The organism is Pannonibacter sp. CBAS1226 (genome assembly GCF_055685825.1).
This window is the reverse complement of sequence record NZ_JBVOUO010000001.1, coordinates 851,834-909,504: the sequence shown is the minus strand read 5'-3', so window position 1 is coordinate 909,504 and position 57,671 is coordinate 851,834. Positions and strand designations below refer to the sequence as shown.

The window sequence follows — 57,671 nt, the reverse complement described above, 5'->3', positions numbered from 1 at the left end:
TTCTCCTCGGTGCCCCTGCAGATCTCCGTGCAGCGGATCATTGCACCGACGCAGAACCCCTCGCTGCTGGCCATTCCCTTTTTCGTGCTGCTGGGCACGCTTCTGGGCACCACCGGCATTGCCGGGCGCCTGATGAAGCTGGCGGATCTGATGGTCGGGCGGCTCACCGGCGGCCTTGGCCACACCAACGTCATGCTCTCCACCCTGATGGGCGGGATCTCGGCCTCGAACCTTGCAGATGCTGCCATGATGTGCCGCATTCTGGTGCCGGAAATGCGCCGCCAGGGCTACAGCGCCGGTGCGGCCGCGGCCATCACCGCCTGCGGCTCGCTGATCACCCCGATCATTCCGCCCGGCATCGCGCTGATCATCTATGCGCTGGTGGCCGATGTCTCCATCGGCGCCATGTTCACCGCCGGCATCATTCCTGGCCTGCTTTGCGCCGCCCTGCTGATCACGGCCGTGTGGATCAACGCCCGCCGCAAGGGGCTGAAGCCTTCGCGTGAAAGCTGGCCGTCAGCCGCCGAGACCAGGACCACGCTCATCGGTGCATGGCCCGCCATCTTCCTCGTGCTGGTCATCGTCGGCGGCATCCGCCTGTCGATCTTCACGCCGACGGAAGCCGGTGCCGTTGCGACGGTCTTCACCCTCGCCATCGGTTTCCTGATCTACCGGGAAATGAAGCTTTCGGATGTGGGCCGCGCCTTTGCCGAAACCGGCCGGCAGACCGCCTCGATCCTGCTGGTCATCATGACCTCGTCGGCCCTTGCCTGGATCTTCTCGGTGGAGCGGGCCGGTGTTGCCATGGCGGAGATCATCACCAGCCTGACGACCGACCCCTGGGTCTTCCTCATTGCCGTCAACGTGCTGCTGCTGGTGCTGGGCATGTTCATCGAGGGCACGGCGCTGATGATCATTCTCGTGCCGCTGCTCAAGCCCGTGGTCATGCAGCTCGGCATTGATCCGGTGCATTTCGGCATCGTCATGATCCTCAACCTCTCCATCGGCACACTGACGCCGCCTGTCGGAACGGTGCTGCTGATGGTGTGCAACCTGACGGGCGCCAAACTGGTCGAGTTCCTGCGCGACGGCTGGATCTTCCTCGCCACGCTTCTGGTGGCGCTGCTGCTGGTCACCTTCGTGCCGGCCTTCTCGCTGGCGCTGATCTGAACCGCCCGAATGAAAACAAGGGCCGCCTGCGGGGAATGTCCCTCAGGCGGCCTTTGGCATTTCAGGATGGCACTGTGCTCAAACGTCAGGTCTTGCTGCCGTCGAGACGGTTGAGGTCGTTCAGATCATCCTCGCCTGTCCAGCTGTCATCCGGCTCCGGCTCATAGACCAGTTCGCTCTCCGGGACTTCATCTGAGGGGACAAGCGGCTCAGCCGCATCCGGTGCGCCTGCGCTGCCGTCAGCAGTCTCTTCCCCCGCAACATCAGCCGCTTGCCTTTCATCTTCTGAAAGCACGGGCGCCTCGCTGCCGGAAGGATCCGCACTTGCCTCAAGCCGGTCCTCATCGTCAGCCGTGGAGTCCGTCCCGGCCTCTGTCCCCGGCGGGGACACAGGCAAGAGCTCAAGCTCAAGCTCTGGTTCCGCTTCAAACCCGGCATTTGCGGCAGGGAAGGGCAGCTCAGCCTCCTCTTCCGCTGCAGGACCTGAATCCAGACCCTCCGGCCCGCCGCTGCCGGTCTCCGCTGAGGCTTCCGCTACCGTTTCACTGGCAGCTTCACTGACAGCTTCACTGGCAGCCGTGGGCTCTGCGGGACTTTCCTCAGGTCCGTTTTCGCCATGGACTGAGCCCGAAGCACTCTCTGCTTCTCCGGTCAGGACTGTCTCTGCCGGAGATTCATTTGCCGGCTCATCATTTTCATCAGCCGGCAAAGGATCTTCGTCCGGCTCTGCGCTGGCGGCCATGACAGCCCCTTTTGCCAGCGCCTTCGTTGCTGCAGCGCGGGCCATGGCGGCGGCCTTGTCGGCTTCGGCGGCAGCCGTCAGCGCGGCCATGGCCGCCGTCTTGCTGGCCTTGGCTGCGTGAAGCGCTTCCTCGCTGGCCACCCAGTCGACGGAGGGCATGTCCACCTTGCGGTGGGTTTCGATGACGTGGCGCACCCAGTCGGGTGCCTGCCTTCCATTGGCGACGCTGGTCAGCACCTCACGGGCCGCCTGCCGCTCGCCCAGCGCGGCAAGGGCCGCACCCACGGCATTGCCCGCCTCGCGGAAGTCGGGAGCCTCGGTCCAGGCATCATCCGCCTGCCGCAGGGCCATCTTGATGTCACCGGCGCGGCGGGCCAGCGAGCTGAGCTTCACGCGCGCGGCATGATGCTGCGCATCGCGGCCAAGGGCAGCTTCAAAGGCGCGGCGGGCGCCGACCAGCTCCCCCTGGGCAGCCATCACGTCACCCAGCACCACAAGCGCTTCCACCGGCCCCGCGCCGCCCTGGGCGGCACGCTCGGCCAGTTCCCGCGCTTCATCAAAGCGGTGGCGCTTCAACAGAAGATTGGCAAGGCCAAGGAGAGCCGGCTGGTAATCCGGATCAAACCGCAGGGCATGGCGGTAATTGGCGATGGCGGCGCCGGGGCGCGCATCCTGGGAGCCGGTTTCGGCCAGCAATGACAGCGCGGCCGCACTGTCCGGCAGCACTTCGACCAGCTTCGCCGCGTGAATGGCCGCTTCGTCATAGGCGTCGCAGCGCAGAAGCAGCGTGGCGAGGCCATAAAGCGCGTTCTGGTCCTTGGGGTCGGTCTCCAGCACGGTACGGAAGGAGGCTTCGGCATTGACGAGGTCGCCGGTCATCAGCTGGCAGTTGCCAAGGCTGGCGCGCGCCCGCGTGTTGGCAGGTTCGGCAAAGACGATCTTGCGCAGGTGCGTGGCCGCTTCCTCGAACTGGCCTTCGCGCAGCAGGCGGCGCGCCAGCCGGTGGGCGCTCTCGATGCTGCTGGCGCTGATCGGGCCAAGGCCTGCCGCGTCCCCTTGCGAGCCGGCGGAGGACGTGTTTGCAGGCACAGGTTCCCGTCCACCGGTATCACTGCCGGTGGCTGTTCCTTCCTTCAGCCGGGTGTCCTCCGCATCCGTCATGTCAGACGACCATTTCCGGAGCCTTGACCGGTGCTGCCACCGTCTGGCTCCTGTTTGCTTGCCATTCCTGTTCCTGCCCCCTGACCCCCATGCGTTCCGCATCGAATCAAAAAGCATGAGCTGCCTTCAGTCTAAGCACTCACTCTGAGGCGGTCAAAAGGCGGAACGGGGCCAAGGCGTGCCTGTCCACCCGCATTTGTGATCCCTTGAGCGCCTGCCTGCTTGTCATGGCGCGGCTTTTCCCTGTCCGGCATGAAGAAGACCGCTGCTGCGCGCGTGAAATGCAGCTTGCGCGAATTCTGTGGAGGAGCACGGCGGGCCATGCGGCAAAGCCTTTTCAGATGAACTGAAATTGTTTTAAGCGGGCGGCCTGCAAGCCGTAGAACTGCCTTCGGGGCCTTCTGTGGCTGCATCACCGGCCGCCACACGGATCTTCACAAGGACCGGCGGCCTGCGCCGGAAGGGCACGGAACATGAAACAGTCAGGCGGCAAAGAGCCCAAAGCCAAACCCGCAGCCAGGCCGGCCTCTGCGCAGGCGGCCGGTCAGGTCAGCCTTTTCGACACGGTGCCGGAGACCGGGCTCGACAATTTTCTGCCGCTGAAGATCATTTCGGCTGCCCGGCTGGTGGAACGCCGCCTCGTCAAGGCGCTGCAGAGCCAGCACAGCCTGGCCCTGGCCGAATGGCTCGTTCTGGCGGCACTGATCGAGGCGGGCGAAGGCTCGGTGCGCGATCTTGGTGCCAAGACCGGGCTCGATGCGGTGGCCATCAGCCGCGCTGCCATGCGCCTCACTGACCGCAAGTTCCTGAAGAAGAGCGAAAACCGGCAGGACCGCCGCCTCGTGGTGCTGAAGCCCACCAAAGCCGGGCGCGATCTTGCCGATGAGATCAATGCCCGTCTGGTGCCGCTGGAAGCGGAGATCATGAAAGGCCTCGGCACGCCGGACCGCATCCGCCTCGCCAGCCTTCTGGGCTCTCTGCAGACCAAGGAAAACGCCTGACGCCGCGCCGCTTGCGGCTGCTGTTTCAAGGGCCGGGACAGGGCAGGGCGCTGCCCTTCACAAAAGCTTTGCAAGGCGCAAGATTCCGGTTCAAATCCACCCTCTGACCCGCTAGAAGCTGCTCATGACCCAGCACGACCGTCTTCTCATCATCGACTTCGGCTCCCAGGTGACGCAGCTCATCGCCCGGCGTCTGCGCGAGCTGAATGTCTATTGCGAAATCCACCCCTATCAGAACGTCACGGATGACTTTCTGGCGGCCTTCAAGCCGAAGGCGGTGATCTTCTCCGGCGGACCGGATTCGGTCACCCGCGAGGGCTCGCCCCGCCCGCCGAAGTCGGTCTACACCCTCGGCGTGCCGGTCCTTGGCATCTGCTACGGCCAGCAGGTGATGATGCAGGATCTGGGCGGCCAGGTGGATGGCGGCAAGATTTCCGGCGGCGGCGGCACGGCAGAATTCGGCCGCGCCTATGTGACCCCGTCCGATCAGAGCGATGCCTTCATCGCCGGCTGGTTTGCCGAAGGGCGCGAGCAGGTGTGGATGAGCCACGGCGACCACGTCAGCCGCATCGCGCCGGGCTTCAAGGTCTATGGCACGTCGCCAAACGCGCCTTTTGCGATCACGGCCGATCCGGAGCGGCATTTCTATGCGGTGCAGTTCCATCCGGAAGTGCACCACACGCCGAATGGCCGGACGCTTTACGAGAATTTCGTGCGCCTTGCCGGCTTCAAGGGCGACTGGACCATGGGCGCCTATCGCGCCGAAGCCGTTGCCAAGATCCGTGCGCAGGTGGGTGACAAGAAGGTCATCTGCGGCCTGTCCGGCGGTGTCGACAGCTCGGTGGCAGCCGTTCTGATCCATGAAGCGATTGGCGACCAGCTCACCTGCGTCTTCGTCGACCACGGCCTGCTGCGGCAGGGCGAGGCCGAAGAAGTCGTCACCATGTTCCGCGACAATTACAACATCCCGCTGATCCATGCGGATGAGCAGGAGCTGTTCCTCGGCGCGCTGGAAGGCGTGACCGACCCGGAAGTGAAGCGCAAGACCATCGGCAAGCTGTTCATCGACGTGTTCCAGAAACACGCCAACAGCATCGATGGCGCCGAGTTCCTGGCACAGGGCACGCTCTATCCGGATGTGATCGAAAGCGTCAGCTTCTCCGGCGGCCCGTCGGTGACGATCAAGAGCCACCACAATGTCGGCGGCCTGCCGGAAAAGATGGGCCTGAAGCTCGTCGAGCCGCTGCGCGAACTGTTCAAGGACGAAGTGCGCGCCCTCGGCCGCGAACTGGGCCTGCCGGCGAAGTTCATCGGCCGCCATCCGTTCCCAGGACCCGGTCTTGCCATCCGCTGCCCGGGCGAGATCACCCGCGCCAAGCTGGAGATCCTGCGCAAGGCGGATGCGGTCTATATCGACCAGATCCGCAAGCACGGTCTCTATGACGAAATCTGGCAGGCCTTCGTCGCCATCCTGCCGGTGCGCACCGTCGGCGTCATGGGCGATGGCCGCACCTACGACTACGCCTGCGCCCTGCGCGCGGTGACCTCCGTGGACGGGATGACGGCGGATTACTACCCCTTCACCCACGAATTCCTCGGCGAAACCGCGACCCGCATCATCAACGAGGTCGAAGGCATCAACCGCGTCACCTACGACATCACCTCCAAGCCCCCCGGCACGATCGAGTGGGAATGATTTTCGCATGGCCGGGCGTATCCGGAAGTACGCCCGGCATGCTATAATTCGCTGAGTAAAAGAAGAAATTCCTAGATATCTATCGATACCTATCGGCGGGATGAGATCGGCATCGACGGCCCGTGTGACAGGCCACGCCATATTGATCACCACAATGATCCGGAACACCGTCAAGGCCGAGGGGCTTTGACGGTGTCTTTATATAAGCATCTGAAAAACGCATATATTTCCGGAAAGTCACGCCCCTTGCCGGCGCTTTCCCAAAAACGAAGGCCAAGGAAATCAAGAGGCCGGTCTACAGCAATGCCCGGGCCGCTTTTTTGAGTTGAGACGCAACGGCTTCTTTGGCCTCTGCAGATCCGATGCTGCGTGCGATTGTCACGCCTCCGGAGAGGAGCGCCATCAACGACCAAGCCTTTTGCCTTCGTGCGTCTTCAGTGTCTCCCTCCAGTTTGTCAGCCAATTGCTGGGCGACCCTTTCCAGCGCCGCGCCATACGCAGCTTTGGTGCCATCGCTGGAGCGCATCACGTCGGGCGTCAGGCTTTGTAAGCCGCAACTCTTGTCGAGCAGGCAATGGAGACGGTCACTGAGATAGAAATCGATGAATGCCTCGGCCCAGCGTTCCCTCTGTTCGGACTGCAATTGGGCAATCGCCTCGCGAAGGTCGTTCAATCCTTCGAGGGCAGCGGCTTCGAAGGCTGCGTCCTTCGATTTGAAATGACCGTAGAACGCTCCGGAAGTGACGCCCGCTTCCTTTGCCAGGCCGTCGACACCGATCCCCCCATAGCCTTGCCGGCGGAATCCGCGCCCGGCGGCGTCTAATAGTCTTGCCCTCGCTTCTTCTCGATGGTCGGCCTGATAACGCATATCGACTCCCTTCATAACGATCGTGATTTTACGCTTGACGACATAACGATCGTTATTCTAACTATGGATCACGGTCGTTATATAACGAGCCGCAGCAAGAGGCAACGCCTCAGCCGACCTGCACGCAAGGAGCAATCATGCCTATCAGCCTTACCCTCACCGAGGGCGTCATTCCGGCCGACAAGACCGCGCTGGCCATCTCGAAAATCACGGAATCGTTTCTCAGGCATCACGGCCTGGGAGGGAACAAGGTGATGACGCCGAATGTGACGGCGCATCTCAATATCCTGCCGAAGGGACACACCTTTGCGGCTGGCCTGCCGATAGAAGGCGCATGGATCGAAACGAAGACGCCTTCGTTCGCGCTGGCCGACTATGACATTCAGACAGCCTTCTTCGGTGAGGCCACACAGATTCTCCACGATCTGTCCGGCGGGTCTCTCGCCAAGGACCGCATCTGGTCGAACGGCGTCCACGCCGTCGACGGCACGTGGAATCTCGGTGGGAAGACCATGACCAACGCCGAGCTTGGGCAGGCCGTGGCCGCCGGCTGACAAATTGAGACAACCTGGCCGTCAGAGCATCCGCTTCGGCGGCCGGGATGCTCAGAATTCAAATTGGTGAGGGACTGCTGTCAAGCCGAAGGGAAGAGCCAGTATTGTCCGTCTGCGGAAAAGGAACGCAGCAATGATGCGGATTGCACATTGTATGATTCGAGTCGGAGATCTGGGCAGATCGCTAGATTTCTATGTCAATATTCTCGGAATGAAACTGCTGCGCCGAGAGGAATATCCCGATGGGAGATTTACATTGGCCTTTGTTGGTTACGATGACATCGATCATCGTTGTGTGATCGAGCTGACTTACAATTGGGACACCTCATTGTATAGCCACGGAGATTCCTTCGGTCACTTAGCCTTCGAGGTGGACGACGTATTTGATCAGTGCAGCCGCTTGGCGGCGGCCGGCGTCAGAGTCGTGCGCCCGGCCGGCCCCATGGCCCACGCCTCACCCGATCGGGAAGAATCAGAAATCATCGCGTTCGTCGAAGATCCTGATGGCTACCGCATCGAGCTAGTTCAGAGCGGTGAGGAGAGACGGCGGTAAAGATGGGTGTGGTTACCGATGACCGCTGTTTCGCATCAGTGTGTTGAAGAGGCAGCATCAGGCTGCCTCGCAGACGCTGTACCGCCGGGGGCAGGGTGTGCTGATGTCGGCGCTTGATCTGCCTGAACCTGGTGCAGTAAAGCCAAAAGCCGGAGGAGCGGGCGGCGGCTGATCCAGCCCCGCCCAATCACTCTCTTACCAAGCCTTCCGGTGCTGACGCATGACGCCTTGAAATTGCTCAGACGCCGTACGGGCCTGACCACCACTCAATGAGCCAAGCTCATTGAGAGATGTTATCAGCTCTTGCCGGTGCCCAGTTTCGGGAAGGGGCTGGTGCCGGGTTTGTTGCTGTTGGCGAAGGGGACGGGGGCTGCCTTTGCGGCGGTCTTGTCCTGCTTCGGCTTTCTGATTTCGCGCGTGCTGCGCTTCTGACCCTTAGCCATGACGGAATGTCCTTTCGAGAAGAGAGCTGTCTGCGCTGCCGGAGGCCGGGCCTGCCGGAACGAGCGTGTCCTGTGATGCGACCCGCTCGTGACGTTCGTCCTCGCTGCGGATGCGGTATTTCGGGGTGTCGCCCTCGATGGGCAAACGGCCGGTGATGCGATAGACGCCAGCGGCATGCAGCCGCTCCATGGAGCCACCGTTCAGCCGGACATCCTGCCCGACCTTGTAGAGATAGGCCGGCGCGTCATTGCTGACGGGGCGCGGCGCAGGACGGCGGGGACGGGCAGTGGAGGTCATGGGTCGTTGGGTCCTTTGTCAGGTGATCCGGAACGGCAGCAGGGACAGTTCCAAAAAGTCCGGCGGCAGGGATTGCCTTAATCTTCAGGTCAGCGCCTGCGCGTCTTGCGGGCCCGTTTCTGCGCCGCAGAGCATTGGCGGGCTTGAGTCCTTCACGGGCTTGAACACGTGCCGGTCAGTCAGGCTTTCCGGGATCTGGCCGGAAGCTGGATCAGGCGCTGAGGCATCGAGCCTTGACGGCATGCTTGCCGCGCGGCGCTGCCCCGCAACCGAAGAAGCTTTCAGCTGCGCCGTTCCCCGGTGACAGGCGTCAGTCCTGTGCCGCCACCATGCACCAAATGAACGCAGGCATATGTGCACATCGTAAGACGCAGTCCGGCAGTGGCGCGGGTCACAGAGCAGAGTGTCTATCTGAAAGACGAGGCTTCCGGACGGCCCGGATGCCGGATTGGCGAGTGCCATTCCAGGCCGGAACGCAGTCTGTCTGCCAGTACATCCGTGGTCAGCGCAGAAAAATGTTCCGGTCCTGAAGCCGGTTCTCGGAATGCGTCACAAGGCGCGTCCAGTCACCGGAATTTGAGAAAACACAGCGAGGCTTTTGCATAGCAAAGCCATATCAATCAAATCAGCAAAAACAATATGGTCCAAAATAATGAAAAAAGCAAGTTTTATTGTTAGATGGAAATGTAAGATTGTGACCTTAAATGCTTTATGGAAATTTTGTCCTGCTAGTAGATTGTTCGAAGCTGGCAGCTGCTGTCAAAGGGCTACCGCCCTGTGCCGCGCATGTTCCATTCGAGTTCGAAATTCTTGATCAAGCCAAGCTCCAAGCCCGCGCTAGCGTGAACGGGCAGACCGTTCCACTCCAAGTCAGGAGGTGTAGCGATATAGATTTCGATCTCTGCCATATTTTTCAGTTCAGACTTAATAGCATTGTTGAGGCGCAGGCTGGTACGTTGAGATATACCCGGTTTGCTATAAAAATAGAGCCGTTTTGCTAGACCCATCGTCGCTACCCCCACGTATAAGGCGATGTCGTTCTTAACGAAGGCGTAAACGCCTGATTGTGTTGGTACTTCACCCTCGATTGATATACTGTCCTCGCGCAGTACCCAATGAGCTACCCGGGTAAACCCTCCTTCTTTAAGTTTCAATATCGAGAGGATTTTCTTTTGATTTTCATGCGTTGATTTTTTTATTTTTTCAGTAGACTCTTTATTTCTTTGTTCTTTTAAAGAGCCATTGGCAGATAATACGTTATAGGCGTGTTGATATCGAATGCCTAAACGCTTGGCTATCTCTGCGGGTTTGACTCCCTCCGCACCTAATGCGCGGATCTGATCAGATTTGGTCGTCATCGGGGATCTCGGCTGGTTGGCACATGGTTCGTTCACGGACTGTCTTACTCTTCCCGCTCCGGCCAGGTGGCCATGGCGGCGAGGACTTCTTCGCGGGTGGGCATGCTGGCCTCGTTGCCAAGGTGCTGGATGGCGTGGGCCGAGGCGGCACGGGCGAAGCGGAAGTGGTCTTCCCAGCTCCCTTCCGCGTTCTGCAGATAGGAAGCCACATAAGCGCCGTGGAATGTGTCGCCGGCCCCGTTGGTGTCGACGACCTTTTCCTTCGGCACGGCGAGGGACGGCATGTGCTGCACCGGGCCATCGCCCTCATACCAGTAGAGCCCACGGTGCCCGGCGGTGACGCCGCCCACGGGGCAGCCATGGGCGCGCAGATAGGCGAGGGTGCCGGGAATGTCGAGCTTCAGCTGCTCGCAAAACCGCTCCGAAACGATGGGCACGTCGATGAAATGCAAGAGCTCATCGGTGTTCTGCCGCACGGCACCGCCATCGAGCGAGGTGAGAATGCCGGCCTCGCGGCAGGTCTTTGCATAATGAAGCGCGGCATCGGGCATGTGCCCGTCCAGATGCAGCGCCTTGCAGCCATTGAGGTTCAGCGGCGGGAAGGGATGCAGGAAGTCATTGTCGCGGCAGCGCACGATGGCGCGCTTGCCGTCATGCGGCATGATGAAGGAGAGGGACGATTCGCGCACCTTGCGCCCATGCACGGAGATGCCGTAGCGCGCGGCCATGTCGAGGAACATGCGGGCGAGCCAGTCATCGGCAAGTGAACACAGAAGATCGGGAGCGGTCCCAAGTTTCGCGCAGCAGAAGGCGGCCGTGACCGCATTGCCGCCGAAGCTCACGGCATAGTCCTGCGCGATGGCTTTTTCGTCGCCGGTGGGGATCTGATCGGCCAGGAACGTGATGTCGATATAGGCCTGCCCGATGAAAAGTGCCTTCATAGTATCCGCCTCCCGGCAGTAAATCCGCTGCGGCCGGCACATTCGGCCGCATATGGAGTGTTCAGTTCTTTTTTACTGGCCTGTACCATGGTGGTTAGCAACCCCTCGGGAATCAGGCCGCGCAATGACACGACGCTACATGATCTTTATCAGGGCTGTCTGCGTCGCCTTGATGCTGGCGCTGGCGCCCCTTGTCGCAGCCAATTTCGTCCTCGACAATTATGCCATTACCAACGCCCGCACCGAACTGGAGGCGATGGCCAGGCGCTATGTGATGCGCGGCGAGTTCGCGATCAATGATGCGGTGACCACGCTGCAGCGCCTTGAGCGCAGCTCTGCCACCAGTTGCTCGCGCGAGGACAGGCAGATGCTTCTGGCCGCCGTCGGCCAGCTTGGCTTTCTGCAGCGCATCGGCCTTGTCGACCGCAACGGCGTGCGCATGTGTGTTGTTCCCGACGGTCAGATCAACGGCGAGGCGATCCTGCCGGCCGCCAAGCCGGATGCGCCGCTGGTGGGCATCGGCGTCATGGGCGTCCAGTTTCTGGGCACCCATGTTGCCATCGTCAGCTGGGACCTGATGAACTCGACCCGTCTCTTTGCCGAAATATCGCCGGCTGCGGTGTCGATCGATCCGGGGCCGGAGTATCTGCGCGCCTTCCGGCGTGCCGAACTGCGCCTCGGCAATGATGTGCCCTGGTTCTCCACCGGCGGCTTCAGCTCCGAGCTTCTGGAAAGCGACGAGATTCTGACGGTCGAGGTGCGCTCGGACCGCTATCCGCTTAAATCCGTCATCGCGGTGCCGCGCTCTGCCGCCATCAGTCTGGTCGCCGGGCTGAAGATGATGGTGGCCGTGGTCTGCGCAGGACTGGCCATCATCTTCATTGCGATCGGCGTCTGGTTCTCCTGGCGGCCCGACAAGGATGCGGATGACGAATTTGCCGCCGCCATCCGGCGCAAGGAGTTCATTCCCTATTATCAGCCGGTCATGGATATCGAAACCGGAACCCTGCGCGGCTGCGAGGTGCTGATGCGCTGGCGCAACCGCGACGGCACCCTGATCCCGCCGGCGCAGTTCATGCCTTACGCCGAAAGCACAGGGCATATCTTTGAAATGACCCGCATCATGATGCGTGAGACCGTCCGTGAGGTTGGGCCGCTCTATGCGGAAAACCCGGATCTGAAGCTGTCGGTCAACCTGTTTGCGGGCCACTTCAATGACCGGCGGATCATCGACGATATCAAGGAAATCTACGGCAATTCCGCCATCGCCTATCAGCAGCTTGTGGTGGAAGTGACCGAGCGCATGCCGCTGGAGGATCTGGAGCTGGCCCGCAAGCTGATCGCGGAGATCCAGGCCCTTGGCGTGCGTGTGGCGCTTGATGACGTGGGCACCGGCCATGGCGGCATGGCCTATCTGCAGAAGCTGGGCATCGACATCATCAAGATCGACAAGATGTTCATTGATGCCATCGGCACGGATGACAGCTCCACCACGATTGTGGATTCGATGGTGGAACTCGCCGACAATCTCGGCATGGGCATCATCGCCGAAGGCGTTGAGAAGGTCGAGCAGGTGGAGCGCCTGCGGGAACTGGGCGTGACGGCGGCACAAGGCTATCTCTTTGCGCCGCCGCTGCCCGGCAAACTCTATATCGAGCTCGCTCAGGCATTGACGGGCGAGCGCGATGAAACCGGGGAATCGGCAGAAGCGGCCTGATCCTGTGGGGACTGGGCTGTGGGCTCCTGGGGCATTTCCGCCCGGTCCGCCCGGTCCGCCTTGCTGCCGCCTGTGTTGACGGCCGGAAGCTGGTCCAGGCTGCCCGCCGACAGGGGCTGCGACAGCTTGGAGCCATCCCGGTAGATCGCAATGGCCTTGAGGCCCAGTTCCCACGCCTTGAGAAACGCAGCGGAACAATCGGCGACAGAGGCATTGCGCGGCATGTTGACCGTCTTGGAGATGGCACCGGAGAGGAAGGGCTGCACCGCAGCCATCATCGTCAGGTGGCCTTCCAGGCTGAGGGCGCGCACGCCCCTGGGGCCGCAAGGCGTCGCGCAGTCAAACACCGGCAGATGCTGCGGGGCCAGATCCGCCGCCCTCTCGATGGTCAGCGCGCCGCAGGCATGGGCATTGGCCGCTTCGATCTCCTCCGGCAGGTAGCCCAGCCAGTTCAGCAGGTCGAATCCCGGCTGCTCCATTTCTGCTGCCGTGATCCCGAGGCAGCCGGTCAGTTCCTCCGGACCGGTGATCCATTGGCTCACAGCATCGCGGATATGGCTTGCGCCCTGCACAGCAGCCTCGATCCGTGTCAGACAGGCTTCGGTCAGCCCCCGCTGGCGCAGGCTGTCCAGATTGACACCCGGCGCATCCTTGAGCGACCCATGTCCGACGATATGCTGCACGATACGGGTGATCGCATCCTCGCCATAGCCGAGGCTGCGCAAGGCCAGCGGCACCATGGCATTGATGATCTTGAAGAAGCCGCCGCCCGCCAGCGTCTTGAACTTGACGAGGGCAAAATCCGGTTCGATGCCCGTCGTGCTGCAGTCCATCACCAGCCCGGTTGTTCCGGTCGGGGCCAGCAGCGAGACCTGTGCATTGCGCCAGCCGAAGCGCCGGCCAAGCTCAAGCGCCCGGTCAAAGGCCGTGGCCGCAGCCGCGGCAAGGTCCGGGCTCGGGCACATGTCAAAGCCGGCAGAGTAGGGCGGCCGGCACAATCCATCATATTGCGCCGGATCGCTCTGGCCTTTGGCGCAGGCCGCATGGTTTTGCAGCACCCGCTCCATGGACTGCCGGTTTTCGGCCAAGGCAGGGAAAGGCCCCAGATCTCTGGCAAGTTCCGCCGATGTCTCATAGGCGGTGCCCGTCAGAACGGCGGTGAGTGCGGCTGCAAGGCTGCGCGCGGCGGAACTGTCATAGGGCAGTCCAAGCGACATGATGAGCCCGCCCAGATTGGCAAAGCCGAGGCCCAGCGGCCGGTGCCGCAGCGTGTTATGCGCCACGGCACGCGAAGGATATTGCGCCATGGCGGTGGAGATATCGAGGCTGACCGTCCACAGTCGCACCGCATGGCGGAACCGCTCAAGACAGATCTCACCATCCTCCTGCACGAATGCCATGAGGTTGAGGGAAGCGAGCACACAGGCCGTGTCGTCCACGAACATGAATTCGGAACAGGAGTTCGAGCCATTGATGCGGCCCGAAGCCGGGCATGTGTGCCAGCCGTTGATGGTGGTATCGAACTGCAGTCCGGGATCGGCCGAAGTCCAGGCCGCGCGGGCAATCCGCTGCCAGAGCGCTTCGGCCCTGATGCTGCGGCCCGGTCCGGCCTGTGCCGCCGTGGTCCGGCGCGCAGACAGGTGCCACTCGCCGCCTGTCTCCAGGGCCTGCAGGAAACTGTCCGGAAGCCGGACCGAGTTGTTCGCATTCTGGCCGGAGACGGTGCGGTAGGCTTCCGAATCCCAGTTGATGTCGTAGGTTTTCAGCTCGGGCAGCTCGTGGCCCTGCGAGGCGCTGCGTAAGATCCGGTCGATGAAACTGTCGGGGATCTGGGCGGCGCGCGCCTCCTGAATGGCTGCGTCGAGCTCCGTCTTGAACCGCTCGCCCGTGGTGTGATGGCCGCTGATGGCCCTGACCAGCGCAATGATCCGGTTGAGGCACTGTCTGGCCAGCTGGGAGCCGGAGACGAGCGCGGCGACCTTTTCTTCCTCGGCGACCTTCCAGTCGATGAAGGCTTCGATATCCGGATGGTCGGCATCCACGACGACCATCTTGGCCGCGGCACGGGTCGTGCTGCCAAGTCTCAGCGATCCGGCAGCCACATCTCCGACCTTGAGAAAGGAGAGGAGCCCGGCTGAGCGGCCGCCGTGGTCCAGCGGCTCTCCGGCGCCGCGCAGGCGTGAAAAATTGGAACCGGTTCCGGAGCCATATTTGAAGAGCCGTGCCTCCCGGACCCACAGGTCCATGATGCCGTTCTCATTGACCAGATCATCCTCCACCGAGAGGATGACGCTGCCGTGCACCTGAGGATGCTCATAAGCCGTGCGGGAGGGGACGACTTCGCCGGAGACGGGATCGCCGTGCCAGTGGCCCTGTGCGGCGCCTTCGATGCCATAGGCCCAGAAGAGGCCGGTGTTGAACCATTGCGGCGAGTTCGGAGCGGCGGCCTGAAGCGCCATCATGACGCGCATCTCGTCGAAGAAGGCGCGGGCATCGTCTTCGCTGTCAAAGGTGCCGGTTTTCCAGCCCCAGTAGGTCCAGGTGCCGGCAAGCCTGTCAAAGACCTGCCGAGCCGAGGTTTCCGGCCCGAAGCGGGCCTCTTCGGGAAGAGACTTGAGCGCTTCCTGGTCGGGAACCGATCGCTGCAGCCAGACCGGGACACCGTCCTCCGGCACTTTCTTCAGACGGGCGGCAACGCCCGTCTTGCGGAAATACTTCTGGCACAGCACATCCGCGGCAACCTGGGAAAAGCGCTCCGGCACTTCCGATACTGCCTGCCGCGACAGAACCTTGCCGCCTTGTGTGCGAACTTCGCTCTGGTGCTGGCGGAAACGAATATCGCAATATGCCGGCGCTCCGGCTTTGGTGAAAAGTCGGTTGATACGCATTTGGCCCCCGCAAACGCATTTGAATGAGGTGCAAGTCTGGAAGCCGCCGGTTCGCTCACTGAACAAGCGCGGCTACGGCTTGAATTTTAACAAAATATTAATCATTCGAAAGTGGGTGGCACATCTTTCGCTTCAATCATGAGAAGAAGTGAAGTTGAAGTTTTTATCTGAGAGTGACACCCATTCGCGCAAGATATTGATTGTGCGTAATCTGTCTCGAATTAATCATGTTTTGAATATCCGCCGGGATGTCTAACCCGATACGCTTGCGGGACTGCGGTGCTGGAGCAGGCAGAGGATAACGCGCCTATAAATTGTGCATTCGCCAAATGTCTGTTCGGGGTGTTTTGCGCCTCCACCTGTCTTGGCCTTGACGCCGCGACACTGGTCAGGGCAAAAGCGAAGCAGTTTAATGAAGCCTGGTCAGGAGAGAACCATATGGCTTCAAGTGTCAGGAGTGGCCGGGCGTGCTGTTAACGCGGGCATCAACGAAGCAACTGCTCGCGCGCCTTCATGACGTGATCATGGCCGGCCTTGCCATGACGATTGCGCTGCTGGCCCGGTACGATCTTCAGTCCCTGCCGCCCATGAGCCGCCTCGCGTGGTGGGTTCTTTCATTCGCGGCCATCGCCGGCGTGATGTTTGCCCTTTTCGGTCTGGGGAGAGGAATCTGGCGCTTTGCCTCGCTGAGCGATCTGCGGAGCATCGTGCTGAGCAGCACGGCCGCGATCTTCGCGTTTCTGATTCTTCATTTCCTCGTCGACCGGCTGGCCGGCTTTCCGCGCGCAACGCCGCTCATCCTGTGGTTCGTGCTGATCGTGTTGCTGGGCGCGCCCCGCATCATGTACCGCGCTTATAAAGACGGGCATCTTGGCGGGGTCGGGTTCCGGAAACGGGACATACAGAACCGCGAACATGTGCTGATCGTGGGACATGTCGGCGACGCTGACAACGTCATCCGCAATTACAAGCTCGAGTCCTCCCGCCTCTACAAAGTGGAAGGCATTGTCGAGCTTGGTGCAGGCAAGCGCAGCGGCAGGGCCGTGCGGGGGGTGCCGGTTATCGGCTCGGCTGATGAGCTGGAGCGGATCGTTGGCCGTCTTGCAATGGGCGGTGTCCCGGTTTCGGCGCTGCTTCTGGCAACGCCCCGCGCCGGTGAGGCGGGCATGCAGTCTCTTGCCGCCAGTGCCGCGCGGCTCAAGCTGCCCCTGCGCCGCGTTGTAAACAGGCCGCTCACGGGCACTGAGCCGGATCTGGCCAGTATCACGCTGGAAGATCTGCTTGGCCGGCCTCCGGTGCAGCTGCAACTGGAGGCGATCAGGTCCCTGATCGGTGGTCAGACGGTGCTTGTCACCGGCGCCGGCGGCAGCATTGGCTCGGAGATTGTCCGGCAGGTGGTGGCCTGCAACCCGGCGTCGATCATCCTGTTCGATTCAAGCGAATACGCTCTATATGAAATCGATCTTGAAGTCTCCCGCCTCAATCCGGACCTGCCCCGGCAGGCCGTCATCGGCAACGTGCGCGACAGGCGGCGTGTGCATGAGGTGATGCAGGCCTGCAGGCCTGCCGTTGTCTTCCACGCCGCGGCCCTCAAGCATGTGCCGCTGGTGGAGAACAATATTTGTGAAGGTGTGCTGACCAACGTCTTGGGGACCCGCAATGTGGCTGATGCGGCCGTTGCCTGTGGTGCCCGTGCGATGGTGCAGATTTCGACCGACAAGGCCGTGCGGCCCACCAGCATGATGGGCAGGACCAAGCGGATCGCGGAAGCCTATTGCCAGGCACTGGACATCAGCGGCGTCGACACCCGGTTCATCACCGTGCGGTTCGGCAACGTGCTGGGATCCAACGGCTCGGTCGTGCCGCTTTTCAAGCGGCAGATTGCCGCTGGCGGTCCGATCACGGTCACGCACCCGGAAATGACGCGTTATTTCATGACGATCCGGGAGGCGACCGAACTGGTGCTGCAGGCCGCTTCGGCCGAAATCGGACGCGAAGAAACACGCGGGCGCATCTTTGTCCTCGACATGGGCGAGCCCGTGAAGATCCTGACACTGGCAAGAACGATGATTTCCCTGGCGGGACTGCGGCCGGATGAGGACATTGCCATCAAGTTCACCGGCCTGCGTCCGGGGGAAAAGCTTTATGAAGAGCTGTTTGACGCCAACGAGATGACCACCCCTCACGATGCAGAGGGCTTCTTTGTCGCCTCCGCCGGCATCATTCCGCTCGAGCGTTTGACGTGGCATCTGGAGCGCCTCGGCAACAGTGCGGCCGCTGGTGGGGAAGATCAGTGCAAGGCGATGCTGATCGCCGCGCTGGGTGAAGTCGAGGCCGGAAGCCCCGTTCAGGCCGCGATGCCCCGAATGCGTTGAACCGCAAGCTCCGGGTGGCGGCTGCTGTGGTGCGGTTGGGCAATTTCAACGCATGATGCGCCTGCATCGAAAGACCTGAGTGAAGAGACTTTTTTAAAGGGAATTGCCGTTTTGACTGAGGTTGCTCAAAAACTGGCCGGGCGAAACCGCGGCAAGCCGGTGCAGGCGCTCGAATTCCTCTTCGTATCGGTATTTGCAGCGCTTCCGCCTGTCCTGACGGTCGCCCGGGTGTCTCCGCCGTTGTTTCTGGGGCTGGCCGCTGTCTTTCTTGCCGGGCTTGCGTGGTGTTACCGCGGGCAGGCAATGTTTGAGGGCCTGGGCTCGAAGATCCGGTCTCCCTTGCTCCTGGCGGGCCTCGCCTGTACCGCCTTCATGCTGATCTCCGTTACCTGGGCGCCTGTCCCGGTACAGGCGAGGGGGCTGAGTTCGGCATGGGGTTTCCTCTTCTCGGTCCTTGTCTCAGGCCTTTTGTGGCTATGTGTCTGTGCCTTGCCGGTTCCGGTGCTTGACCGTCTTGCAGGACGGATCGGAGCCGCGCTTGCCATCTCTCTGCCGCTGACGGCTGTTCTGATTTTTGTTCATTTCCTGACCGGCGGCGTGCTGAATGCAGAACTTCGCGCCGATCCTGACAACTACGTTCTGAACCGCGCGGCCGTCGCTATCGCCATGTTCCTGCCGTTTGCCGCTCTCGTGGTCTTGAAACAGCGCCGCCGCTTGCCCCTGGCCGGACTGCTGGTGTTTGCAGCTGTGTCATGCTTTCAATCCGACAGCTCGTCGGCGCAGCTCGGCGTGCTTGTCATCCTGCTGCTGACCGTTCCGGCCTTCGTCTGGCCGCGGGCTATCTACAGGGTCGTGACCGGTGGCGCTCTTGTGACCTTTGTCCTGATGCCGCTCATTGTCGGCCATGTGAATGACATGATCCCTCAGGCCGTCCACGAAAAGGTCGGCTATACCTCGCTGACCATACGCGGGCTCATCTGGACGGAATATGCGAATTTGCTGCCCGGGCATGTCTGGCTGGGATATGGGATGGAAGCCTCGAAAGTGGCAGACGAATTGCCCGAAGCTGCCGGATATTCACCTGAGAGAAAATACCTGCTTGGTTTCGGGCACAGCCATAACGCGCCGTTGCAAATCTGGTTCGAACTGGGGCTGGCCGGGGCGGCTCTGTTCGCTGCAGCGCTTGCCCTGTTGTTCCGCCGCGCGGGCCACCTTCAGGGCGCGAGCCTCGCGGCGGCAACCGTCACTCTGGCCGTCACCTACAGTGTCGCGGTTGTGAGTCATGGGGCATGGCAGGGCTGGTGGTTCAGCCTGATGATCCTCACAGCGGTGCCCTTCATGGTGAAAGGGCGGGCTGAAGCAGTCCGGTCTGCTCCGGAGCCTACTGCCGGCTCTCAATCCGCCTGACTCATTGGGAGTTGGACAAATCCTTGCGGCGCAAGAGCCTTTTCAAGGCGTGAGGTGTGAGCATCGAAACTCCTGGCATGAGGCGGCCTTTTCAGGTTTCGGGACCGGGCCTTGCTCCTCCCGCCGTTTTGTCTTCGGCCGGGGTATCCGTCACCAGCCTGCCTTCCTCGGCCTTGTAGATATACTGGCTTGCTACCAGCCAGCCCTTGAGGGGGCGGAGGGGCGGAATGCAGGTGAGGAGGAGCAGCGGCAGCGTTGTGAAGAGGTGGACCCAATAGGGCGCCGTGTAGGCAATTTCCAGCCACATGGCGAAGGCAACGCTCGGAACGCAGGCAAAGCAGATGACGAAGAAGGCCGGGCCATCCGCCGGGTCGGCGAAGCTGTAGTCAAGGCCGCAGACTTCACAGGACGGGGCAAGGGTGAGGAAGCCCTTGAACAGATGCCCTTGACCGCAGCGCGGGCAACGGCCGCGCACGCCGACATGGGCGGGCGACTGGGCTGGCCACTGGCCGGATGTCTCGATGGTCATGAGGGCCTCCTTGTGCTGGCCGGCTTGCGGCAAATCAGGATAATTCCTTACCCGCTAACTGCGGCGCAGACGCGTCCGGAGCAAGATGCGTTTTGACGCAGGGGGCAAGGGGAGGGGAGGGCAGCTATTCCTGTGCCCGGCGGGAACTTGGTCCGGACGCTTCTGCACCGCCCGTATCAAGGCTTTGAGTGGCTGGCGCAACATGCCTGGAGCCCTTCCGATGAAAACGGAGCGGCCGGCCGTGCTCTGGCTGCCTGTTTTCACGCGATTCCGGACGCGAAACCGGTGCCGCCTTTGCCGGAATTGCTCTTGCATGCGTGCAGCCACCGCACGGGCCCGCCCAGTTGCCGGTGACGCAAGTCTGCCGGGTGCGTGCCGCGTGCCGCCATAAACAGAAATGCCGGAAACAGTGTCTCCGGCATTCTTCTAGCGTGTCGATCGGGCGGCAGCGGCTCAATACTGCCGGAACAGGGCAACGAGCTTGCCCTGGATGCGCACGCGGCCGGGGCCGAAGATGCGGGTTTCATAGGCCGGGTTGGCAGCTTCCAGCGCAACGGAAGCGCCCTTCTTGCGCAGGCGCTTGAGCGTTGCTTCCTCGTCGTCCACCAGTGCCACGATGATGTCGCCGCTCTCGGCCGTGTCGGTCTTGCGGATCAGCACCGTGTCGCCATCCAGAATACCGGCCTCGATCATCGAATCACCGCGCACTTCCAACGCATAGTGCTCCCCGCGGCTGATCAACTCGGGCGGCACGGAAATGGAATGGCTGTGGGTCTGGATCGCCTCGATCGGAACACCGGCGGCGATGCGGCCCATGACCGGGATGGAGGTGAAGTGAGGGGCGCTTTCCGCCGCCGGAGCGGATGGAGCGGCGGCCGGGGCAGATGCCTTGCCGAGCGATCCTTCGATCACAGAGGGCGCAAAGCCCTTGCCGCGCGGCGAAGACAGGCCCGGCGTGACCGAATCCGGCAGGCGGACCACTTCCATGGCACGCGCCCTGTTGGGCAGGCGGCGGATGAAGCCGCGCTCCTCCAGCGCCGTGATCAGACGATGAATGCCGGACTTGGACCGGAGGTCCAGTGCGTCCTTCATTTCGTCAAAGGACGGCGGAACCCCGGATTCCTTCAGGCGCTCATGAATGAACATCAGCAGTTCGTGTTGCTTGCGCGTCAGCATGTGAGGTCCCCGTTGGAGGGTCTGGTACAAATCATGAACGTACCTTAGCTGTTCTCACTGTGTTCCACAAGTCTTAAGGTGAGGTTAGCGGGATGTTCCTGTCGCATGCACTCAAGACAACACACCGCCGCTGCGCCTTTTCCCGGCAGAACGGTACCTTGCGTGCAATTGCCTGCGGGCCCGGCTTGACTTCATGCGCCGGTGTCCCGAAAGCTGGCGAAAGAAGAAGACACAGTTCCCGCGCTGCCTGCGCTTCGCAGGCGGCCTCACCCTGCCTTAGGCGGCATTCTGCTCTGGGGCGGCGCCACCGGGACCCCGAAAAGACCGAAGATGAACAAGCCTGTCACCATCACCGCCCATTCCGCCTGTCCGCATGACTGCCCCTCCACCTGCGCGCTGGATGTGGAGGTGACGGCAGAGGGCCGCATCGGCCGCCTGCGCGGGGCGGCGGACAATCCCTACACGGCGGGCGTCATCTGCGCCAAGGTCGCCCGCTATGCCGAACGGCTGTACCATCCGGACCGGCTGGTGACGCCGATGGCCCGCGCGGGTGCCAAGGGGGAAGGGCGGTTCGAGCCCATCTCCTGGGACGAAGCACTGGACCTTATTGCCGCGCGATTCCTGGAGGCGGAGGCGAAGCATGGGCCGGAGACGGTCTGGCCCTATTACTACGCCGGCACCATGGGGCTGGTGCAGCGCGACAGCATCCACCGCCTGCGCCATGCCAAGGGCTATTCGCAGCAGTTTTCCTCGATCTGCACCAATCCGGCCTGGACCGGCTATGTGGCCGGAACCGGGCTTCTGGCCGGGCCGGACCCGCGCGAGATGATGAAGGCCGACCAGATCATCATCTGGGGCACCAATGCGGTCGCGACGCAAGTGAACGTCATGACCCACGCCATCACCGCCCGCAAGACACGTGGTGCGAAGATCATCGTGATTGACGTCTACCGCACCGAAACGATGAAGCAGGCGGATCTCGGAATCGTGCTGAAGCCCGGCAGCGATGCGGCGCTGGCCTGTGCCATCATGCATGTGCTGTTCCGTGACGGCCTGGCCGACCGGGACTATCTTGCCCGTTACACCGACTGCCCGGACGAGCTGGAAGCCCATCTTGCCACCCGCACCCCGGAATGGGCGGAAGGGATCACCGGCGTTCCGGCAGAGGAGATCACGCAGCTTGCCCGGATGATCGGCGAGGTGAAGCGCACCTTCATCCGTCTTGGCTATGGCTTTACCCGCAGCCGCAACGGCGCTGTCTCCATGCATGCGGCGGCCAGCATTGCAGCTGTTGCAGGCTCCTGGCAGTATGAGGGGGGCGGCGCCTTCCACAACAACGGGGCGATCTACAGGCTCGACAAGTCGATGGTCGAGGGCAGTTCCCTGCGCACCGGCACAAGGTTCCTCGACCAGAGCCTCATCGGCCGCGTGCTGACGGGGGACCGTGAGGCGCTGGCCGGCGGCCCGCCGGTGACGGCGCTGCTGATCCAGAACACCAATCCGGTCTCCGTCGCGCCGGAACAGACACTGGTGAAACAGGGCTTTGCCCGCGAGGATCTCTTCACCGTGGTGCATGAGCAGTTCATGACGGACACGGCGCGCTATGCCGACATCGTGCTGCCCGCGACCCAGTTCCTGGAGCATGACGACATCTACCGGGGCGGCGGCCACCAGTACATGCTGTTTGGCCCCAAGCTGACGGAAGCGCCGGGCGAGGCGCGGGAGAACATATTCGTTATCAACGAACTGGCGAAGCGTCTTGATGCAAAGGATCATCCCGGATTCCACATGAGCGCCCGCGAGCACGTGGACTGGATGCTCGTCAATTCCGGCTATGGCACGCTGGCCGAACTGGAGGCCGGGCGCTGGAAGGATCTGCAGCCGGACTTCCGCACCGCCCATTATCTCGATGGCTTCGGCCATGCGGACGGCAAGTATCACTTCAAGGTGGACTGGGGCTTCACCGCTGCGCCCAACCGGCCGGAAGACGGCAAGCCCTTCGGCGCCCACGCCGCCATGCCGCGCCTGCCGGATTACTGGAACGCGGTGGAAAATGCCGACGCGGAGCATCCGTTCCGTCTGGTGACGGCACCCGCCCGCTCCTTCCTCAATTCCAGCTTCACCGAAACGCCGGGCTCCACCAAGAAGGAAGGCGGCCGGCCGGAAGTCTGGATGCGTCCCGATGAAGCCGCTGCTGCGGGGCTGGAGGATGGCGCCCGCGTCATCCTGGGCAACCGGCGCGGCGAGGTACGGCTGCATCTGCGTCATGTGGAGGGGCTGGCGCCCGGCACGGTGGTGTCGGAAGGCATCTGGCCCAACACGGCCTTTGAAAACGGCAATGGCATCAACACGCTGATCGGCGCCGAGCCCATCGCCCCCTATGGCGGCGCCGCCTTCCATGACTGCGCGGTGTGGGTGCGCCCGGCTTCTTGATTCGTGCCCGTTAAGCTCCGGATGGCGTGCGGGCGGCGAAGCTGCTAGTCTTTCCTTGCGGCATGGTGCGCATTGGGGGCTTGAGGCTCGCGGAAGGGAGAGATCCGCGTCCTTGCAACAAAGGCCCACCGGGAGTGGTGCCTGCCGCCTCAGGGGCTTCGGCCTGCGTCCTGTTCCTTCGGGCAGGATGCAGGCTGTCAGAGCCTTGCGGGAGGAGCCAGACATGCCCACGGTGACGTCTCAGCATCAGAGCCGTATCGAGGCGGCGCTTGCCAGCGGGCAGGCGGCGCGCTCGCCCATTGCCGCTTCCTGGGCCCGCTCGGCCCATCTTCATGGCCTTGATCCGGTGAAACGCCGGGTGGAGCCGCGCCTGACGGCGCAGGAACTTGCGCTCGTGCGCGAGCGCATGGGCGGGCTTGTGGCCACCGCCGCGCCCCATCTCGACTGGCTGTTCCAGACCATCGGTGGCCTTGGCGCCTGCGTGGTGCTGGCTGACGCGGAAGGCATCGCGGTGGAACGGCGCGGCAATTCATCCGAGGACCGCGATTTTGCCGCGTCCGGCCTGTGGACCGGCGCCGTGTGGTCCGAGGCGGAAGCCGGCACCAACGGTATCGGCACCTGCCTTGCCGAGGGCAGGGCGGTGACGATCCACCGGGATCAGCATTTCCTTGCCCGCAACATCGGCCTCACCTGCACCTCTGCCCCCGTGCATGACGCCGGAGGCCAGCTGGCGGCGGTGATCGATGTGTCCACGGCCGAGCAGGACATGTCCGCCGCCGTGCTCAGCCTCATCAGCCAGACGGTGCAGAACACGGCGCACAAAGTGGAAGCCGACCTCTTCCATGCCGCCTTCCCGAAGGCCCGTGTGGTGCTGGTGCCGGGCGGCGGCACGCATGGCCTTGCCGCGCTTGTGGCGGTGGATGAGGATGATCTCGTCATTGGCGCAACGCGCGGGGCGCGGGCCCTGCTGGGCCTCACCGCCGATCCTGCCGCAAACCCGCGCCCGCTCGCCGATCTTCTCGGCCTGCCGGTGCATGAACGGCTGGAGGATGCGGAGCGAGCGGTTTTGCACCGGGCGCTGGCCCGTGCCTCGGGCAACGTCTCCGCCGCCTCCCGCGCCCTCGGCCTCTCCCGCGCGACGCTTCACCGGAAACTGGCGAAGGAGTGAGGGGGCGAGCGCGCTCGGGCATTTGCCACGCTCAGCCCCGGTCCCAAATACCAAGGATAGGCCGGGGCCTGTCAGGCGGGCATGGATTTGCCCCTCACCGCAGCGTCGCCCGTGGTGACGCCGGATATGGGGCGCGACTGTGCTTCCATCTGACACTACCCCACAAACCCGCCATCATCTGTCGCAGAACTGCGACAGGCGCGGGCAGCCGTTCCCGGCCATGGCTCCTCAGACCGTCCGCCGTGCGTCAAGCTCTTCCCATGGCCGCGAGGAGGCGGCCCGTTGGAGGAGACAGGCATGAACATTCAGGCACAGGCGGATTTCCGCACCGTTTCACCGTTCCGCGAGCGCTATGACAATTTCATCGGCGGCAAGTTCGTGCCGCCGGTCAGCGGCCGCTACATGGACAACATCACCCCGATCACCGGCGCCAGGATCTGCGAGGTGGCCCGTTCCGATGCCGCTGACATCAACGCCGCGCTGGATGCCGCCCATGCGGCGCGCGAGGCCTGGGGCAAGACCTCTGCTGCCCACCGCGCCAATATCCTCCTGAAGATCGCGGATGTGATGGAGGCCAATCTCGACGTGCTGGCCGCTGCTGAAACCTGGGACAACGGCAAGCCGATCCGCGAGACGACCGCCGCCGACATTCCGCTCTCCGTCGATCACTTCCGCTACTTTGCCGGTGTGCTGCGCGGGCAGGAAGGCACCATGAGCGAGATCGACCATGACACGGTCGCCTATCACTTCCATGAGCCGCTGGGCGTCGTCGGCCAGATCATCCCGTGGAACTTCTCCATCCTGATGGCCGCCTGGAAGCTGGCTCCGGCCCTGGCTGCGGGCAACTGCATCGTGATGAAGCCGGCCGAACAGACCCCGGCTGCCATTCTGGTTCTGGCCGAGCTCATCGGTGACCTGCTCCCCGCAGGCGTTCTCAACATCGTCAACGGCACTGGCGCTGAGGCCGGCCATGCGCTGGCCTCGTCCGGCCGCATCGCCAAGATCGCCTTCACCGGCTCCACGGCCACGGGCCGGAAGATCATGGAAGCGGCAACCGTCAACCTCATTCCGGTGACGCTGGAACTGGGCGGCAAGAGCCCCAACATCTTCTTCTCCGATGTGATGGCGCAGGATGATGCCTATCTCGACAAGGCGGTCGAAGGCTTCGTGCTCTTTGCCTTCAACCAGGGCGAGGTCTGCACCTGCCCGTCGCGGGCGCTGATCCAGGAAGACATCTACGAGGAATTCATTGCCCGCTGCATTGCGCGTGTGAAGGCCATCAAGCAGGGCGACCCGCGCGACCCCGCCACCATGGTGGGCGCACAGGCCAGCCAGCAGCAGCATGACAAGATCATGTCCTACCTGCAGATCGGCGTGGAGGAAGGCGCGCAAGTGCTGACCGGCGGCGATGCCGCCCGTCTCGGCGGGGATCTGGCCAACGGCTTCTACATCCAGCCGACCATCCTCAAGGGCCACAACAAGATGCGCGTGTTCCAGGAGGAAATCTTCGGTCCCGTCGTCTCCGTCACCACCTTCAAGACCGAGGAAGAGGCGCTGCATATCGCCAACGACACCATGTACGGCCTTGGTGCCGGTGTGTGGACCCGCGACGGCACCCGCGCCTACCGCTTCGGCCGGGCCATCGAGGCCGGCCGCGTCTGGGTCAACAACTACCACGCCTATCCCGCCCACGCGGCCTTCGGCGGCTACAAGCAGTCCGGCATCGGCCGCGAGACCCACAAGATGATGCTCGATCACTACCAGCAGACGAAGAACATCCTCGTCAGCTACAACCCCAACAAGCTCGGCTTCTTCTGATCTCCCTCCCGGGACACATCCAACTGCGGCACGGGCAACCGTGCCGCTTTTTTGTGTTGGGGAACCGTTTGGCGCAGGTCACCAGCTCCGTCCGTAGTCCTTTCCAGGCCTTTGATCCTCTCCATCGTCATCCCGGCCTTGAGCCGGGACCGGAGAGCCGGGGTGATTGCCGGTTCGATGCGGAAGCAGGATAGACCGTGGCTCACCGGTCCCGGATCTCCGCTTCGCTCTCGTCCGGTATGACGATGGAGAGGTTTTGGCTGATGCGATTGGCTTCCGGATCGTGCGTCCCTCACAGGCCCCGGCCTCGTGCCGGGGCCTGTGAGGCGGGCAAAGCCGGAAGATCATGTTTCGTGTGGGAGCATCTACGCGGTCAAGCCTGCTTGTCTTGCGTTTGGGCGTGTCACCCTCTTAAATTGCAGAATTACGACATATGGACAGCGGGGCAGCGATGAGACTTTTTCCCAAGCCACTCGAAATTGGCGATGAAGAAGGTTTTACTTCGGAGAAGGATATCTTCAACCGGAAGCCGCTTGGAGATCGCATGACACGGTTAGTGTCCGAAGTCGAGGATCCTTTGATGATTGCCTTCGACGGGCAATGGGGATCCGGAAAGACGACCTTTCTCAAGATGTGGGCTGGTGAACTGCGAAAGGCTGGCTTCCCCGTGATCTTTCTCGATGCCTTCGAGACCGACTATCTAGGTGATCCGTTTTCTGTACTCGCTAGGGAGATTGTAGAGCTTTCTCAAAAAAGTAAACATATTGAAGAAAGAGTTGTCAATAAAATTAAAGAAAAATCCGCCCAAATTGGAAAGTTGTTACTTCGTACTTCTGTCGGCTTGGGCGCGAAAATATTGATACGTGGAGCTTCTTTGTCTCTGGCTGATATCTCTGATGTCGTGGATTTAAAAGAGTCTTTCTCTGAGGTGGCGAGTGCTGAGGTTGATAATTACATAGATGAAATATTCTCTGGTTTCAGGGCTGAATTTGGTGCGGTTCATGACTTTCGTAATATTTTGTCAGATCTTCCAATAAAAATTGCGAAAGGTGGAAGCGTAAAGCCCGTAATCTTCATCGTAGACGAACTTGATCGCTGTAAGCCGACTTATGCTTTGCAAATGCTTGAGCGTATGAAGCATTTTTTTCTTGTCGAAAATGTGCACTTTGTATTGGGTGTGAAACAGGCTCAGCTAGAGTCTGCGGTAAGGCTTTCTTATGGTGAAAGTGTAGATGCTTCAGATTATTTGCTTAAATTTATAAATATTAGAATTCTAAATATTGAGAATTTAAACTATGATAGGGGAGAGTTGAATAAATATGCTGAATTTTTACTCGATGGAGTTAGGGGGTCTTTAAGCGAGAGGCATCGGCAGGTAGCATCTGTGGCAATGGAGATCTTTATCCGTATTCTGAGAATAAAAGGTAAAAGTTTTCGAGCAATGGAACATGCATTTTCATTATTGAAATTAAGTCTGATATTTGTTGAAGATAATATATTTAAAGATGGAGAATTGATTGCTGGGTTGATACTGATGAAGATACTTGAGCCAGATTTATTTACAAAGGCAAAAAATGGTAAAATTACATATGATGAGGTGGGGAATTTTCTCGGATTTAACGTTGCGATGAGAAGTGATAGCGGACTTGGTGAAGATGTGTGGTTTGCGCTCTTGCATGAAGAGGGTGCCCAAGAGTGGAAGCGTTATAGTGATCGAATGTTCCGGTTTTCTCTCCGAGAAAGAGACGGTGTGATTCCTCATCTTGCAAATAACGTTATTGATAGCTTCGGGATTTAACTCCCCCCCTCACACCACCAGCACATCCACCTCCGCCCCGGCATCCAGCGCAGCGGCGTGCGGGGGGCGGAGGATGAGGGCGCCGGAGGCGGCGAGGAGCGAGAGCATGGAGCTGTCCTGCCGGGTGAAGGGGGTGACGCTGCGGGTGCCGTCCGGGTGGGTGGTGAGGCTGGCGCGCAGGTAGTCCTGGCGCTGGTCGTTGGCCGGAACCGGACCGGTGAGAGTTGCGGTGGTGCGCTTGCCCTTCATGGCGGCCTCGAGGCTCGTGCCCGTCATCACGGCCATCAGCGGGCGCAGGAACAGGAGGGCGCAGACGAGGCTGGAGACCGGGTTGCCGGGCAGGCCCAGAACCTTGGTGCGGCCAAGGTTGCCCGCCATCAGCGGCTTGCCGGGGCGCATGGCGATGCGCCAGAAATCCAGCTTCATGCCTTCCCCGCCCAGCACCGCCTGCACAAGGTCATGATCGCCGACGGAAGCCCCGCCGAGGGTGACGAGAATGTCGGCCTCTGCCGCCAGCCCCTCGCGCACGCGGGCGGCGATATCGGCGGGATCATCGCTGGCAAGGCCGAGATCCAGCGGAATGCCGCCGCAATCTTCGACGAGCGCTGCAATGCCGCAGTGGTTGGAGGCGATGATCTGGTCCGGCCCCGGCGTGCCGCCCGGCAGCACCAGTTCATCGCCCGTGGCGATGATGGCGACCTTCGGCTGGCGCCAGACGGGCAGGGCGGCGTGGTTCATGGCAGCGGCCAGCGCAAGGCTGCGGTAGTCGAGCTTGAGCCCTGCCTTCAGCAGCACATCGCCTTGCGCAAAGTCGAGCCCGGCGGGCCGGACGAACTGGCCGGGGCGAACCGGCTCCAGCGCGTTGAGGCGGTCGCCCTCGCGGGTGGCGTTTTCCTGAATGAGGATGGCATCCGCGCCATCGGGCACCGGTGCGCCCGTGAAGATGCGCACCGCCTCGCCCGCGCCGACCTTGCCGGAAAAGGCATGGCCTGCAGGAGCCTCGCCGATGACGGTGAGCACGGCGTCGGCTGCGGCGCAATCGGCGGCGCGCAGGGCATAGCCATCCATGGAGGAGGCGGGGAAGGGCGGCTGCGTGCGGGTGGCGGCAAGGTCCGCCGCCAGAATCCGGCCATTGGCCCGCGCCAGCGGAACGACCTCCAGGCCCAGCGGCTCAACGCCGGTGAGAAGCTGCCGCAGCGCATCGTCAACCGGCATCAACGCCATGTCAGGGCTCCTTTGGTGCGTTTTCCGGTCCGGCAACATAATGGCCGGAGCGGCCGCCGAGCTTTTCGGCAAGGTGGATGCGGCCGATCTCCATGCCCCGGTCCACGGCCTTGGCCATGTCATAGATGGTGAGGCAGGCGACCGAACAGGCGGTCATTGCCTCCATCTCCACCCCGGTCTGCCCGGTGACGATGGCGGTGGCGCTGACTTTCAGGCCGGGCAGGGCGTGATCGGGCTCGATATCGACGCTGATCTTCGACAGAAGCAGCGGATGGCAGAGCGGGATCAGCTCATGGGTGCGCTTGGCGGCCATGATGCCGGCAATGCGGGCGGTGGCTATGACATCGCCCTTCTTCGCGTTGCCGGAGAGGATCAGCGTCAGCGTGTCCGCATGCATCTTCACCTCGCCGGTGACGGTGGCGCTGCGGCGGGTGACGGCCTTGTCTCCCACATCCACCATCGAGGCGCTGCCAGAGGCATCGAGATGCGTCAGGTGGTCCTGATCCCGTTCGGGGCCGCCGCCTGCCATGGCTCAGGCTCCGCTGCGGGTCAGCAGTGCGCGGGTGGCGCTTTCCACATCGGCCTGCCGCATCAGGCTTTCGCCGATGAGGAAGGTGGAGATGTTGCAGGCCTCCATGCGGGCCAGATCCGCCGGGGTGAAGAGACCCGATTCGCCAACGATGATGCGCTCCGCCGGGATCATCGGCGCCAGCCGCTCGCTCGTTGTCAGCGAGACGTCAAAGGTCTTGAGATTGCGGTTGTTGATGCCGAGCAGCGGCGAGGCGAGTTTCAGTGCCCGCTCCAGCTCCGCCTCGTCATGCACTTCCAGCAGCACATCCATGCCAAGGCCGAAGGCGGCGTCTTCCAGATCCTTCGCCAGTGCATCATCAACTGCGGCGAGGATGATCAGGATGCAATCCGCCCCCCAGGCGCGGGCCTCGGCCACCTGATAGGTGTCGTAGAGAAAATCCTTGCGCAAGGCAGGCAGGCTGACGGCATCACGTGCGGCGGTCAGAAACTCCGGCTTGCCCTGAAACGACGGGGTGTCGGTGAGCACAGACAGGCAGGCCGCACCGCCCGCCTCATAGGCGCGGGCGAGGGCCGGCGGATCGAAGTCGGCGCGGATCAGCCCCTTGGACGGGCTCGCCTTCTTGATCTCCGCAATGAGGGCATAGTCCCCGGCGGTATGCTTGGCGCGGATGGCCCGCTCGAAACCGCGCGGAGCCTCGACGGATTTTGCCGCTTCCAGCAGGCTGGCAAGCGTACGTTCAGCCTTGGCAGCGGCGATTTCCTCGCGCTTGTAGGCCTCGATGCGGGTGAGAATGTCTGCCATGGCTTATCCGTTCGAAACTGCCACCAGCCGTTCCAGCCGGTCGAGGGCATCGCCCGTGTCGATGGAGCGGGCGGCCTGCGCCACCCCGTCCTTGAGGTCTGCCGCCTTGCCCGCAACGATCAGCGAGGCGGCGGCGTTGAACAGCACCACGTTCCGGTAGGCGTTCTTCGCGCCGGAGAGCACGGCGCGCAGGGCGGCAGCGTTTTCTTCCGGCGTGCCGCCTTTCAGATCCTCGAAACGGGCGCGGGACAGGCCTGCGTCTTCCGGAGTGATCTCGAAGCTGCGGATGGTACCGTTCTTCAGTTCGGCCACCTTGGTCGGGCCGGTGGTGGTGATCTCGTCCATGCCGTCGCTGCCGTGGACGATCCAGACGGCTTCCGAGCCAAGGTTCTTCAGCACCTGTGCAATCGGCTCAACCCAGCGGCCATCGAAGACGCCGGTCATCTGGCGCTTGACGCGGGCCGGGCTCGACAGGGGGCCAAGCAGGTTGAAGATGGTGCGGGTGCCCAGTTCCATGCGGGTCGGGCCGACGTGCTTCATTGCCGCATGATGGAGCGGTGCGAACATGAAGCCGATGCCGGCTTTTTCCACGCAGGCGGCAATCTTGTCCGGGCCGATGTCGATGTTGACGCCGAGCTGCGCCAGAGCTTCGGAAGAGCCGGACTTGGACGAGAGCGAGCGGTTGCCATGCTTGGCAACGGGCACGCCGCAGCCTGCGACAACCAGCGCGGTGCAGGTGGAGATGTTGTAGGAGCCGGTGGCGTCACCACCGGTGCCGACGATATCGATGGCATCGCCCTGAACTTCGACGGGCAGCATGCGGGCGCGCATGGAGGCGACGGCGCCGGTCACTTCATCGACGCTCTCGCCGCGCATGCGCAGCGCCATCAGGAAGCCGCCGAGCTGGGAGGGCGTTGCCGCGCCGGACAGGATCACGTCAAAAGCCGCGCGCGCTTCCTCGAAATCCAGAGAAGCGCCTTCAGCCACCTTGGCGATAAAGGGTTTGAGCCCGCTCATGCCTGTCCCTCTTCCCGTTTTTCACGCGGCCTGCGTTAAAGGCCTGCCGCAGTCCGGCTCGTGACTGTCCCGGCAAATTGCGGCCGGGACAGTGTTCTTTCATGCCGTCAGTTCTGCGCAGAGGTGCCGATCACCATCTGCAGCGCCTGCTGGTTGATCTGGACGCCCTTGTCCGCCTCGACCTTGTTGATCACAAGATTGAGGAGCGAGGCGGAGAGCTGTTCGCTGATCTGGGTGTCGATCTGCTGGATGCTCTCTTCCTCGCGGAAGAAGGCGGGGGCAGAGACGCTGTCGACCACCATCACCAGACGGCCGCTGTCCGCGCCCATGGTGTCCAGAACGGTGCCGGAGGGGCCGCTGAAGGCTTCCTCGACGGCTTCCTGCGGCAGGCCGGCCGGCTGGCCGTTGCGCTTGAAGCTGTCGGAGGTCTGCACCGCAAGGCCAGCGGCTTCAGCCACGGCTTCCAGCGTTTCGCCGCCGCGCACTTGGGCTGCCATGCTTGCCGAAAGATCCAGCAGCTTCTGATCACGCTCCTTCGCCGTCCAGGCCTGGACAACGGCATCGCGCACTTCGGACAGCTCGCGGTCGCGGGGCGGCGTGACCTTGGTCACGTCGAACCAGACAAAGCCGCGCTGGCCCAGCGGCAGCGGGTTGTTTTCGATACCAACGTCGCTCTCGAAGGCCTCGCGCAGCAGGCCGTCAGCCTCAGGCAGCGTGACCGGCTGACCGGCCTCGTCGCGGCCATTGCTGTCCACGGCCGGGATTTCGGTGGTGGTCAGCGAGAAGCGTCCTGCGACTTCGGCAAGGGCGGCACCGCCCGCACGGGCGTCCTCGATCTCGTCATGCAGGTCCTGCACGTCCTGTTCGGCCTTCTGCAGGGCGATTTCCTGCTTCAGCTCCGCCTTGACCTCGTCGAAGGGACGCACGGCTTCCGGCTGGATCTGCGCCACTTCCAGAATGACGGTGGTGAACCGGCCCTGCACGGCGCCGCTGACACCGCCCTCAGGCAGCGCGAAGGCGGCTTCCGCAATGGCCGGATCCAGGAACTTGTCCTTCGCCATCAGGCCAAGGTCGACGTCGCTGTCCTTGAGGCCGCGCTCCTCCATCAGCTGGGCAAAGGTCTTGGCCCCGGAGGCAAGCTCGGCGGCGGCAGCTTCGGCTGCGGCCGAATCGGGGAAGGGCATCTGGCGCACGCGGCGCAGCTCATCCGTCCGGTAGCGGTTGCCGGAGCGGTCATAAGCCTGTTTTGCTTCTGCGTCCGTCACCTCATCCGGCTTGGCCAGCGTCTGCGGCAGCAGCTGCAGGACGGACAGGCTGCGGTATTCCGGAGCGCGGAAATCTTCCTTGCGCGTCTCGTAGAAGCTCTCAAGGTCCGCGTCCGACGGGGCTGCGATTTCACCGGCTGCCGAGGGCGGCACGGCGATATAGCGCACGGTGCGGGTTTCATTTTCGAAGATGTTGAAGGCGCTCAGCATCGCTTCCGGCGTCTTCAGATTGTCCGTCAGGGCGCCTGCGATCTGCTGGCGGCCGGACAGGAGGCGCTGCTCGCGCACGAAGTCATCTTCGGAAATGCCGTTGGCGCGCAGCAGCTGCACCAGACTGTTGCGGTCATAGCCGCCGCCCGGGCGCTGGAAGGCCGGGTTTTCCTGGATCATCTGGCGCAGGCCGTCATCGGAAATGCCGAGGTTCATGTCCGCGGCCATGTCATTCATGGCAGCTTCGGCAATCATCCGGGCCAGCACCTGCTGCGGAATGCCGAACATGGCGCCTTCCGTGGTGGACAGCGGGCGGCCGATCTGGCGGCTCACGGCATTCAGTTCGCGCCGGTAGGCGAGATCGAAGTCGGCCACGGAAATTTCCGTATCACCCACCTTGGCCACGACATTGCTGCCGAAGTTGCGGAAAATGTCGGCGATACCCCAGACGGCAAAGCTCAGGATGAGCAGGGCGATGAAGATCTTGGCAACCCAGGTGCCGGCGCCCTTGCGCAGCGCGTCGAGCATGATGTCTCCCGTAATTCCATAGGCTCATGTCCGGAGCGAAAGGTCCCGGAGCGGTGGTTCTGAATAGCGGCTCAAGGGGCGGCGGACAATAGCCGGAAACTGGCAGATGTGCGCAGACAGGCAGAAATGCGCAGGAAGGGCGGGAAAGATGCGATGACACTTGCACTTTGAGCCGCCGCTGGGTAGCGAAGTGGCCACCAGGAACCATGCAGCTGTCCCGCCAGCCCGTGCGCCGGACAGCCCTTGAGGAGACCGCCATGAGCCACGCCACCGCAATCCGCCCGCTTGTCGCCGGAAACTGGAAGATGAACGGCCTTGCCGCAGCTTCTGCCGAGTTCGAGACGCTGGGGCAGGGGCTTGAGGCAGCACTCGCGGCCAAGGTGGACGTGATGATCTGCCCGCCCGCAACACTGATTGCGGTTCTCGCCAAGGCTGCCGCTGCATCGAAGGTGGCGCTCGGCGGGCAGGACTGCCATGCCAAGGCTTCGGGTGCCCATACGGGCGACATTTCGGCCGAAATGCTCAAGGATGCAGGTGCAAGCGCCGTGCTCGCGGGCCATTCCGAGCGCCGCACCGATCACGGCGAGAGCGATGCCGTGGTGAAGGCCAAGGCGGAAGCAGCCTGGCGCGCCGGACTCACGGCCATCATCTGCGTTGGCGAAACCGAAGCCGAGCGCAAGGGCGGCAAGACGCTGGATGTGGTCGGCACGCAGCTTGCCGGCTCGGTCCCTGATGGCGCAACGGCGGCAAATACGGTGATCGCCTATGAGCCGGTCTGGGCCATCGGCACCGGCCTGACGCCGACTGCAGCCGACGTCGCCGAAGTGCATGCCGCCATCCGCAGCGCATTGGAAGCCCGCTTCGGCGCGGAAGGCGCTGCCATGCGCCTGCTCTACGGCGGTTCGGTGAAGCCCTCGAACGCGGCAGAGCTGATGGCCGTGCCGCATGTCAACGGCGCCCTCGTGGGCGGCGCCAGCCTCAAGGCTGCCGATTTCCTTGGCATCATTTCGGCCTATGCCTGATGCGGGCCGGGCCGGGCGCTGGTTGTCCGGCCTCTGATGCTTATATAACTGTTGCAGAGTGCTGCGCCGCAGAGGACCACCTTCACAGAGCAGGTTCCGGTGGATTGCGGCGTGTGAGACGCCTTTTGTCACAAAGGATGCCAATCTCCCGGCCTTCAAGGGTGGAAACTCCGGCAAGGCTGGTGTAGAAGGCCGCCAAACTGAAACGGATGATCGGTCCAAAATGGAAACGGTAGTTATCGTCATTCACCTGATGGTCGTGCTGGCCCTGGTGCTTGTCGTCCTCCTGCAGCGCTCCGAAGGCGGCGCTCTTGGCATCGGCGGCGGAGGCGGCGGCGGCTTCATGTCGAGCCGCGGCACAGCCAATGTGCTGACCCGCGCCACGGCGATTCTCGCCGTCATGTTCTTTGCCACGTCACTGGGCCTCAGCATCATCGCCCGCATGGACAGTGGTCCCGGCTCCATTCTGGACGGCAGCACGGTTGTTCCGGGTGCCGCACAGCCGGCCGATGGTTCCGCGCCCTCGACGGGGACCGGTGTTCTGGATGTGTTGAGGCAGCAGTCCCAGCCCCAGGCGCCCGCAACGGCTCCGGCTCAGCCTTCCGGCCCCCAGGTTCCGGCAGCGCAGTAAGCGCCGCAGGCTTGCAGGTTGCGGCGGGGCAGTCAGCACCGCCGCAGGGCCATATCCGGCGGATAGACCGGAAAAATCTCTCAAGTGCCCTGCGCACATCTGCTGCAGGGCATTTTTGTTGTGTTTAACCACTGGACCCCGCTGGCCGATCCGGCAGGGACCACAGTATGGTGTTGCTCCATGGCGCGATACGTTTTCATCACTGGCGGCGTGGTTTCCTCGCTCGGGAAGGGTCTGGCATCGGCTGCGCTTGGCGCCCTGCTTCAGTCCCGCGGTTACAAGGTCCGGCTTCGCAAGCTCGACCCCTATCTCAACGTCGATCCGGGCACCATGAGCCCGTATCAGCACGGCGAAGTCTTCGTCACCGACGACGGCGCCGAGGCCGATCTTGATCTTGGTCATTACGAGCGCTTCACCGGGCGCCCGGCGACCAAGCAGGACAACATCACCACCGGCCGCATCTATCAGGACATCATCGCCAAGGAACGCCGCGGCGATTATCTGGGCGGCACCGTGCAGGTGATTCCGCATGTCACGGATGCCATCAAGGCCTTCGTGCTGGACGGCAATGACGATGTGGACTTCGTGCTGGTCGAGATCGGCGGCACGGTGGGCGACATCGAGGGGCTGCCGTTCTTCGAGGCGATTCGCCAGCTGGGCAATGACCTGCCGCGCGGACAGGCGATCTACATCCACCTGACGCTGATGCCCTATATCGCCAGCGCCGGCGAGATGAAGACCAAGCCGACCCAGCATTCGGTCAAGGAGCTGCGCTCCATCGGCATCCAGCCGGATATCCTGATGATCCGCTGCGACCGCCACATTCCGGAGAACGAGCGGCGCAAGCTGTCCCAGTTCTGCAATGTGCGGGAAAGCGCCGTCATTCCGGCCTATGACGTGGCCTCGATCTATGACGTGCCGATCGCCTATCACAAGGAAGGCCTCGACGAAGAAGTCCTCAAGGCTTTCGGCATCACCGGCGCACCGGCACCCAAGCTCGACCGCTGGGAAGAGATTTCCCGCCGCATCGCCAATCCGGAAGGCGAGGTGACCATCGCCATCGTCGGCAAGTACACCGTGCTGAAGGACGCCTACAAGTCGCTGATCGAGGCGCTTGTCCATGGCGGCATCGCCAACAACGTCAAGGTGAAGCTGCAGTGGATCGAATCCGAGACCTTCGAAAAGGAAGATCCGGCGCCCTATCTTGAGGGCGTGGCCGGTATCCTGGTGCCCGGCGGCTTCGGCGAGCGCGGCGCGGAAGGCAAGATTGCCGCTGCCCAGTTCGCCCGCACCCGCAACGTGCCTTACTTCGGCATCTGCTTCGGCATGCAGATGGCGGTGCTGGAAGCGGCCCGCAACCTTGCAGGCATCACCAAGGCCAGCTCGACCGAATTCGGCCCCGCCGAAGAGCCCGTGGTCGGCCTGATGACCGAATGGACGCGCGGCAACGAAAAGGAACTGCGCAACGCGGGTGATGACCTTGGCGGCACCATGCGCCTTGGCGCCTATCAGGCCGCGCTGAAGCCGGGGTCGCGCATTGCCGAAGTCTATGGCAGCACCCTCATTTCCGAGCGTCACCGTCACCGCTATGAGGTGAACATCGGCTACCGTGAGCAGCTGGAAAGCTGCGGCCTCGTTTTCGCAGGCACCTCGCCGGATGGCGTTCTGCCGGAGACGGTGGAAATCACCGGCCATCCGTGGTTCATCGGCGTGCAGTACCATCCGGAACTCAAGTCCCGGCCGTTCGAGCCGCACCCGCTGTTCGCCTCCTTCGTCGAGGCGGCCATCAAGCGCAGCCGTCTGGTCTGACGGCCATACGCATACAGCAGAGCTGGGCAGGGCAGGGAGTGAGGGGCATGGCAGCGGCGGCAAAGACACGCGGACTGGATCACGTTGTGATCGCGGTCCGGGATCTCGACCGTGCAGCAGAGGCCTTCGAGGCGCTCGGCTTCACGCTGACGCCACGCGCCCGCCATCCCTGGGGCACGGAAAACCGTCTGGTGCAGCTGGACGGAGCTTTCCTTGAACTTCTGACGGTTCCGGCCGGTGCCGCCATTGTCCCGGCCACGGGAACGGCCTTCTCGTTTGGCCGTTTCAATCAGGACTTCCTGGAAAAGCGGGAAGGGGCCTCCATGCTGGTGCTGGACAGCACCAGTGCGGCGGACGACCGTGCCGCCTTTGCTGCGGCCGGACTTCCGGTGTTCGATCCCTTCTCCTTTGGCCGGGAAGCGACTGCACCTGATGGCACGGTGCGCAAGGTCGGGTTTGACCTGACCTTCACCCGCGATGCGGATGCGCCGGAGACCGGATTCTTCACCTGCCACAACCTTTATCCGGAAAACTTCTGGAAGCCGGAGTTCCAGCGCCATGCCAATGGTGCAACAGCACTGGCCGAAGTGATTCTGGTGGCCCGGGATCCGGCAGATCACCACATCTTCCTCGAAGGCTTCACTGGCGTGCGGGAACTCAGGGCCACCAGCCTTGGCATCGAGTGCCAGACGGCCCGTGGCAAGATCTCGATCCTGTCGCCTGTCGCCTACCGCCATCTCTTCGGCGATGCGGCGGCCGATGCGCTGCCGGGCGGACTGCCCTGCATTGCGGCCCTTCGGGTGACGGGGGCAAGTGTTGCCGCCCGGTCCATAATTCCCGCTGAAAGCCTCTGCGGTGTGTCGCTGGTGCTGGAGCCGGCCTGACGCGGGATGTGTCAGGCCTGCCGGACTGTCTTCACCGGATGTTGACAGCTTCGTGGATAGTCTCAGAAAGTGTTTTTTCCGGGTTGCGCCCAGCCGCCTTCCGGCATAAACACACCGCCAGCAGACGGGCGCTCCGGCGCATCTGTTTCCCTAGCGGGAGCGAGTAGCTCAGTTGGTAGAGCAACTGACTTTTAATCAGTTGGTCCAGGGTTCGAGTCCCTGCTCGCTCACCACTTTCCCTTTTCCTGATTTTTGATCATTCATTCCATGTTGCCTTGTTGGGGATTGTCCCGCACGGCATTCGGAAACGCTGTTTTTGCATGAAGCAGATCATGCTTCCCATGCGTCTGCCGGACTCAGTTCAGCCGAAAGACTGTGAATCTGGTAAATTACACATCGTCAGTAGTGCAGATAAATTGGACTGTTTCGGCGAAAGATCACAAAAAGGAACCGGTCGCTTAAAAATTGACTGGAATGTGTACTGGCTTACTCATAAAATCTGATCACAGTAGGTGCGGTGGGTCGCAGGGGCTGAGGCATCCCGTTTGGGTTGCCGTTCGCCCCTTGGTATTTTTTGTCCTAACGCCAGAACAATCTCTGGCAGATTGGCTCGCTCGATGCCGGAAAACTCTGCTTCGCACTCGATGACCTCACCTGAGTTCGACTTCGTCAAAGCGAACATCGCAGCGACTCTCACCCTCGTGAACGCATTGATCCATCAAGGCGCGATCAACCGCGACCTGCTCGATGAGTTTCTGGCTGGCGTGATTTCCCAGCTGCCGCACAACCGTCAGACGCTCGCTTTGCGGCTGGTGCTGGACCAATGGCGCCAGGGACTGCGCGATGGCGGTGATGTTGGTGTCGTGATCCGGCCCAGCTTTGAGGTCGTCGACGGCGGACGCCAGGACAGCTGAGGTACGTTGCTCTTTCCTCATCCAGCCTGATGGGCTGAAGCGGCCGCGCCCCGTCTCTGTGGAGGCGGCGCGCCTCGCGGTAAGGTGATCGGCGTAAGTCCCATTCCTCACGGGATGCGCGGTTCTGCCATCTTCATTTCATCCCCTGCAATGCGGTAAGACCTGTCCATGCATTGCGCGGGCCCCGGGCGGGCACGGCAGATTCGCTGACAAAGGTGGCGGGAATGATTCAGGAAGTAACACTGGCAGGCGCTGTTTTCGCCGGAGTTCTGTCCTTCGTTTCCCCTTGCGTGCTGCCGCTTGTGCCGCCCTATCTTGGTTTTATTGCCGGAACCAGCCTGGAAGAGCTGTCCGCCGATGACCGGACAGACGAAGCGGTACGGCGCGTGTTCTTTGCCGCGCTTGCCTTCGTGGCGGGGTTCTCGACCGTTTTCGTGCTGCTTGGCGCCAGTGCTTCCTTCCTGGGGCAGATGGTGACGCAGCATATCCAGATCCTCGGCTATGTCGCCGGTGTGCTGACCATCGTCATGGGGCTGCATTTCCTCGGGCTCTTCCGCATTCCGCTGCTCTACCGGGAAGCGCGGGTCCATCTGGACCGCAAACCCGCTGGCCTCGCCGGAGCCTATGTGATCGGCCTCGCCTTCGGCTTCGGCTGGACCCCTTGCGTGGGGCCGGTTCTGGCGGCCATTCTGTTCGTCGCGGGCTCAGAGGAAACCGTGGCACGCGGCGCCATTCTCCTCAGCGCCTATGCCATGGGCCTCGGTATCCCGTTCCTGATCGCGGCGCTTTTTGCCGGCCCGTTCCTGCGCTTCATGCAGAGGGCGCGCCGCCACATGGGCAAGGTGGAGAAGGGGATGGGCGTGGTCCTGGTTCTCACCGGCATCATGTTCCTGACCGGCCAGATGGCTGTCTTCTCCTATTGGCTGCTCGAGACATTCCCGCAGTTTCAGGTGATCGGCTGATCCTCTCCAGATCACTGGAAACGGATCTCTGCCTACCGGAAACTCTCCAGAAGCGGCTCGCCCGAGAAGAGCGTGGGCGAACAGGCTTTCTGGTCCACTTCAAGACGCAGGCAGGCGACGGAGGCCGCAGCCGCATTGGCGAAAGGCCCGGCCAGAAGCCGCACGGACTCAGAACCCTCTTCAGCCGGCTGGGTCAGGGCGCGCAACCCGCTCATCTTGTCCGTATGGGCCGACGCGAAATTCTCCCAGCCGTCGCTCGCCGCGGAGCGTGAGGCATAACGGCCGATTTCAATGGCAAAGTCGCTGCGGCCAATACGGTCCGCGCTGCCAATGGTGCGTCCGGCCGGGTCAACCGGGCGGATCATCAGGGCTGCATCGAGGTCCTCAAGCTGGGTCTGTGCATCTTCTGGCGCGGGCTGGGGAGGAATGGCGGCGGTCGTATCAGGGGCGGGCGTGCCGGATACCGGCAACCCGACGATCCGTACCGGCCGCACCGGTTCCGGCGTTGAAGAAAGCGCCGCGGTCCGCCCCTCGTAGGAACTGCCAGGCGACTCGGGCACGGTTCCTGCCGGTGACATGATGGCGCTGATGTCCGAGGCGGCAAGAGGCTTGGCCGCAGAGGAGCTTGTTTCCGCCAGGGTTTCCGGGGCTGGCCGTGTCTCGACAGTGGCCTGTACCGTCTTGCGTGGATCGGGTCTGGGCAGGCTGACGGCAGCCTGTGGGCGCTCCGCATCCTTGGGATCAAGCTTCGGCAGATCCCCCGCATCGTGCAGCGGCTCGCTCCGCTGCGACGTGCCGGCGGCAATGTCGGCAAGCCTTGGCTGCGCGGGCGCGGGGATGCTGTTCTCTACCGAGCCGGTGATGAGGCCGCCGCCGGTGCCGGTTTCGAGCGAGGCGAGCCTGTTCGAATAGCCGTCGCTGAGCTCCGTCATCTGGAGGACACGGCGGCGCAAAGAGACCACCTCCCGCTGCAGCGTTTCCAGCCGTGCCTCGAGCAGCCGCATGGATTCCGCACCGCCCGTTCCAAGGGGAGAGGGGAGAATGCCGATGGAGACGGTTTCCCCATCCATCACGACGGCTTCCGTGCGGCCAATGCTGCCGGTTGGCCCGGAAACCTCGCCGGGAGGCGGCAGCATGATGCCTGCGTAAGCTTGACCGCCGGAGGGGCGTGCCGGAGCAAACCAGTAGGCCGAAAAGCCGACGGTGCCGAACAGGAGCGCAAAGAGAGCCCACGCGGCAATGTCGAGCCGTGCCCGGGCCATATCTGGCTCGGACGCCTTGACACCGGCATCCTTCTTGCGGCTCTCCACCTAGGCTATCCCGCTACGGCGAATCTGTTGCTATCCATGGGATATCTTGTCTCCAAACATGGTTAACGAACAGGGAATTACCGCGGTCCCAGGGAAGTCTTCTGCAGGGAACTGTGGATCGGCGGCTTGCATCTTTTGCAAAAGGGCGGGAAAAGGCTGGGCAAGGGTTCAGGGGCCTGCGAAAGCGCAGAGCGAGGTGCGCGGGCAGCCTGTGCCAATCAGCAAGACCGGCAGGAAGATCCCATGTCCAACCGCAGCCTCCTTTCCATCATCCTGGCCGCAGGCCTTGGAACACGCATGCAGTCCAGCTTGCCGAAGGTGATGCACGAGATCGGCAACCTGCCGCTGATCGGCCATGTGCTGAAGGCCGTGAGCGGTGACGGCAACCGCGTCGCCGTGGTCGTCGGGCCGGACATGCCGGCGCTGGAAGCGCTTGTTGCAAAGCTGTCGCCCGGCGCGAGCTGCCACGAGCAGACCGAACGGCTCGGAACGGCCCATGCGGCTCTCGCCGCCCGCAGCGCCCTGACGCCGGCAGCCGATGATGTGCTGGTGCTGTTTGGTGATACGCCTCTGGTGACGGCAGATGCCATCGCCCGCGTGCGGGCGGGGCTGGCGGCGGGAGCTGACGTGGCGGTTCTCGGTTTCGAAGCGGCCAATCCCTTTGGTTATGGCCGCTTGCTGATGCAAGGCGACCAGCTTCTTGCGATACGTGAGGAAAAAGATGCAAGCCCTGAAGAAAGAAAGATAACTTTCTCCAATTCTGGCATCATGGGCTTTCAGGGGGCTATTGCGGCCGACCTGCTGTCTGCGATCGGCAACGATAACGCCAAGGGCGAGTATTATCTGACTGACGCCGTGGAGATTGCCAATGCGCGCGGGCTGAAAGTGGTTGCCGCCACCACCAGCGAAGATGATGCGCGCGGCATTAACAACCGTTCTCAACTTGCTGAATGTGAAGAGATTTTCCAGAGCAGAATGCGCCGTGCCGCGCTGGAGCGCGGCGTCACGCTGCAGGCTCCCGCGACCGTCTTCTTCTCCCATGACACGGTGCTGGAGCCGGATGTTCTGGTCGAGCCCAATGTGGTTTTTGGGCCTGCCGTGCACGTTGCCTCCGGAACCCGCATCCGGGCCTTCAGTCATCTTGAGGGGGCAAAAGTTGGAGCGGATGCCACGGTCGGCCCCTATGCCCGTCTGCGCCCCGGTGCGGAACTGGCCCGCGATACCCATATCGGCAACTTCGTCGAGGTGAAGAACGGCAAGATCGGCGAAGGCGCCAAGGTCAATCACCTCAGCTACATCGGCGATGCCGTGGTGGGGGCAAAGACCAACATCGGCGCGGGTACCATCACCTGCAACTATGACGGTTTCGGCAAGCACCTGACGGAGATTGGCGCGGGCAGCTTCATCGGCTCCAACTCGACGCTCGTTGCGCCGGTAAAGATCGGTTCGGGCGCCTATGTGGCGGCTGGCAGCACGGTGACGGAAGCTGTTCCCGATGATGCACTTGTCATCGGCCGTGCCCGCCAGAGCGTGAAGGAAGACCGGGCCAAAGTGCTGCGCGTCCGCTTTGCTGCCGCCAAGGCCGCAAAGAAGAGCTGACGGATTGCTGCCTGTCATCGTCTGAAACAGGGTTTGATTTCAACAAACTGACCCGTCTCGTCTAACAGAGGCGGGTCAGATCGTTTCAAAGGGATTCATTTTCATGTGCGGCATCATTGGTATCGTCAGCCTGAGCGGCGTTGCACCGCGCCTCGTGGATGCGCTGAAGCGCCTTGAGTACCGGGGCTATGACTCGGCCGGCATTGCCACGCTGGAGAACGGCATCGTCACCCGCCGCCGCGCGGAAGGCAAGCTGCGCAATCTGGAAGCCGTATTGGAAAAGACACCGCTGCCGGGCGTCATCGGCATCGGCCACACCCGCTGGGCCACCCATGGCGCCCCGACCGTTTCCAACGCCCACCCGCATCAGAGCGGTGGCGTTGCCGTCGTGCATAACGGCATTATCGAGAACTATCAGGAACTGCGGGCCGAGGCGGTGGCCAAGGACTATCATCCGGTGACCGATACGGACACGGAAGTGGTGGCGCTGCTGGTCAATGCCGCGATGGATGAAGGGCTTGCGCCGAAGGAGGCAGTGGCCGCCGTGCTGCCGCGCCTGCGCGGCGCCTTCGCGCTCGCCTTCCTGTTCGAGGGCGAAGAGAACCTTTTGATCGGCGCAAGACGCGGCTCGCCGCTGGCCGTTGGCCACGGGGAAGGCGAGATGTTCCTGGGGTCAGACGCCATCGCGCTGGCACCTTTCACGGACCGGATCACCTATCTGGAAGAAGGCGACTGGGTCGTGCTCAGCCGTGACAGCCTCGCCATTTTCGACCGCCAGAATACGCCCGTCACGCGCCCGGAAAGCAAGTCGGCCGTCGGCGCTGCCATGATCGACAAGGGCAACTACCGTCACTTCATGGCCAAGGAAATCCACGAGCAGCCGGAAGTCATCGGCCACACCCTGTCGCGCTATCTGGACTTGAGCGCCCGCAAGGTGCGCCTGCCGGAAGGCACGTCGGTGGACTTCAGCAAGCTGACCCGCGTCGTCATGTCCGCCTGCGGCACGGCCTATTATGCCGGCCTCATCGGCAAGTACTGGTTCGAGAAATACGCCCGCCTGCCGGTGGAAATCGACGTTGCTTCCGAATTCCGCTACCGCGAGTTGCCCGTGTCGAAGGGCGAGATGGCGCTGTTCATCTCCCAGTCCGGCGAAACGGCGGATACGCTTGCCTCGCTGCGCTATTGCAAGCAGGAAGGCCTGACCATCGGCGCCATTGTCAACGTGCCGGAATCCACCATCGCCCGTGAGGCCGATGTGGTGTTCCCGACCGTCGCAGGCCCGGAGATCGGTGTTGCTTCCACCAAGGCCTTCACCTGCCAGCTGGCGGTTCTGGCGGCGCTCGCGGTCACCGCAGGCCGTCAGCGCGGCTTCATAACCGAAGCAGAAGAGGCCGAACTGGTCGGCGCTCTTGCCGAAGCGCCGGGTCTCGCCGTGCAGGCACTCGGCCTTGAGCCGCGCATCGAGAAGCTGGCTCCGGCCCTGTCCCGGGCATCGGATGTGCTGTATCTCGGCCGCAGCACCAGCTTCCCGCTGGCGCTGGAAGGGGCGCTGAAGCTCAAGGAACTGTCCTACATCCACGCCGAAGGCTATGCCGCCGGCGAGCTGAAGCATGGCCCGATCGCGCTCATTGACGAAAACATGCCGGTGATCGTCATCGCCCCGCATGACGCCCTCTATGAGAAGACCGTTTCCAACATGCAGGAAGTGGCGGCACGCGGCGGCAAGATCCTGCTCATCACCGACGAAAAGGGCGCTGCAGCCTCCGGCCTTGCGGCCAATGACCAGGTGGTGATGCCCGAACTGTCCGGCATCGTTGCGCCGATCATCTACGCCATTCCGACGCAGATGATCGCCTATCATGTGGCGGTGTTCATGGGCACGGATGTGGACCAGCCGCGCAACCTTGCCAAGTCGGTGACGGTGGAATGATCACGAGCCCCAAGCCCGTTATCGATACCTTCACCGAGGGGGACCGCCATCGTGTGGTCACCTTCTGGGGAGAGTGCGGCCTGACACGGCCCTGGAACGATCCGGACAAGGACATCGACCGCAAGGTCGCGGACAGTCCTTGGGGCTTCATCGTGCTGCGTCTGGGCAATGCCATCATCGGCAGCGCCATGTTCGGCTATGACGGGCACCGGGGCTCGGTGAATTATCTCAGTGTTCATCCGGCCCATCGCGGCAAGGGCTATGCCCGGCTGCTGATGCAGCATGGCGAAGCGCTGCTGCTCGCTCGCGGCTGCCCGAAGATCAATCTTCTGGTGCGGACCGGCAATGAAGAGGTAACCGGCCTCTACCGGCAGCTAGGCTATGTCCCCGACGATGTGGTGGAGCTGGGCAAGCGGCTAATCAAGGATGATTGATTTTATAAATCAATTGGGTGTGCAGAAAAACTGAAGCATAAATTTAGATAGCTTCAGCTGCGCGGGTAAGATGGCCGCGACAGAACATAGGCGGCGCAGGCCACCATGAAGGCCAGAACGCCGAGGGCCAGCGGCCAGCCGGGATGGGCGCCGAGCCAGAACATGCCATATCCGAAAGCCATGCCGCCCGTGGCATAGAGCTTGGCGCGCGGCGGGATGACGCCGTGCTCGCGCCAGGCGATGACCTGCGGCCCGATGGACGGATGGGCCAGAATGCGCGCCTCGAGTTCCGGAGAGGACTTGGCGAACATGGCGGCGGCGAGAATGAAGAAGATGGTGCCCGGCATGACCGGCAGGATGGCGCCAATCACTCCGAGGATCACACATAAAATTCCTGCTATCCGGTATGCTGCACGCCGCAAATCATCTCTCCGGTGTCCGTTTTTGCCCTATGATGCACCGCATGATGGGCGGGCCTGGAGCTGAAATCCGGAACTCTGCAATCCGGTTTACGCCCCTCAAGCCAAATAGGGAAGGCCGAATTCCCGGCAAGTGAAGCAAGAGGATATCGATGGAAGAGCCATCCAGCCAGGAAACAGCGGCGCATGACGTGCCGCACCGGACGCGAACAAGCTTTGGCGCAAGACTGCGCAACTCGTTTCTGGCAGGACTCGTCATTGCAGGGCCGGTGGGCATCACCCTCTGGCTGACATGGTCTTTCATCCAGTGGGTCGATGCCCTGGTCAAGCCCGCGCTTCCGCCGGCCTATAATCCGGATAACTATCTGCCCTTTGCTGTGCCGGGCTTCGGTCTGATCGTGGCCTTTTCGGCCTTGTCTCTCACGGGCTTTCTGGCGGCCAACTTCCTTGGCCGGACGCTCATAAACTTTGGCGAGCGCATCGTCGCAACGATGCCGCTTGTTCGTAGTCTTTACAAGGGATTGAAGCAGATTTTTGAGACTGTACTTGATGAAAAGGGAGCCAGTTTCAAGAAGGCCGCCCTGATCGAGTACCCCCGGAAGGGCACCTATGCCATCGTCTTTGTCGCGACCTCCGCCAAGGGCGAGGTGGCGCAGAAGCTGCCGGAGACGGAGGATGGCGGCGGGCATATGGCCGTATTCCTGCCGACCACGCCCAACCCGACCTCCGGCTATCTGCTCTATCTGCCGCGCAAGGATGTGATCGAACTGTCCATGACAGTCGAGGAAGCGGCAAAGCTGATCATCTCTGCCGGCCTGATTTCACCGGAGCATCCGAAAATCGCAGAGGCTTTGCCGGGTGATACCCCGCAGACGAAGGGCTGAGCTTCCGCCCGTGAAACTTACCCGGCCCGCAGCAGGCGGATCGCCTCGTCGCGGGAGAAGAGATAGAGCAGGGTGCGCAGGGCCTGACCGCGCGGGCCTTTCAGCTCCGGATCGGTCTCAAGGATCAGGCGGGCGTCGTCGCGGGCGGTTTCCATGAGGTCCGGCCGCGCCTCTTCGCCCGCAAGGCGGAAGCCGGGGGCGCCGGACTGTCGGGTGCCGAGGATTTCGCCTTCACCGCGCAGGCGCAGGTCTTCCTCGGCGATGAGGAAGCCGTCATTCGTCTCGCGCATCACCGCAAGGCGGGCGGCGGAGGTTTCGCCCAGCGGCCCCTTGTACAGCAGCACGCAGGAGGACGGCCTCTCGCCGCGCCCGACACGGCCGCGCAGCTGATGCAGCTGGGCAAGGCCGAAGCGTTCGGCATGCTCGATCACCATGATCGTCGCATCGGGCACGTCAACGCCCACCTCGATCACGGTGGTGGCGACGAGAACGCGGGCTTGGCCTTCCTTGAAGGCGGTCATGGCCACGTCCTTCTCTTCCGCGCTCATGCGGCCATGGACGAGGGCGACGGGCATTTTCAGTTCCTGCGACAGGTGCCGGTGCCGGTCCTCGACGGCAGCAAGGTCGACCTTCTCGGATTCCTCCACCAGCGGGCAGACCCAATAGACCTTCTGCCCCTCGGCCACCGCCGCCTTGATGCGCGCCACCATCTCGCCCATGCGCTCCAGCGATACGGAGACGGTGGTGATGGGCTTGCGGCCGGCCGGCTTGCCAATGAGGCGGGAGACGTCCATGTCGCCGAAATAGGTCAGCACCAGCGTGCGCGGGATCGGCGTTGCCGTCATCACCAGCACATCGACGCCCTTGCCCTTAGAGGAAAGCGCAAGGCGCTGATGCACGCCGAAGCGGTGCTGTTCGTCCACCACGGCAATGCCAAGGTTCTGGAACTCGACCGAGCCCTGAAACAGCGCATGAGTGCCGACGACCAGATCGATGCTGCCGTTCAGCAATCCGGCCTGCGTCTCGCGCCGCGTTTTGGCGCTGTCACGGCCGGTCAGCAAGGCAATGCGGATGCCGGAGGCTTCGCACAGCGGAGCCATGGAGGCAAAATGCTGGCGGGCGAGGATTTCGGTTGGCGCCATCATGGCTGCCTGCGCGCCGGATTCGATCACGGCGGCCATGGCCAACAGAGCGACGATGGTCTTGCCCGCGCCCACGTCACCCTGCACCAGCCGCAGCATGCGGTGGGGGCTGGCCAGATCCGCCTCGATCTCGGCAACTGCCTGCGTCTGGCCTTCGGTGAGCGTGAAGGGCAGGGCAGCGAGGATCTTTGCCTTCAGCGCGCCGCTGGCCATGCGCGGCGCGCCATCCAGCTTGCGCATGGTGGCGCGCGCCAGAGCCAGTGCCAGCTGGTTGGCGAGATATTCGTCATAGGCAAGGCGGGCGCGGAAAGGGGATTCGGGGCCAAGATCGCCCGCCTTTTCCGGCCGGTGCATCCGCGCCAGTGCCTCATCGAAATCCGGCCAGCCCTTGCGGGCGGCAAATTCCGGGTCGAGCCAGTCCGGCATCACTGGCAGACGGCCAAGCCCTGCGGCAATGGCCTTCAGCAGGGTGCGCGAGGCAAGGCCTGCGGTCATCGGATAGACCGGCTCCACATCCGGCATGGTGTCGGCCTCTTCGGGCGTCAGCACATAGTCCGGATGCACCATCTGCGGGCGCTCGTTGAACCATTCCACCTTGCCGGAGATGATCCGCCGCCCGCCCACGGGCAGGGTCTTTTCCAGCCAGTCGCGGTGGGCATGGAAGAAGACAAGGGCGATCTCGCCGGTCGGGTCGCTCGCAATGATGCGATAGGGCGCCTTGCCCTGGCGCGGCGAGGGCAGGTGCCGCTCCACCACCACGTCCAGCGTTGCGATCTCGCCATTCTCCGAGTGTGCGATGCCCGGCCGGCGGCGCCGGTCGATCACCCCATGCGGCAGGTGAAACAGCAGATCGAGAACGCTGGCCTCGCGCCCCGGCGTGCTGCCGGTCAGCCCGTCCAGCAGCTTGGCGATCTTCGGGCCGATGCCGGGCAGCACCGAAACCGGAGCAAACAGGGGATCGAGAAGAGAAGGACGCATGGCACAGGAATCCGCAACACCGATGCCGCGTTTTGGCATGGTCTGGCGGCAAGGGCAATGAAACCTCTTGAACCTTCAGGACATGCACCCCAAAACCTTGACCTGACAGAGCCGGTTTGCGGCGCTATATAGCACGGATGACGTGCTGTCCCGTTTGCGCCGGACGCGGAAACCCCGCGCTCCGGCTGCAGGCGTCAGGATGGCATGAGCCCGGCAATGCGGAGAGACATGATGAGCGGCACAAGCGCAGATATGGCACCAGCACAGGATGATGCCCTGACCCACCGCAAGAAGCGCATCCTGTTCCGCACCTGGCACCGGGGCATGAAGGAGATGGACCTTCTGTTCGGCGGCTTTGCCCAATCCGAGCTCGACAAGCTGACGGCAGCCGAGCTTGACGAGATGGAAGAACTGATCAACGTCAATGATCAGGACCTCTTCGCCTGGATCACCGGCAGCAAGCCCGTTCCGGCAGAATGGGACCGCCCGCTCTACCGGCGCATGCTCGCCTTCCACAACATCACGTCCAGCCGCACCGCCTGATCCGGACGGATCGCCAGTCCGCAAAAGCGCCTTCGCGCGCCGCACAGCATTTCAGGGAAAAGAACCGTGTTCGAGAGCCTTCTCCGCGACAAGGGCAACATCACGCTGGCCAGCGTGCCGGATGGGGCCGAGGCGCTGGCGCTTGCACGCATTCTGGACGAGGGGCCGAAGCAGGGGCTTTGCGCCGTCTTCGTCGCCCGCGATGCCACGCGGGCGCAGGGGCTGATCGAGGCGCTGAGCTTCTTTGCGCCCGATGTGGAAGCCTTGTCTCTGCCTGCCTGGGACTGTCTGCCCTATGACCGTGTGTCGCCGAACCCGGCCATCAGCGCCCGGCGGCTGCTGGTGCTGGGCGAGCTGGCGCGGGGCTTGGAAGGTTCTGGCCGCAAGGTGCTGGTCACCACCGTCAACGCTGCCGTGCAGCGGCTGCCGGAGCGCAGCTGGGTGGCTGGCCAGACCTTCTCCTTGAGCGCAGGCACGCGCGCGGATCTCACCTCCATTGCTGCCTGGCTGGAGCTGAACGGCTTTTCGCGCACGCCGACCGTGCGCGAGACCGGCGAATATGCGGTGCGCGGCGGCATTCTCGATCTCTTCGCGCCCGGCGCGGAAGCCCCCGTCCGCCTCGACTTCTTCGGTGATACGCTGGAGACCGTGCGCGCCTTTGATCCGGAGAGCCAGCGCACTACGGCGCCGGTGAAGAAGCTGGATCTGGTGCCGATGAGCGAGGTGGTGCTGACGGAAGAGGCGATCTCCCGTTTCCGCCGCAACTACATCGGCCGCTTCGGCGCGGCGCGGCGTGAGGATATTCTCTACCAGTCGGTCAGCGAGGGCCGCCGCTATGCCGGCATGGAGCACTGGCTGCCGCTGTTCCACGAAACGCTGGAAACCCTGTTCGACTATGTGGAGGGTGTGCCGCTCGTCCTTGATTCCCGCGCAGCCGACGCCCTGCGCGAGCGGCTGGATCAGGTGGCCGAGCACTACACCGCCCGCAAGGACGCGCTCGACAACGGCCATCTGGCCGGCTCCGTGCCCTATATGCCGGTGGAAACCGGCGGGCTCTATCTGGCGCCGGAGGAATGGACGTCACGCCTCGCCGATGCCGCCAGCTGCCAGATGGATGTATTCACGCCGCCGCCGGGTTCTGGCCGTCAGGTGGTGGATTTCGCCGGGCGTCAGGGCCGCAACTTCGCCGCAGAGCGTGCCGCTGGCGACGTCAACATCTTCGATGCGCTGGTGCGCCATGTGCGGGCGCTGGTGGCCGAAGAGCGCAAGGTCATCCTGTCCTGCTGGAGCGAAGGCTCGCGCGACCGTCTGGGGCAGATCCTGTTCGACCACGGGCTGGAGCTGGCCGCGCCTGCCGATACCTTTGCCAACATGCAGGCCTTGCCGCCGCGCACGGTGGCGCTCAGCCTTCTCGGCCTTGAAACCGGCTTCGAGGTGGACCGGCTGGTCTTCATCTCCGAGCAGGACATTCTCGGCGACCGGCTGGTGCGCAAGGGGCGGCGCAAGGCCAAGGGCGCCAATGTCCTCACCGAGGCCACCAGCCTGTCGGAAGGCGATCTCGTCGTCCACGTGGACCACGGTATCGGCCGCTTCATCGGCCTGAAGACCATCGAGGCGCTTGGCGCGCCGCATGACTGCCTGGAACTGCAGTATCACGGCGGCGACAAGCTTTATCTGCCGGTCGAGAACATCGAACTTCTGACGCGCTACGGCTCGGAAGAGACCGATGTGCAGCTCGACAAGCTGGGCGGCGGGGCCTGGCAGGCGCGCAAGGCGCGCATGAAGAAGCGCATTCTTGAGATTGCCGATGGCCTGATCAAGACCGCAGCCGCCCGTGCGCTCAAGACCGCGCCTGTGATCGAAACGCCGGAAGGCGTCTATGACGAGTTCGCCACCCGCTTCCCCTATGACGAGACGGAAGACCAGCTGACCGCCATCGATGCGGTGTTCGAGGACCTGTCCTCGGGCCGCCCGATGGACCGGCTGGTCTGCGGTGATGTGGGCTTCGGCAAGACGGAAGTGGCCCTGCGCGCCGCCTTTGTTGCGGCCATGTCCGGCCGTCAGGTGGCGGTTGTGGTGCCGACCACGCTGCTTGCCCGCCAGCATTTCCGCACCTTTTCGACGCGCTTCCACGGGTTGCCGGTCAACGTCGCCCATGCCTCGCGCCTCGTCAGCCCGAAGGAGCTTTCGGCGGCGAAGAAGGGCCTGGAGGATGGCTCGGTCGATATCGTCGTCGGCACCCATGCGCTGCTCGGCACGGGCGTGAAGTTCCGCGATCTCGGCCTTCTCATCATCGACGAGGAGCAGCATTTCGGCGTGAAGCACAAGGAGCGGCTGAAGGAGCTGAAGTCGGACGTGCATGTGCTGACGCTTTCGGCCACGCCCATTCCGCGCACCCTGCAGCAGGCACTGACGGGCCTGCGCGAGTTGTCGCTGATCGCCACGCCGCCGGTGGACCGCCTTGCCGTGCGCACCTTCATCTCGCCGCTGGACCCGTTGGTCGTACGCGAGGCGCTGCTGCGCGAGCATTACCGTGGCGGCCAGAGCTTCTATGTCTGCCCGCGTGTGTCCGACCTTGCTGAACGGGCGGAGTTCCTCGCCGAAAGCGTGCCGGAGGTGAAGGTGGCCATCGCCCATGGCCAGATGGCGGCGGGTCAGCTGGAAGACGTGATGAATGCCTTCTACGAGGGCAAGTATGACGTGCTGCTGTCCACCACCATCGTGGAATCGGGCCTCGACATCCCCACCGCCAACACGCTGATCGTGCACCGGGCCGACATGTTCGGTCTCGCCCAGCTTTACCAGATCCGGGGCCGCGTCGGCCGCTCCAAGACCCGCGCCTATGCGCTGTTCACCGTGCCTGCTGCCGGCAAGCTGACGGCGACGGCGGAGCGCCGCCTCAAGGTGCTGCAATCGCTGGAAAACCTCGGCGCCGGCTTCCAGCTGGCCAGCCACGACCTCGACATTCGCGGCGCGGGCAATCTTCTGGGCGAAGAGCAGTCCGGCCACATCAAGGAAGTGGGCTATGAGCTGTACCAGCAGATGCTGGAAGAGGCGGTGGCCCAGCTGAAGGATGGCGGGAACGAGCTTGGTGAAGACCAGTGGTCGCCGCAGATCAATGTGGGCACGCCGGTCCTCATCCCGGAAGACTATGTGCCCGATCTCAACCTGCGCCTGTCGCTCTACCGGCGCCTCGCCGATCTGACGGAAGCGCAGGAGATCGATGCCTTTGGCGCGGAGATGATCGACCGCTTCGGTCCGCTGCCGGAAGAAGTGCAGCACCTGCTGAAGATCGTCTTCATCAAGGGCCTGTGCCGCAAGGCCAATGTGGAGAAGGTGGATTCGGGGCCGAAGGGAATCGTCATTTCCTTCCGCAACAGCGAGTTTGCCAATCCGGCAGGGCTAGTCGGCTACATCGCGGAGCAGGGCGTTCTGGCCAAGATCCGCCCGGATCAGAAGGTGGTTCTTTCACGCGACTGGGAGCGCGCGGAAGACCGGCTGAAGGGAACCGCCGTCATCATGTCCAAGCTGGCAAAGCTGGCCGGAGGTGGCAAGGCGGCAGCTTGAGCCGGGAGGATCGGGGCGGGGCCGAACAGAATTGAGCAGCGCAGAGCGGGGGCAGGGCGCAGGCCTTCTCCCATCACGCCTTTTGCGCTCCTTCAAGGCTGTTGTGCAAACCCCGCCGCAGCAACAGATTTCCGGACAGCCGCCACAATTGCGCAAGACTCTGTTAAGCGAGTCCCGGCACACTGCGAGGAGTTTCAGACCCCACGTGTCCAGTAGGTCGACAAGTGCCCGCAACCACCCGTCAGCGCAAAAAATCCTTTCTCGGCAGTCTCGTTATCCCGGTCGCATCAGCTGCTGTGCTTGGTTATTTTGCCTTTCATGCGGTGAATGGCGAATTCGGCATGGCCGGGCGCGAGCGTCTGGACCGTCAGGTGGCCCAGCTTGAGGCGGAACTGGCAGAGATCAAGTCGGTGCGCGAGCATCTGGCCACGCGCGTGGCGCTGCTGCGCCCGGAAAGCCTTGATCCGGATATGGTGGATGAGCGCGCCCGCGTCATCCTCAACGTCGTGCAGGCGGATGAGCTGATCATCATGCGCGGCCGCTCCGTTGCGGCGAGATAACTGAAAAACAGTTTATATCGCCAAAATAACCGAAATCAGGTTAAGTGATAAAAATCAAATCATTTCAGTTGGTTGGTCAGTATTACCGCGCTGCACTCAACCTCTTGGATTGACAACGGCAAGCGGTTACCTTCCGCTTGCTGTCTAGGGGAAACGCCACGCAGAGACGAGGGACATGGCCGCTACAAAACAATCTTCCGCCGGCGCACGCGCGAAGGGCGCGTCCGGTCAGGGTGGTGCGGGCAATGCTGCTGCCGCCATCGCAAAATTCACGAAGGACGAAGAGCTTCACGCCTACCGTGAAATGCTCCTGATCCGCCGCTTCGAAGAAAAGGCCGGCCAGCTTTATGGCATGGGCCTCATCGGCGGTTTCTGCCACCTTTACATCGGTCAGGAAGCTGTCGTCGTCGGCATGCAGATGGCCAAGGTGGATGGTGACCAGATGATCACCGGTTACCGCGACCACGGCCACATGCTGGCCATGGACCTTGACCCGAAGGGCGTCATGGCCGAGCTGACCGGCCGCCGTGGCGGCCTGTCGAAGGGGAAGGGCGGCTCGATGCACATGTTCTCCAAGGAGAAGCACTTCTATGGCGGTCACGGCATCGTCGGTGCGCAGGTTGCGCTCGGCACCGGCCTTGGCTTTGCCAACAAGTACCGCGGCAACGGCAACGTCGCCATGGCCTTCTTCGGAGACGGTGCGTCCAACCAGGGCCAGGTCTACGAGAGCTTCAACATGGCCCAGCTGTGGAAGCTGCCGGTCGTGTATGTGATCGAGAACAACAAATACGGCATGGGCACGAGCGTCGAGCGCGCTTCGGCCACCACCGACCTGTCCCAGCGCGGTGCCTCCTTCGGCATTCCGGGCGAGCAGGTTGACGGCATGGACGTGCGCGCCGTGAAGGCCGCTTCCGACCGGGCGCTTGCCTGGTGCCGTGAAGGCAATGGCCCCTACATCCTGGAAATGGTGACCTACCGCTACCGCGGCCACTCCATGTCCGACCCGGCGAAGTACCGCTCCAAGGACGAAGTCCAGAAGATGCGCACCGAGCATGACCCGATCGAACAGGTGCGCGCCCGCGTGCTTGAAAACGGCTGGGCCACCGAGGACGATCTGAAGGAACTCGACAAGGACGTGCGCGCCATCGTCGCCGAATCGGCGGAGTTTGCGCAGAACGATCCGGAGCCGGATGTGTCCGAGCTCTACACCGACATTCTGCTTTAAGGCCGGGGGGAATACATGCCGATCGATATTCTGATGCCGGCTCTCTCGCCGACCATGGAAGAGGGCAAGCTGTCCAAGTGGCTCAAGGCCGAGGGCGACAGCGTCAAGGCTGGCGACGTGATCGCCGAAATTGAAACCGACAAGGCAACCATGGAAGTGGAAGCCGTGGACGAGGGCACGCTGGGCAAGATCCTGGTGGCCGAAGGCTCCGAGAACGTCAAGGTCAACACCAAGATCGCCGTTCTTCTCGCCGAAGGTGAGGATGCTTCTGCGGCTGAGGCCAGTGCTTCGGCCCCGGCAGCTGCACCTGCTCCGGCCGCTCCCGCACCTGCCGCCGCAGCTCCGGCTGCCGCTGCCCCGGTTCCGGCCCAGCCGGTCACGTCCGGCTCTGCCGACAGCGATGCTCCGGCCGGCACCGAGATGGTGTCCATGACCGTGCGCGAAGCGCTGCGCGATGCCATGGCCGAGGAAATGCGCCGTGATGGCGACGTCTTCATCATGGGTGAGGAAGTTGCCGAGTACCAGGGCGCCTACAAGATCACGCAAGGGCTGCTGGACGAATTCGGTGCCAAGCGCGTCATCGACACGCCGATCACCGAGCACGGCTTTGCCGGTCTTGCCACCGGCGCTGCCATGACGGGCCTGAAGCCCATCGTCGAGTTCATGACGTTCAACTTCGCCATGCAGGCGATTGACCACATCATCAACTCCGCCGCCAAGACGCTCTACATGTCCGGCGGCCAGATGGGTGCGCCGATCGTCTTCCGCGGCCCGAACGGCGCTGCGGCGCGCGTGGGTGCCCAGCACAGCCAGGACTATGCCTCCTGGTATGCCCACATCCCGGGCCTCAAGGTCATCCAGCCTTGGTCGGCTGCCGATGCCAAGGGCCTGCTGAAGGCAGCGATCCGCGACCCGAACCCGGTCATCTTCCTCGAAAACGAGATCCTCTACGGCCAGTCCTTCGAGGTTCCGAAGGTCGATGACTTTGTCCTGCCGATCGGCAAGGCCAAGATCGAGCGCGCCGGTACGGACGTGACCATCGTCTCCTGGGGTATCGGCATGACCTATGTCATGAAGGCCGTCGACGAACTGGCAGCCATGGGCATCTCGGCGGAAGTCGTGAACCTGCGCATCATCCGTCCGCTCGACATCGACACGGTGCTCGCCTCCGTCCGCAAGACGGGCCGCTGCGTCACGGTGGAAGAAGCCTTCCCGGTCTGCTCGGTTTCCTCGGAAATCGGCTATCAGGTTCAGGAAAAGGCCTTCGACTTCCTCGATGCCCCGATCCTGCGCGTGACCGGCAAGGACGTTCCGATGCCCTATGCCGCAAACCTTGAAAAGCTGGCCCTGCCATCTGTCAAGGAAGTCATCGACGCCGTGAAGGCTGTCACCTACAGGGACTGAGGCGAGGGAGGCCGCAATGCCGATCAACATCACAATGCCGGCCCTCTCTCCCACCATGGAAGAGGGCAACCTGGCCAAGTGGCTGGTGAAGGAAGGTGACAAGGTTTCTCCCGGCGACGTGATCGCCGAGATCGAAACCGACAAGGCGACCATGGAAGTGGAAGCCGTGGACGAGGGCACGGTCGCCAAGATCGTGGTCGCCGCCGGGACGCAGGGCGTCAAGGTCAACACCCTGATCGCCGTGCTCGCCGGTGAAGGCGAGGACGCATCTGCTGCCGCTGCCGCTCCGGCCGCTGCACCCGCCAAGGCGGAAGCCGCTCCGGCCAAGGCTGAAGCCGCTGCTGCTCCGGCCGCTTCCGCGCCGGCTGCTGCCGGTCCGGCTCCGGTCAGTGCATCGGGCGAGCGCATCTTTGCCTCGCCGCTTGCCCGGCGTCTGGCGTCGCAGAACGGTCTGGACCTCAAGGCGATCGCAGGCTCCGGCCCGCATGGCCGTATCGTCCAGCGCGACATTGAAGCCGCGCTGAAGTCCGGCACCGGCAAGGCAGCTCCGGCTGCTGCCGCCGCTCCTGCCGAGGCTCCGAAGGCCGCTGCCGCTGCAGCGCCCGCCGGTCCCTCCAAGGAGCAGGTGCTCAAGCTCTTCGCCGAAGGCTCCTACGAGCTGGTGCCGCATGACGGCATGCGCAAGACCATCGCCAAGCGCCTCACCGAGTCCAAGCAGACGATCCCGCACTTCTATGTGTCGCTCGACTGCGAACTCGACGCGCTTCTGGCCCTGCGCGCCCAGCTCAACGACGCGGCTCCGAAGTCCAAGGACGGCAAGCCGGCCTACAAGCTCTCGGTCAATGACATGGTCATCAAGGCCATGGCTCTGGCCCTGCGCGATGTGCCGGATGCGAACGTCTCGTGGACGGACGATGCCATGGTCAAGCACAAGCACGCCGATGTCGGCGTCGCCGTGTCGATCCCGGGCGGTCTGATCACCCCGATCATCCGCAGCGCAGAGCAGAAGGCCCTGTCCACCATATCCAACGAGATGAAGGATCTGGGCCAGCGCGCCAAGGACCGCAAGCTGAAGCCGGAAGAGTACCAGGGCGGCACCACCGCCGTGTCCAACATGGGCATGATGGGCGTGAAGAGCTTCTCGGCCGTGGTCAACCCGCCGCATGCCACCATTCTGGCAGTCGGCGCGGGCGAGCAGCGTCCTGTCGTCAGGAATGGCGCGCTGGCTGTGGCCACCGTCATGACGGTAACGCTCTCCACCGACCACCGCTGCGTGGACGGCGCTCTGGGCGCGGAACTTCTCGGCGCCTTCAAGGGCTACATCGAGAACCCGATGAGCATGCTGGTCTGAGTGACCCTCAGCGAGGCCCCGGCAGGTCCGGGGCCTTTCTGTCTTGAAAACAGAACGCGACATTCTTGCGAAACAAAGGCGAGGGAACATCCATGGCCGATAGCTATGACGTCCTCATCATCGGGTCGGGCCCCGGCGGTTATGTGACCGCGATCCGTGCGGCCCAGCTCGGCTTCAAGACTGCCATTGTCGAGCGCGAGCATCTGGGCGGCATCTGCCTCAACTGGGGCTGCATTCCGACCAAGGCGCTGCTGCGCTCCGCTGAAATTCTCGATCACGCCAACCATGCCAAGTCCTACGGGCTGAAGCTGGAAGGCAAGATGACCGCTGACATCAAGGACGTGGTCGCCCGTTCGCGCGGCGTTTCGGCCCGCCTCAACGGCGGCGTCGGCTTCCTGATGAAGAAGAACAAGATCGACGTCGTCTGGGGTG

At 62.9% G+C, this 57,671-nt stretch carries 47 protein-coding genes and 1 tRNA gene (2 of these 48 running past the window's edge); 31 read left to right on the top strand and 17 right to left on the bottom strand.

From position 1 onward, the window contains the following. A protein-coding gene (locus tag AC0CMF_RS04110; RefSeq protein ID WP_058899911.1) for a TRAP transporter large permease crosses the window boundary here: on the top strand, positions 1-1,170 show its 3' portion. 102 nt of this gene lie to the left of the window's left edge; only the last 1,170 of its 1,272 coding nucleotides appear in the window; its start codon lies off the left edge, out of view; it ends in the stop codon at positions 1,168-1,170. An 85-nt stretch (positions 1,171-1,255) separates the two neighbouring features. Here AC0CMF_RS04110 and AC0CMF_RS04105 read toward each other — a convergent pair whose 3' ends face one another. Next, positions 1,256-3,073, bottom strand: a complete 1,818-nt coding sequence (locus tag AC0CMF_RS04105; protein WP_374628275.1) for a tetratricopeptide repeat protein — start codon at positions 3,071-3,073, stop codon at positions 1,256-1,258. Positions 3,074-3,546: 473 nt separating this feature from the next. On the opposite strand from AC0CMF_RS04105, the gene AC0CMF_RS04100 reads away from it, so the two are divergent. Continuing rightward, the gene (locus tag AC0CMF_RS04100) at positions 3,547-4,074 is read left to right on the top strand and encodes a MarR family winged helix-turn-helix transcriptional regulator (protein ID WP_058899909.1); all 528 of its coding nucleotides are present in this window, start codon (positions 3,547-3,549) and stop codon (positions 4,072-4,074) included. Positions 4,075-4,198: 124 nt separating this feature from the next. Continuing rightward, positions 4,199-5,770, top strand: a complete 1,572-nt coding sequence (guaA, locus tag AC0CMF_RS04095; RefSeq protein ID WP_058899908.1) for a glutamine-hydrolyzing GMP synthase — start codon at positions 4,199-4,201, stop codon at positions 5,768-5,770. A 295-nt stretch (positions 5,771-6,065) separates the two neighbouring features. On the opposite strand, the gene AC0CMF_RS04090 is transcribed toward guaA, so the two are convergent. Next, a complete protein-coding gene (locus tag AC0CMF_RS04090; RefSeq protein ID WP_374628274.1) occupies positions 6,066-6,638 on the bottom strand; it encodes a TetR/AcrR family transcriptional regulator in 573 nt (190 codons plus the stop codon). Between the two features lie 137 nt (positions 6,639-6,775). Between AC0CMF_RS04090 and AC0CMF_RS04085 the strand changes: the two genes are divergently transcribed. Together AC0CMF_RS04085 and gloA are read left to right on the top strand one after the other, a co-directional pair. Further along, on the top strand, positions 6,776-7,192 hold the full coding sequence (locus AC0CMF_RS04085; RefSeq protein ID WP_374628273.1) for a 4-oxalocrotonate tautomerase: 417 nt from the start codon (positions 6,776-6,778) through the stop codon (positions 7,190-7,192). 133 nt (positions 7,193-7,325) lie between these two features. Then, the gene (gene gloA, locus AC0CMF_RS04080; protein ID WP_374628272.1) at positions 7,326-7,745 is read left to right on the top strand and encodes a lactoylglutathione lyase; all 420 of its coding nucleotides are present in this window, start codon (positions 7,326-7,328) and stop codon (positions 7,743-7,745) included. Positions 7,746-8,041: 296 nt separating this feature from the next. Here the strand turns inward: gloA and AC0CMF_RS04075 are convergent, their stop codons facing one another. From AC0CMF_RS04075 to AC0CMF_RS04060, 4 genes are all read right to left on the bottom strand, one after another. Then, positions 8,042-8,188, bottom strand: coding sequence for a hypothetical protein (locus AC0CMF_RS04075; RefSeq protein WP_162936354.1), 147 nt, complete (start codon positions 8,186-8,188; stop codon positions 8,042-8,044). Further along, a complete protein-coding gene (locus AC0CMF_RS04070) occupies positions 8,181-8,486 on the bottom strand; it encodes a hypothetical protein (RefSeq protein ID WP_374628271.1) in 306 nt (101 codons plus the stop codon). Before AC0CMF_RS04070 ends, AC0CMF_RS04075 begins: the two co-directional genes overlap by 8 nt. 767 nt (positions 8,487-9,253) lie before the next feature. Beyond that, positions 9,254-9,844: a GIY-YIG nuclease family protein gene (locus AC0CMF_RS04065; protein ID WP_374628270.1), complete on the bottom strand. Its 591-nt coding sequence runs from the start codon at positions 9,842-9,844 to the stop codon at positions 9,254-9,256. 44 nt (positions 9,845-9,888) lie between these two features. Further along, positions 9,889-10,785: a sugar kinase gene (locus AC0CMF_RS04060; protein WP_122520045.1), complete on the bottom strand. Its 897-nt coding sequence runs from the start codon at positions 10,783-10,785 to the stop codon at positions 9,889-9,891. 124 nt (positions 10,786-10,909) lie between these two features. Here AC0CMF_RS04060 and AC0CMF_RS04055 point away from each other — a divergent pair, with 124 nt between their 5' ends. Further along, positions 10,910-12,502 (top strand): EAL domain-containing protein, encoded by a 1,593-nt coding sequence (locus AC0CMF_RS04055; protein WP_374628269.1) that lies wholly within the window; start codon positions 10,910-10,912, stop codon positions 12,500-12,502. Here AC0CMF_RS04055 and AC0CMF_RS04050 read toward each other — a convergent pair. Then, entirely contained in the window at positions 12,448-15,390 is a 2,943-nt protein-coding gene (locus AC0CMF_RS04050; protein ID WP_374628268.1) for an adenosylcobalamin-dependent ribonucleoside-diphosphate reductase, read from the bottom strand. The genes AC0CMF_RS04055 and AC0CMF_RS04050 overlap by 55 nt on opposite strands. 467 nt (positions 15,391-15,857) lie before the next feature. Between AC0CMF_RS04050 and AC0CMF_RS04045 the strand changes: the two genes are divergently transcribed. Further along, positions 15,858-17,765 (top strand): polysaccharide biosynthesis protein, encoded by a 1,908-nt coding sequence (locus AC0CMF_RS04045; RefSeq protein WP_374628267.1) that lies wholly within the window; start codon positions 15,858-15,860, stop codon positions 17,763-17,765. Between the two features lie 159 nt (positions 17,766-17,924). Then, positions 17,925-19,172 (top strand): O-antigen ligase family protein, encoded by a 1,248-nt coding sequence (locus tag AC0CMF_RS04040; RefSeq protein ID WP_472481017.1) that lies wholly within the window; start codon positions 17,925-17,927, stop codon positions 19,170-19,172. Between the two features lie 91 nt (positions 19,173-19,263). On the opposite strand, the gene AC0CMF_RS04035 is transcribed toward AC0CMF_RS04040, so the two are convergent. Then, complete coding sequence (locus AC0CMF_RS04035) at positions 19,264-19,701, bottom strand: DUF983 domain-containing protein (protein ID WP_055456798.1); 438 nt, start codon at positions 19,699-19,701, stop codon at positions 19,264-19,266. A gap of 453 nt (positions 19,702-20,154) precedes the next feature. After that, a complete protein-coding gene (lexA, locus tag AC0CMF_RS04030) occupies positions 20,155-20,877 on the bottom strand; it encodes a transcriptional repressor LexA (RefSeq protein ID WP_374628265.1) in 723 nt (240 codons plus the stop codon). Between the two features lie 330 nt (positions 20,878-21,207). Between lexA and AC0CMF_RS04025 the strand changes: the two genes are divergently transcribed. From AC0CMF_RS04025 to AC0CMF_RS04010, 4 genes are all read left to right on the top strand, one after another. Then, entirely contained in the window at positions 21,208-23,310 is a 2,103-nt protein-coding gene (locus AC0CMF_RS04025) for a molybdopterin oxidoreductase family protein (protein WP_374628264.1), read from the top strand. Between the two features lie 223 nt (positions 23,311-23,533). Beyond that, positions 23,534-24,478, top strand: a complete 945-nt coding sequence (locus AC0CMF_RS04020; protein ID WP_374628263.1) for a helix-turn-helix domain-containing protein — start codon at positions 23,534-23,536, stop codon at positions 24,476-24,478. A gap of 297 nt (positions 24,479-24,775) precedes the next feature. After that, positions 24,776-26,296, top strand: a complete 1,521-nt coding sequence (gene adh / locus AC0CMF_RS04015) for an aldehyde dehydrogenase (protein ID WP_374628261.1) — start codon at positions 24,776-24,778, stop codon at positions 26,294-26,296. Positions 26,297-26,729: 433 nt separating this feature from the next. Continuing rightward, positions 26,730-28,094 (top strand): KAP family P-loop NTPase fold protein, encoded by a 1,365-nt coding sequence (locus AC0CMF_RS04010; protein WP_374628260.1) that lies wholly within the window; start codon positions 26,730-26,732, stop codon positions 28,092-28,094. 9 nt (positions 28,095-28,103) lie between these two features. Here AC0CMF_RS04010 and AC0CMF_RS04005 read toward each other — a convergent pair whose 3' ends face one another. The 5 genes from AC0CMF_RS04005 to AC0CMF_RS03985 form a co-directional block, all read right to left on the bottom strand. Next, positions 28,104-29,318, bottom strand: coding sequence for a molybdopterin molybdotransferase MoeA (locus AC0CMF_RS04005; RefSeq protein WP_374628259.1), 1,215 nt, complete (start codon positions 29,316-29,318; stop codon positions 28,104-28,106). A 1-nt stretch (position 29,319) separates the two neighbouring features. After that, on the bottom strand, positions 29,320-29,847 hold the full coding sequence (gene moaC / locus AC0CMF_RS04000; RefSeq protein ID WP_374628258.1) for a cyclic pyranopterin monophosphate synthase MoaC: 528 nt from the start codon (positions 29,845-29,847) through the stop codon (positions 29,320-29,322). 3 nt (positions 29,848-29,850) lie between these two features. Continuing rightward, positions 29,851-30,651: an indole-3-glycerol phosphate synthase TrpC gene (trpC, locus tag AC0CMF_RS03995; protein ID WP_374628257.1), complete on the bottom strand. Its 801-nt coding sequence runs from the start codon at positions 30,649-30,651 to the stop codon at positions 29,851-29,853. A gap of 3 nt (positions 30,652-30,654) precedes the next feature. Next, entirely contained in the window at positions 30,655-31,668 is a 1,014-nt protein-coding gene (trpD, locus tag AC0CMF_RS03990; RefSeq protein ID WP_374628256.1) for an anthranilate phosphoribosyltransferase, read from the bottom strand. A gap of 107 nt (positions 31,669-31,775) precedes the next feature. After that, positions 31,776-33,671, bottom strand: coding sequence for a peptidylprolyl isomerase (locus AC0CMF_RS03985; RefSeq protein ID WP_374628255.1), 1,896 nt, complete (start codon positions 33,669-33,671; stop codon positions 31,776-31,778). 257 nt (positions 33,672-33,928) lie between these two features. Between AC0CMF_RS03985 and tpiA the strand changes: the two genes are divergently transcribed. The 8 genes from tpiA to AC0CMF_RS03945 all read left to right on the top strand — a co-directional run bounded on the left by tpiA (position 33,929) and on the right by AC0CMF_RS03945 (position 39,893). Continuing rightward, complete coding sequence (gene tpiA, locus AC0CMF_RS03980) at positions 33,929-34,693, top strand: triose-phosphate isomerase (protein ID WP_374628254.1); 765 nt, start codon at positions 33,929-33,931, stop codon at positions 34,691-34,693. A 223-nt stretch (positions 34,694-34,916) separates the two neighbouring features. Next, positions 34,917-35,324, top strand: a complete 408-nt coding sequence (gene secG, locus AC0CMF_RS03975; protein ID WP_050471561.1) for a preprotein translocase subunit SecG — start codon at positions 34,917-34,919, stop codon at positions 35,322-35,324. A 180-nt stretch (positions 35,325-35,504) separates the two neighbouring features. Next, a complete protein-coding gene (locus AC0CMF_RS03970) occupies positions 35,505-37,133 on the top strand; it encodes a CTP synthase (RefSeq protein WP_050471560.1) in 1,629 nt (542 codons plus the stop codon). 47 nt (positions 37,134-37,180) lie between these two features. After that, positions 37,181-38,017, top strand: coding sequence for a VOC family protein (locus tag AC0CMF_RS03965; protein ID WP_374628253.1), 837 nt, complete (start codon positions 37,181-37,183; stop codon positions 38,015-38,017). Between the two features lie 157 nt (positions 38,018-38,174). Then, positions 38,175-38,250 (top strand) — tRNA-Lys (locus AC0CMF_RS03960). Positions 38,251-38,337: 87 nt separating this feature from the next. Beyond that, positions 38,338-38,520 carry a hypothetical protein gene (locus tag AC0CMF_RS03955; protein WP_152967463.1) on the top strand — a complete coding sequence of 61 codons (183 nt, stop codon included), beginning with the start codon at positions 38,338-38,340 and terminating at the stop codon, positions 38,518-38,520. Between the two features lie 114 nt (positions 38,521-38,634). Continuing rightward, entirely contained in the window at positions 38,635-38,931 is a 297-nt protein-coding gene (locus AC0CMF_RS03950) for a hypothetical protein (protein ID WP_050471558.1), read from the top strand. Positions 38,932-39,155: 224 nt separating this feature from the next. Further along, positions 39,156-39,893, top strand: a complete 738-nt coding sequence (locus tag AC0CMF_RS03945) for a cytochrome c biogenesis CcdA family protein (protein ID WP_374628251.1) — start codon at positions 39,156-39,158, stop codon at positions 39,891-39,893. Positions 39,894-39,925: 32 nt separating this feature from the next. On the opposite strand, the gene AC0CMF_RS03940 is transcribed toward AC0CMF_RS03945, so the two are convergent. Continuing rightward, positions 39,926-41,203, bottom strand: a complete 1,278-nt coding sequence (locus tag AC0CMF_RS03940) for a hypothetical protein (protein ID WP_374628249.1) — start codon at positions 41,201-41,203, stop codon at positions 39,926-39,928. A gap of 243 nt (positions 41,204-41,446) precedes the next feature. On the opposite strand from AC0CMF_RS03940, the gene glmU reads away from it, so the two are divergent. The 3 genes from glmU to AC0CMF_RS03925 all read left to right on the top strand — a co-directional run bounded on the left by glmU (position 41,447) and on the right by AC0CMF_RS03925 (position 45,166). Further along, a complete protein-coding gene (glmU, locus tag AC0CMF_RS03935) occupies positions 41,447-42,802 on the top strand; it encodes a bifunctional UDP-N-acetylglucosamine diphosphorylase/glucosamine-1-phosphate N-acetyltransferase GlmU (protein WP_374628247.1) in 1,356 nt (451 codons plus the stop codon). 103 nt (positions 42,803-42,905) lie between these two features. Then, on the top strand, positions 42,906-44,732 hold the full coding sequence (gene glmS, locus AC0CMF_RS03930) for a glutamine--fructose-6-phosphate transaminase (isomerizing) (protein WP_123194256.1): 1,827 nt from the start codon (positions 42,906-42,908) through the stop codon (positions 44,730-44,732). Then, positions 44,729-45,166 (top strand): GNAT family acetyltransferase, encoded by a 438-nt coding sequence (locus AC0CMF_RS03925; RefSeq protein WP_374628246.1) that lies wholly within the window; start codon positions 44,729-44,731, stop codon positions 45,164-45,166. Before glmS ends, AC0CMF_RS03925 begins: the two co-directional genes overlap by 4 nt. A gap of 53 nt (positions 45,167-45,219) precedes the next feature. On the opposite strand, the gene AC0CMF_RS03920 is transcribed toward AC0CMF_RS03925, so the two are convergent. Continuing rightward, positions 45,220-45,588 carry a YbaN family protein gene (locus AC0CMF_RS03920; protein ID WP_082205793.1) on the bottom strand — a complete coding sequence of 123 codons (369 nt, stop codon included), beginning with the start codon at positions 45,586-45,588 and terminating at the stop codon, positions 45,220-45,222. Positions 45,589-45,737: 149 nt separating this feature from the next. Between AC0CMF_RS03920 and AC0CMF_RS03915 the strand changes: the two genes are divergently transcribed. Next, entirely contained in the window at positions 45,738-46,469 is a 732-nt protein-coding gene (locus tag AC0CMF_RS03915) for a DUF502 domain-containing protein (protein WP_050471551.1), read from the top strand. Positions 46,470-46,486: 17 nt separating this feature from the next. On the opposite strand, the gene recG is transcribed toward AC0CMF_RS03915, so the two are convergent. After that, complete coding sequence (gene recG / locus AC0CMF_RS03910) at positions 46,487-48,589, bottom strand: ATP-dependent DNA helicase RecG (protein WP_472481010.1); 2,103 nt, start codon at positions 48,587-48,589, stop codon at positions 46,487-46,489. Between the two features lie 228 nt (positions 48,590-48,817). Between recG and AC0CMF_RS03905 the strand changes: the two genes are divergently transcribed. The 7 genes from AC0CMF_RS03905 to lpdA form a co-directional block, all read left to right on the top strand. After that, complete coding sequence (locus AC0CMF_RS03905; protein ID WP_374628244.1) at positions 48,818-49,132, top strand: FAD assembly factor SdhE; 315 nt, start codon at positions 48,818-48,820, stop codon at positions 49,130-49,132. Between the two features lie 66 nt (positions 49,133-49,198). Continuing rightward, on the top strand, positions 49,199-52,699 hold the full coding sequence (gene mfd, locus AC0CMF_RS03900; protein ID WP_374628243.1) for a transcription-repair coupling factor: 3,501 nt from the start codon (positions 49,199-49,201) through the stop codon (positions 52,697-52,699). A gap of 296 nt (positions 52,700-52,995) precedes the next feature. Further along, positions 52,996-53,259: an FtsB family cell division protein gene (locus tag AC0CMF_RS03895; protein ID WP_082205821.1), complete on the top strand. Its 264-nt coding sequence runs from the start codon at positions 52,996-52,998 to the stop codon at positions 53,257-53,259. Positions 53,260-53,434: 175 nt separating this feature from the next. Beyond that, on the top strand, positions 53,435-54,484 hold the full coding sequence (pdhA, locus tag AC0CMF_RS03890; RefSeq protein WP_050471548.1) for a pyruvate dehydrogenase (acetyl-transferring) E1 component subunit alpha: 1,050 nt from the start codon (positions 53,435-53,437) through the stop codon (positions 54,482-54,484). 15 nt (positions 54,485-54,499) lie between these two features. After that, positions 54,500-55,888 carry a pyruvate dehydrogenase complex E1 component subunit beta gene (locus AC0CMF_RS03885; protein WP_472481007.1) on the top strand — a complete coding sequence of 463 codons (1,389 nt, stop codon included), beginning with the start codon at positions 54,500-54,502 and terminating at the stop codon, positions 55,886-55,888. A gap of 16 nt (positions 55,889-55,904) precedes the next feature. Further along, positions 55,905-57,239 carry a pyruvate dehydrogenase complex dihydrolipoamide acetyltransferase gene (locus AC0CMF_RS03880; RefSeq protein ID WP_374628240.1) on the top strand — a complete coding sequence of 445 codons (1,335 nt, stop codon included), beginning with the start codon at positions 55,905-55,907 and terminating at the stop codon, positions 57,237-57,239. 92 nt (positions 57,240-57,331) lie between these two features. Then, positions 57,332-57,671, top strand: the 5' portion of a protein-coding gene (gene lpdA / locus AC0CMF_RS03875) for a dihydrolipoyl dehydrogenase (RefSeq protein WP_374628239.1). 1,106 nt of this gene lie beyond the right edge of the window; the window shows 340 of its 1,446 coding nt (coding positions 1-340); the start codon lies at positions 57,332-57,334; the stop codon falls past the right edge of the window.

Coding starts and splice junctions, on each gene's coding strand:
- AC0CMF_RS04050 (WP_374628268.1), bottom strand. CDS start 15,390: ATGCGTATCAACCGACTTTTCACCAAAGCCGGAGCGCCGGCATATTGC.
- AC0CMF_RS03905 (WP_374628244.1), top strand. CDS start 48,818: ATGATGAGCGGCACAAGCGCAGATATGGCACCAGCACAGGATGATGCC.
- AC0CMF_RS04100 (WP_058899909.1), top strand. CDS start 3,547: ATGAAACAGTCAGGCGGCAAAGAGCCCAAAGCCAAACCCGCAGCCAGG.
- AC0CMF_RS03970 (WP_050471560.1), top strand. CDS start 35,505: ATGGCGCGATACGTTTTCATCACTGGCGGCGTGGTTTCCTCGCTCGGG.
- AC0CMF_RS03925 (WP_374628246.1), top strand. CDS start 44,729: ATGATCACGAGCCCCAAGCCCGTTATCGATACCTTCACCGAGGGGGAC.
- AC0CMF_RS03965 (WP_374628253.1), top strand. CDS start 37,181: ATGGCAGCGGCGGCAAAGACACGCGGACTGGATCACGTTGTGATCGCG.
- AC0CMF_RS03880 (WP_374628240.1), top strand. CDS start 55,905: ATGCCGATCAACATCACAATGCCGGCCCTCTCTCCCACCATGGAAGAG.
- moaC (WP_374628258.1), bottom strand. CDS start 29,847: ATGGCAGGCGGCGGCCCCGAACGGGATCAGGACCACCTGACGCATCTC.
- AC0CMF_RS04020 (WP_374628263.1), top strand. CDS start 23,534: ATGCCCACGGTGACGTCTCAGCATCAGAGCCGTATCGAGGCGGCGCTT.
- AC0CMF_RS04070 (WP_374628271.1), bottom strand. CDS start 8,486: ATGACCTCCACTGCCCGTCCCCGCCGTCCTGCGCCGCGCCCCGTCAGC.
- tpiA (WP_374628254.1), top strand. CDS start 33,929: ATGAGCCACGCCACCGCAATCCGCCCGCTTGTCGCCGGAAACTGGAAG.
- AC0CMF_RS03915 (WP_050471551.1), top strand. CDS start 45,738: ATGGAAGAGCCATCCAGCCAGGAAACAGCGGCGCATGACGTGCCGCAC.
- AC0CMF_RS04055 (WP_374628269.1), top strand. CDS start 10,910: ATGACACGACGCTACATGATCTTTATCAGGGCTGTCTGCGTCGCCTTG.
- pdhA (WP_050471548.1), top strand. CDS start 53,435: ATGGCCGCTACAAAACAATCTTCCGCCGGCGCACGCGCGAAGGGCGCG.
- gloA (WP_374628272.1), top strand. CDS start 7,326: ATGATGCGGATTGCACATTGTATGATTCGAGTCGGAGATCTGGGCAGA.
- AC0CMF_RS03945 (WP_374628251.1), top strand. CDS start 39,156: ATGATTCAGGAAGTAACACTGGCAGGCGCTGTTTTCGCCGGAGTTCTG.
- secG (WP_050471561.1), top strand. CDS start 34,917: ATGGAAACGGTAGTTATCGTCATTCACCTGATGGTCGTGCTGGCCCTG.
- AC0CMF_RS04005 (WP_374628259.1), bottom strand. CDS start 29,318: ATGGCGTTGATGCCGGTTGACGATGCGCTGCGGCAGCTTCTCACCGGC.
- AC0CMF_RS04010 (WP_374628260.1), top strand. CDS start 26,730: ATGGACAGCGGGGCAGCGATGAGACTTTTTCCCAAGCCACTCGAAATT.
- trpD (WP_374628256.1), bottom strand. CDS start 31,668: ATGAGCGGGCTCAAACCCTTTATCGCCAAGGTGGCTGAAGGCGCTTCT.
- AC0CMF_RS03950 (WP_050471558.1), top strand. CDS start 38,635: ATGCCGGAAAACTCTGCTTCGCACTCGATGACCTCACCTGAGTTCGAC.
- AC0CMF_RS03885 (WP_472481007.1), top strand. CDS start 54,500: ATGCCGATCGATATTCTGATGCCGGCTCTCTCGCCGACCATGGAAGAG.
- guaA (WP_058899908.1), top strand. CDS start 4,199: ATGACCCAGCACGACCGTCTTCTCATCATCGACTTCGGCTCCCAGGTG.
- AC0CMF_RS03955 (WP_152967463.1), top strand. CDS start 38,338: ATGAAGCAGATCATGCTTCCCATGCGTCTGCCGGACTCAGTTCAGCCG.
- AC0CMF_RS04085 (WP_374628273.1), top strand. CDS start 6,776: ATGCCTATCAGCCTTACCCTCACCGAGGGCGTCATTCCGGCCGACAAG.
- AC0CMF_RS04105 (WP_374628275.1), bottom strand. CDS start 3,073: ATGACGGATGCGGAGGACACCCGGCTGAAGGAAGGAACAGCCACCGGC.
- AC0CMF_RS04060 (WP_122520045.1), bottom strand. CDS start 10,785: ATGAAGGCACTTTTCATCGGGCAGGCCTATATCGACATCACGTTCCTG.
- AC0CMF_RS04025 (WP_374628264.1), top strand. CDS start 21,208: ATGAACAAGCCTGTCACCATCACCGCCCATTCCGCCTGTCCGCATGAC.
- glmU (WP_374628247.1), top strand. CDS start 41,447: ATGTCCAACCGCAGCCTCCTTTCCATCATCCTGGCCGCAGGCCTTGGA.
- AC0CMF_RS04035 (WP_055456798.1), bottom strand. CDS start 19,701: ATGACCATCGAGACATCCGGCCAGTGGCCAGCCCAGTCGCCCGCCCAT.
- AC0CMF_RS04065 (WP_374628270.1), bottom strand. CDS start 9,844: ATGACGACCAAATCTGATCAGATCCGCGCATTAGGTGCGGAGGGAGTC.
- trpC (WP_374628257.1), bottom strand. CDS start 30,651: ATGGCAGACATTCTCACCCGCATCGAGGCCTACAAGCGCGAGGAAATC.
- AC0CMF_RS03985 (WP_374628255.1), bottom strand. CDS start 33,671: ATGCTCGACGCGCTGCGCAAGGGCGCCGGCACCTGGGTTGCCAAGATC.
- AC0CMF_RS04090 (WP_374628274.1), bottom strand. CDS start 6,638: ATGCGTTATCAGGCCGACCATCGAGAAGAAGCGAGGGCAAGACTATTA.
- recG (WP_472481010.1), bottom strand. CDS start 48,589: ATGCGTCCTTCTCTTCTCGATCCCCTGTTTGCTCCGGTTTCGGTGCTG.
- glmS (WP_123194256.1), top strand. CDS start 42,906: ATGTGCGGCATCATTGGTATCGTCAGCCTGAGCGGCGTTGCACCGCGC.
- AC0CMF_RS04075 (WP_162936354.1), bottom strand. CDS start 8,188: ATGGCTAAGGGTCAGAAGCGCAGCACGCGCGAAATCAGAAAGCCGAAG.
- adh (WP_374628261.1), top strand. CDS start 24,776: ATGAACATTCAGGCACAGGCGGATTTCCGCACCGTTTCACCGTTCCGC.
- lexA (WP_374628265.1), bottom strand. CDS start 20,877: ATGCTGACGCGCAAGCAACACGAACTGCTGATGTTCATTCATGAGCGC.